The following is a 57,671-nucleotide window of genomic DNA, read 5'->3' as shown; positions in this document are numbered from 1 at the left end:
AGGAAATAATATACCTTTTGTGCCAAACAAACGCGCTGGGGGTTATGTTTTAGGTGGTGCGATCGCGCCTATTTTCTTTAACACAGCAGAAGATGCCGGTGCTTTGCCTATTCAGTGCGATGTCACCAAATTAGAAACTGGCATGGTAATTACCATCCATCCCTACAAAGGCGAAATCACCAACGAAACAGGCGAAGTCATTTCCACCTTTGACCTCAAACCTGATACTATCCTCGATGAAGTCCGCGCAGGTGGACGCATCCCCCTACTTATTGGACGTACCCTCACCGATAAAACTCGTCTTGCACTTGGTTTAGAACCCAGCAAAGTTTTCACCCGTCCCCAGCAAGCCTTTGATACAGGCAAAGGCTACACCCTAGCACAAAAAATGGTAGGTAAAGCTTGCGGATTACCTGGTGTGCGTCCCGGCACATCTTGCGAACCCATCATCACTACCGTTGGTTCCCAAGATACCACAGGCCCGATGACTCGCGACGAATTGACAGAACTCGCCTGTCTTGGTTTCAGTGCAGACTTAGTGATTCAGAGTTTCTGCCACACAGTAGCTTATCCCAAACCAGTAGACATCAAAACCCATCACGAACTCCCTGATTTCTTTGCATCTCGTGGCGGCGTCGCCCTCCGTCCCGGTGATGGTATCATCCACTCTTGGTTAAACCGGATGCTGCTACCCGACACCGTGGGAACTGGCGGTGACTCTCACACCCGCTTCCCCTTGGGTATTTCCTTCCCCGCCGGTTCTGGGTTGGTAGCGTTTGCAGCCGCCTTGGGTGTCATGCCTTTAGATATGCCAGAGTCAGTTTTGGTAAGATTTAAAGGTGAATTGCAACCAGGTATCACCCTGCGCGATGTCGTAAATGCCATTCCCTACGTAGCAATTCAAAAAGGTTTGCTGACAGCAGAGAAGCAGAACAAGAAAAATGTTTTCTCCGGGCGAATTCTAGAAATCGAAGGTTTGCCAGATTTAAAAGTTGAACAAGCCTTTGAACTCACCGATGCAAGTGCCGAACGTTCTTGTGCCGGATGCACAATTAAGCTGAGTGTAGAGACAATTTCTGAATATCTGCGTTCTAATATAGCATTGCTGAAAAATATGATAGCACGGGGCTATCACGATGCCCGTACCATGCTGCGCCGTGTGGCCAAGATGGAAGAATGGTTAGCAAATCCTGTGTTATTAGAAGGCGATGCCGATGCAGAGTATGCCGAAATAATTGAAATTGATTTGAACGAAATCAAAGAACCAATTGTTGCTGCTCCCAATGACCCCGATAATGTTAAGTTATTATCGGAAGTTGCTAACGATCCAGTGCAAGAAGTATTCCTCGGTTCTTGTATGACAAATATTGGTCATTATCGGGCAACAGCGAAAGTTTTGGAAGGCGCAGGTGAAGTGAAAACTCGTCTGTGGATAGCACCACCAACCCGTATGGATGAACACCAATTAAAAGAAGAAGGTGTATACAGCATTTTTGGGGCTGCGGGTGCGCGTACAGAAATGCCAGGATGCAGTTTGTGCATGGGTAATCAGGCGCGAGTTGCTGATGGCACAACAGTGTTTTCTACGTCTACCCGCAACTTCAATAATCGCATGGGTAAAGATGCGCGAGTGTATCTTGGTTCAGCAGAATTAGCCGCAGTTTGTGCGTTGCTGGGACGACTTCCGACAGTGCAGGAATATTTGGATATTGTAGCGAGTAGAATTGAGCCTTTTGCAGATGATTTGTATCGGTATTTGAACTTTGATCAAATTGCTGGTTTTGAGGATGAAGGGCGCGTGATTTCTAAAGAGGAGCAGGCTTTGTTAGTATAGTTTAATTAGGTGGGTATTATGCCCACCTAATATTTAGCGTTTCCAAGAGGAATATTAATGACTAGTCCATCTTTTATAAATGAAAAAAACCTTTATGAACAAGATTTTTACTTGTGGACACAAACAATTGCTCATCAGTTAAAAGAAAATAATTTTAATGAAATAGATATAGTTAATCTAATTGAAGAAATTGAAAGCATGGGGAGAAGTGAAAAACGCGAGTTAAAAAATCGATTAATTGTACTATTGATGCACTTGCTGAAATGGCAATATCAACCAGAAAAATGTAGTGAAAGTTGGCGCAGTAACATTTCTGAACAACGTATTTGTATTGAAACATTATTAGAAGATAGTCCCAGTTTTGAACCTCTACTTGCAGAAGTATTTGAAAATTGTTATCAAAAAGCTCGTGTAAAAGCATCTGATGAAACAGGTATTAAATTACATTTATTTCCTAAAGAATCTCCTTTTACATTAGAAGAAACCTTAAAAAACATTTATTAAGTTGAAGCAATAAATTTTTACACCGTTGATATGGGTGCTAGTGAAATTTCTCGTGCTTCTGTTTTGCGTATTTTGCGACAATTTGGTTTGACTGATGAGGAAGTAGAAAGTTTGTGAAGGTAAATAATTTTGAATTTCACTAACTTCAAAAAAAACCTAAAACTAAACTTATTTTAATTTATTTTTTCTAGCCATATTTGTAATGCCTTGTCAACTAGAGATGATGTCCTTATTTAGAATAAGTAAAGGTAGTGAAGTTGCGATCGCACCCTTGCACTTCACACACAGACCTAACCCCCCAACCCCCTTCCCTGCAAGGGAAAGGGGAGAAATCCGGCTCCCCTCTCCGCTTCGGAGAGGGGTTGGGGGAGAGGTCAATCATAAAAAATAAACACCTTATACTTCATAAATGAATAATTCAACACCCGAAGAACCCTCTTCAGTTAAAAAAGAAGGAACTCGCAATATTGTAATCGGATACAAAGCAGACTTAGTTAAAGTGCAACGTGCCAAAGAACTTCGTCAGCAAATGACACCAGAAGAAAAAATTCTTTGGCAACATCTTCGTGCTAATCGCCTGAATGGTTTGCACTTTCGCCGTCAGCAGATTATCAATGGCTTTATTGCAGACTTTTACTGTCACGCAACTGCATTAGTGATAGAAGTAGATGGCAAAATTCATGAACAACAAGCCGAATATGATGCAGAACGAGACAAAGTTTTGTCAGCTAGGGGACTGCGTTTGTTGCGAATTAAAAATGAAGAAGTGAGACACGAAATTGATAAAGTTTTGAAACGTATTGTCAAAGCTTGTTGTGAAGAGACCTAACCCCCCAACCCCCTTCCCTTGTAGGGAAGGGGGAGAAATCTGGCTCCCCTCTCCGCCTCGGAGAGGGGTCGGGGGAGAGGTCAATCCATGCGATCGCGATAAACTGTTAAAATCTAATTACCTGACACCAAAATTTTAACAGGTGAACACCAATGGATTTTTACATATAGGAGTTATTAAAATGCTTGAAGTTCACAAAAACTATGTTCTCGACGAAAATCAACGACCTATTGCCGTACAAATTCCTATCGCTGAATTTGAAAAAATTGAAGAGATTCTTGAGGATTACGGTTTAGCAAAACTCATGGAGGAAGTAGAGGAAGAAAAACCATTATCGAAAGATGAAGCACTAAAATATTATCAATCACTAAAAGAAGAAAATGTGGCAAGTTGAATATACTAAAAGATTCTTGAAAGAACTTGCTGCTTTACCAGTTGAGGTTCAAAGTCGCTTAGAACCTATCATCTTTCAAGAACTTGAATCAGAGAATCCATTTGAATTAGGATATCTTGAAAAACTGAAAGGCTATAGTGATAAATATAAAATTCGAGTTGGTGATTATCGGATTGGCATTACTCTTGATCAAGAAACAAAAACATTAATCTGCCAACGAGTTGCTCATCGCAAAGACATCTACAGAATTTTTCCTTGAAGCAGATACTGTAGTATTAAAATTATAGGCGATCGCAAAAGTTATTTAACTGCTGAAACTCTTCACAAAATTGAACAAATCAAAACCAACCGTAAAAAATTTGCCGTTGAACTTCCTCTGAAAGTGGCTAGTTTTTGATCGTGAATAATTGCCCAAATCACCTGTTGCTTCAACTATTGTCTCACTAATACACATTTATGGACTTCTACACAGCAGTTTTGCGAAAGAGTGCGGGTTATTGGGTTGCTTTATGCTTAGAAAATAGACTGGTAGGACAAGGAATAAATCAAGAAGCAGCAATAAAGCAACTTAATAAAGCGATCGCATCTTTTTTGGAAGTCTATAAAATCGAATCTAATATTTACCATACTTCACTCACTATAGAAGAATTACATGAGTTTTTGGCAGTGGAAGACACTGAATTAGTATGATAAATCTTCGAGTTCAAGAAAGTTTACATAAAAGTGCATAAGGTAGACGATCGTAGACTTCGGATATTAATGGCTGTACGATGTCTACGACGGGCTACGCCTACGCCATCTCACTAATTTTTTATACCAACCATAATTCATGTCTTCGTCCCCAGATGCGCCTATAGTAGTCTGGGACTTGCTGCAATTGATTAGACAAGATCATATTTCTCTAGCTTGCCCAACACTAGTAGAGAAGAACTGAGGGGTTAGGTCTATGACTCAACTTAGAAGCGTAGACTAGATAGCCCTGACAATTGGACTGAAGCAGGAAATGTAACTGTATTGTAACGGTGGCTTTAGCTGCCGTTTTTTATTGACGTTGCAAAAGTTTACATTTAGAATGGAATCGTCAAAACTCGATAAGTATTTATTCTTATTTATCCTGATAATTTGACATTTAATGAGTATATGTTCTTATCTATGTCAAAAATTTAATATTCATAGAGTTAAAGAATGTTTACAAAAGTATTGATTCCTTAATATAATGAAATTAAAAGCGATAAGCCAAATTGATTGTCAGAAGTGATGAATGCTATTGAATTTCCCTGGCTAACAGCCATAATACTCTTACCCTTGGTGGCTGCCTTAGCCATCCCCCTAATCCCAGACAAAGAAGGTAGAACTGTTCGGTGGTATGGTCTGGGAGTTGCTTTTGCCGACTTTGCACTGATGATTTATGCCTTTTGGTATAACTACGACTTCCAGAGTTCAACACTCCAACTTGTAGAAAACTATCCTTGGATACCGCAGTTGGGTTTGCATTGGGCTGTGGGGGTTGACGGTTTATCGATGCCCTTACTGCTTCTGACAGGCTTAATAAATACCCTCGCAATATTCGCGGCTTGGAAAGTTACCAACAAGCCGCGATTATTTTATGGTTTGATGTTAGCGATGTACAGCGCCCAACTTGGCGTATTTGTTGCCCAAGATTTGCTACTGTTCTTCCTGATGTGGGAAATCGAGTTAGTGCCGGTTTACCTGCTGATTTCCATTTGGGGAGGACAAAACCGCCGTTATGCCGCTACCAAATTCATTCTTTACACCGCTGCTGCATCAATATTTATCTTGATTGCTGGTTTTGCAATGGCATTCTCTGGAGATACCGTCACCTTCGACATGGCAACTCTAGGAATGAAAGAATATCCCAAAACTTTAGAATTGTTGGTTTATGCAGGTTTCTTAATTGCCTTCGGTGTAAAGTTACCGATTTTCCCTTTACACACTTGGCTACCTGATGCCCACGGTGAAGCATCAGCACCCGGTTCAATGATTTTGGCTGGTGTGTTGTTAAAAATGGGTGGTTATGCTCTCATCCGCTTCAATGTGGAAATGTTGCCCAATGCCCACGTGACTTTTGCCCCAGTGTTAGCAGTTTTGGGTGTGGTTAATATTGTCTACGGTGCTTGCTGTGCCTTTGCTCAAACCAATCTCAAACGCCGTTTGGCTTACTCTTCAATTGCCCACATGGGGTTTGTGCTGATTGGGATTGCCTCTTACACAGAACTAGGTATCAGTGGTGCAGTGTTACAGATGGTTTCCCACGGCTTGATTGCTGCTAGCTTGTTCTTCCTGTCTGGCGTGACCTACGATCGCACTCACACCTTAATGATGGATAAAATGGGCGGTATGGCCAAGGTAATGCCCAAAACCTTTGCTCTGTTTACCATTGGTTCAATGGCTTCTCTCGCCTTACCCGGAATGAGTGGTTTTGTGGGTGAGTTGATGGTATTTCTGGGTATCGCCACCAGTGATGTTTACAGTTCCAGCTTCAAAGTTGTAGTCGTGCTGCTGTCAGCAGTTGGCGTGATTTTGACACCGATTTATTTACTGTCGATGCTGCGTCAAGTGTTCTACGGTGAGCAAAGCCAAGAGTTGCACTTGGATGCTGTAATATCTGATGTTAAACCCCGCGAAATATTTATTACCGCTTGTTTGCTGCTGCCAATCATCGGAATCGGGTTTTATCCCAAGTTGGCAACGCAGACGTATGATGTGAAAGCAGTAGAATTAGCCGCTCATGCTCGTCAAGTTTTACCAGTTGTTGCTCATCAACAACCATCAAGTCTGTACTCGCGTATTTTCTCTGCACCAACATTGGCTACTTCTCAAGTTGAAAGTTCGATTAACATTTCTGAGTAAATTAACTTCCCATTAAGGGGTCTGCAAGTAAATTCTAAATATTAGGAGAATAAAGGGGTGGTTATGAAACCACCCCTAAAATTTTGGCATTATTTGAGTTGAAATAGATTTTTAGGTAAGGGCAATTCATGTAGACGCATTCGCAAAGTATCTGTCTGCGACACGCTGCGTGTCGCAGACAGATGCTACGCAAATACTAACGCACATCACTATCCCATGAATGCAACAATTGTTGTCAAGCCTGGACAATAAAGGTATCGCTACCGAATCACTGCTTTTGCTTTTTCGGCATCACAGGAGCCAAAAAATACTTGATGGCCGTTTATGCGGCGTAATCGGATAAAGTCGAGCTTAGGCTTGCTTATCTGAATTATCAAATTCTGCGACTCTATAAAAGTAATAGACATATCCAGAAATTAATTATGCGTTACCTGCAACCCTTGTAGAGACGTTGTAATGCAATGTCTCTACATTCTTTTTCACCAGATGTAAAATACAAGAAGAAACGACAGAAATATCTCTGTAGCTTTAATGTTAGTTTTATTCATATACTAGCAAACGCAAGCCTGAATCTTAGAAAAAATTTAATTTTTAAGAAGTATCATATTTCCTCACAAGTTCCTCACATTCTTTTTTATCAGATGTCTAATATAAGGACAAATGACATAAATATCTCTGTAGTTTTAAGATTTATTTTATTGATATTCCAGCAAAATATAGCCTTAGTACTGACAAAATTTAAGTTTTAATAAGTAGTATATTTCCTCACAAGTTCCTCAGATTCTTTTTGTAACTTCAAGATAGAGACACTCAACTATTGCATTAATTAGCTTGAGGGTTTACAGCCTTCTTGCGTTGGGGTCTTTCGGCAAAAGCTAGACTACCTCTTTTTTTAGCAAAGGTATTGAGGCTTAATTCTACTTTTGCATCTACAGGAGAGTATCTCATGGATTTTGCAGAGAAATTGCCATTTTTTAATCTCAAGACTTTAGGCTATTACAGGTGAATCCTACGAAGGTGGTGCTATACCTACACTAAGTTAATTTCTGCCACAGTTAAAAACGATTTAGTTTCTAAATAAAGTAAACCTTCTAGCAATTTATCCTGCACTAGTTAAATAGTTGGGGTAGATGCATTTTGACTGCATTTTCCATGAAAAAACAACTTTAACAACATAGGTACAATCAATATGAACTTTAAACAATTTGGTCTATTACTGTCTCTAACTACAATTCTTGGAATGAATGTAATTACGACCAAGGTTTTGGCTGGAGATTTGCCTAGTATTACTTTTGGAGATGCACTCGGTTCTGGTGGATGTAGTGTTGCCGATCAGCTTCCTGGAGAGGATGGTAGAAGCTTATCGATCGTCTTGGATAACTTTAGTGCATTCAATGGTCAGCGTCAAAAGTGTATTTTACGTGTTCAAACTTTTATTCCAAGTGGTTTCATCGTCCAAGATGTACAAGTACTGTACCAAGGAACTACTGATATTGATAGAGGGAGTAGAGGTACCAGCTTAAGCAGAACTTATAGCTTTAGTGGTGGTGCTCTTGGTCAAGCCGTAGCTCCCCCTAAAACTACCAAGTTTACATCTAGTAAGGCATTTGCGGAGCAAGATAACATTACTGTTCTAGCTGCTACAGGTTTATGTAGTGGTGGTGGGCAAGGACTATTAGGTATTAATATGGTTGGACAATCCGCACGAGGAAGTTCTATTTTCGTTGATACAGCCGATCTCAATGCTGGGGATGTAAGGCTTTATTTTGACCTAAAGCGTTGCTAGTCCTTGCTTTTAGCGATTCTGTGGATAGATGGTGATACACCAAACCAAATTCCAAATTTGGTGGTCTTCAATGAGTGATGGGTCTAAATCCCCCACTCATTGAATCTACCGAATGTATTCTTCTTTAAGATTACAAATTTATTTTGATAGAGAATAAGATGATGTTGAGATTAAGTGATGCACGTAATTTTTTCATATTAATATGCTTGTTTTTTTTCTATTGTTATGATGGCAATTCATCTAGCACTGCTGCTGCAATAGACAACCAGCCAAAATTTTTGGTTAATAAGAGATGTAATATAAGTTTCGATCCGCAAATAAATCAGTTTACACTTGGCTCTCCTATAACTGTAAATGCACAATCGCCAAGGGCTAGATGTATCGTTAGAATTAATACCTCTAATACTCAAAAGCAATTTAGGCTCGTGCCTTTAGCTTTAAAAGGTGTAGTAAAGAAAGCACCAGCACAAGTAGCTATTACATCATTTTTACTTGGCGATAAACCAACTCCACATCAAATGATCTATGGAAGTGCTATGAATTTTGATTTGACTAATCAAATACCTCCAACTAACTATACAACTACAGGAAAAAGTGTTTTAGGCGTTAATTTAGTATTAATGACAAACGGAGGAGAATTAGAGTTGACAGAAATGAAGTTTGCACTTCAACAACAATAAAATGTGGTTTTAGCGCTACTTCAGAAAAAAGGTGAAGAACAGTAATATCTTGGGGTGGTACGATCGCTTGTGACTCTGAATGAAAACAGAAATTTCCCATTCAAGTTTATAGTCAAACAAGCTAGGATTTAGGCGGGGAATTTTACTTTTCAATCTGATTAAATCACGTCTCTTCAACCATCTATGAAGCCCTTGGTGGCTGCTATGACAATGCTGACAGCAGGATGATCAACTGCTTTTTCCAGAGCTTCTGATCCTGCTTCTTTCAGGGCATTGATAATTCGAGCTTTCAATTTTGGCTTCTGTTCTATTTCCTCTACTGCTTTGACGCCAACCATCGCAGTACTAGAATATTCCTGTGAGAGTTGATCTAAAAGTTCTTTAATATCTTTTGCAGCTTGTGCCAAGTTTTGCGAATTGTTGATTTGAGTACCGATTTTATCATGCATAACTTTATCGCCACCAACGTTATCCCCAGAGCCATATTGATTTACTGTTGACATTGAATTATTTTCCTTTTGACGAATTTGATTTTGTTGTTCTTGAACTTGATTTAGGTTGATATATATATTAGATGGTCTTTGCGGAGATTGAAGAGGATTTGGTTCAACCCTTAACGACCCTATAAACAACTTATCTTTCCCCCTATCTATCACATCATCAATTAAGCTCAAAACATTCGCTTTTTCAAAGCTAATATCACATTCAACATCATATTTTTGTTTAACAAGGCGATTTCTTAAATTTTCAAGCTTATAAAAATGTGGATCTTGGCTATCTTTGCAGGTATGGCAATTACAAGGGATTAATTTGTTGTACTTCAGTCGCTGGTACGAGTCATGAATTTTATCGAGTTCATGTGTAACGATGGTCATCAAATCTCTTTTGTGACGACCTGCGACTCGAATCTTAATCTCCCGCTTACCGTAATATTCAATCACCTCTGCCTTCGTCTGGTCTTTGCTGAGAACAACGCCGCTTTTCCACACACATTGTTGTTCATTCATCAACTCATGCATGGCAACTATGAACTGGGTGATGATGCCCTTGGGCATGAATTCATAGGTGTAACGCAAAATCAGATTATTGGTTTCATCCCAGTCATAGGAGAGTTGATTAGCAGATAGCAGTTGTGGGGCAATATACTTTCCTTGGCTTCTAGGAATTTCGTAGCACAGATGGAAGTTGATCATCAGGCGTAAAAGTTCATCATGCATTGTGGCGTATTTGTCTTCACACCAAATGTTTGCCAAGTCAAACCGGTTGAAACTGCCCAGGTTATGAATTATTTTTTCATTATCTAGCACCTTGTAGACTGCATCAGTTCCCCACTTGGGTTTGAGGATGACGGTTTTGTTCAAAAGTGCGTCTTCCTGAAAGTGCAAGCATACTCCCAAATCATGCAGATAGCTGCTCAACTGCAACTTGTCATTTCTTTGGGTGAACCCATTTTGTTGGCAGATGTTCAGGTATTCGTCCAAGCCGATGTAATTGCGTGAGTCACTCTCTAAAGCTTCTCGGACTCTAACCCAGGTTTTTGGGAGCGGACTGCCAATATGGGGCAGGTTTTTAACGTAATGCTTGATTTGTTGTAAAACTTGTTCCAAACCTCTATTTGTAGCAAGGTTTGTTGGTAGAGTTTCTTTCAAGTTGGTAAACTGCCCCCTTAACTGGAGTTCATTAATCTCCCGATGGCGGTTTTGCTTCTCATTTTTGATGATTAGCAGTGGACTATTATCACTCAACAGTTCCACAACATTCAGCCAGTAATAAAAATCTGTGTCTTCCTTGCGGGTATCTGCCACCAAACACCAAAGCATAGAGGGAACGCTTGGTGAGGAAAAACTGGTGAGTAGCATGGTAAATCTCTTGCCCCCCAAAGTCCCAGATGTTGACTCGAAATTCTCGCCCATTTTCCATTGGGAAACCCCACTGGATAACCTCAATTCCCTTCGTAGTATCTTCCTCTCGGAGTTGATAATTTTGGTCTTCAATTTTCTTTGCCAGCGTTGTCTTTCCTACTCCTCCTTCGCCGACAATTAGTAACTTTGCTTCACACAGATAATCTTCCCCCGCCTCTGCTAACTGTCTAAAGTAATTTTTTATTTTTTCAACATCAACGCTCTCAAATGGGTCATTTCCTAGAAGTTCTGGCGGTAAGTTTTCTATATTATTCTTAAACAGTATCAACTTTTTCAAGTTTTCTAATTGCAATATTCTAGAAGATATTTCTTGTATATTATTGTCACTTGAATACTCTATATGTTTTCTTCCTTTTATATGATAGGAATCATAATTTTCCAATCTTAATTCTTCCAAAGACTTTAATTTAAAAATAGAGTTAGGTATTTTCTCAAAATTATTATTACTTAAATCTAGGCACTTTAATTTTTGAAGTTGAGCGAAGGATTCTGGCAAATAGGATAATTTATTACCACTTAAATCTAATGAAATTAATCCTTTTATTCCAATAATCCACTCTGGTAATGTAGTTAATTCATAACCAGTTATACTAAGAATTTTTAGATTTTTTAGCTGGATGAGGCATTCTGGAATAATAGTTAATTTATTAAATCCAAAATATAGGTTTGTCAATATTTTTAAATGAGTAATCTGCTCTGGAATTGATGTTAATTCATTCCCGGTTAAATTCAGAGAAGTCAGTTTTTGTAAGCGGGTGATAGCTTCTGGCATCGTCCTTAATTGGTTGCCGCTTAAATTTAGGGAAGTGAGTTGTTGCAGGCGGCTAATGGCTTTTGGCAGCGTTCTTAATCGGTTGTAGCTTAAATCTAGGGAAGTGAGTTGTTGCAGTCTAGCAATCGGTTCTGGCAGCGTCGTTAATTGGTTGTAGCTTAAATCCAGGGAAGTGAGTTGTTGCAGTCCAGCGATCGCTTCTGGCAGCGTTGTTATTTGGTTGAAGCTTAACTTCAAAACCTCCAACCATTCTAGTTCAAACACCTCAGCAGGAATTTCTGTTAAATTTTCCTTGTCATAATTACCCAGATTACCTCTTAAATCTAATTCTTTAAGCTGTTTCTCTTTCGCTTCTCGTATTTTTTCAAGGAAACGTTGAGGCGTGTTTGCCATACTAAGGTTCACCTGTTAACGAAAGTTATATGTAATGCCCCTGATTCGCTGGACAATCTCGCAACCACTAATATTTTGCACTAATCCCAACAACCGCCACAGGTTTTAGTCCATTTGAGTGGCTTTGGCTATTGGTTCGTAGAACTTCGAGTTTCAGGCGATCGCGGCTACTAATTAAGAATGCCGCAAGATATCAAAGCAATCTAGTATCCTGTGTAACACTACATCAGCGCTAAGAATTTTTACTGAATCTAAAAAGAATTTATCATTACCAATGGCTTAGATTGGCTTGTAAACGAGTCTTCGATACTCGCGGACGAGTCTTTGATACTCATGAATGAGTCTTTGACACTCGTGGACGAGTCTTTGATACTCGTGGACGAGTCTTTGATACTCGTGAATGAGTCTTTGATACTCGTGGACGAGTCTTTGATACTCGTGAATGAGTCTTTGACACTCGTGGACGAGTCTTTGATACTCGTGGATGAGTCTTTGATACTCGCGGACGAGTCTTTGATACTCGCGGACGAGTCTTTGATACTCTTTTACTTCTTTAGCTGTTTTTTACGCGACTTCTCCAGCCCGAAAAATCTGTTCAGCAGTTAAATTCAACTCTGGGAATGCTGGCGAGTGAATGCGATCGCTTCCCCGAAATTGCCTAACCTGATACTCACCTTCAATTAGTTGATAAATCGAGATAGTTGGTTGTTTAGGATTGCCAATAAAGCGTCTACCACCTAAACCTAAATAGTCTACAATCCAGTATTCAGGTATTCCGACCTCTTCATATTTACCTGCTTTGGTAAAATAGTCGTCTCGCCAGTTGGTACTTACCACCTCAATTACTAAAGGAATTGAAGCCGCTTGGCTTACAGTAGATTCTTTTTTCCACAGAGGTTTATTTACTAAATTATACTTATTCAATAGCAGTACATCTGGTGAGTAAGCTGCTTCGCTCTGAGTCGGTTTAATGAATGCTGTTTTGGGGATGAAATAAGGTAATTTTAAACGTTTGTATTCTGTAACTATTTCCCCAACTAAAAATCCAAGAATCTGTTCATGTTCGCCTGTGGGAGGAGCCATTTCAACAATTACCCCATCATGTAGTTCATAACGCCTGTCTGAAGATTCGGGATACCAGGCGATAAATTCATCAAAGGTTACTTGTTTGGCTAAGGCTTGAGTCATATTTTGCCCTCTTGCTTGATGTCAAATTTGACCCCTCTCCAAACCTCTCCCCAACACGGAGAGAGGCTTAATCAGGGAATTGAGGTTAAACTTTCGCCGCCGCAGCATTTGGTAAACTCACTTTCAATCGCTTAAACATTGCTTCTCGTGCTTGTACAGCGAGACTATCGTCAAAAGGTTCTAAGGTAATTTCCTGTTGATACTTTAGCCGCAGTGCTGTTTGAATTAACCAATCGGCGACAAAGGGATTTTTTGGTAACAAAGGGCCGTGGGAATAAGTAGCGATCGCATTCTGATAAAATGCTCCTTCTGTCCCATCTTCACCATTATTCCCCAAGCCGTATACCACGCGCCCTAAAGCTTCCACTTTTCCCAACTTGGTGCGTCCGCCGTGATTTTCAAAGCCTACCAAATATGGTGTGCTACCCGTCATCTCTTTTAAATCTCGCGCTAGACGTGAGGCTGTCACTTCAATTACCAAGTTTCCAATACAGCGCTTAGTGTTTTCACCAGGATGCACTGAAACTAAATCGAGTATTCCCAAACCTTCAATCCGTTGTCCTAATCCTGGTTCATAATAATGTCCCAGTAATTGAGGTGAACCACAAGTAAATACTCCCGGTGTGCCATTTTCGATTTTCTCGCGCATTGCATCAGCTTTCGCACCTTGTAAATCACGCATGACAATTTCCTGCTGACGATCTTGTGCGCCACCACCAACGATTACATCTACAGTTTTAATATCTGCGGCTGTGGAATTTTGATCTAGGGGTAACACTTTAACATCGTATCCCCGCCATTGAGCGCGACGTTCTATAGTAATTACATTACCGCGATCGCCATAAGTACTCATCAGCGTCGGATAAAGCCAACCAATTGTTAATTCCAAATTTTGAGAACTCATAAATTTAGGGACTGGGGACTGGAGACTGGGGACTGGGGGAGAATAACAAATGACAAATGACAAATGACCAATGACAAATGACAAATTTAAAGAATTTTACGACCAGTCAGAACTTCTCGCACTTCTAGCATGGCTGAGTAGGTAGGTAGAATATGCAGAGTTTCATTCTCTGGTGTATGCTCTAATGCAGTAGCGATCGCTTTTCGTAAATCTTCTTCGACTATTAAATTTAAGTTGCTCTCAAGGGACTTTTGGCTGTAACGTAGACGTAGTGCCATATCGTAGACGCGATCGCCACTCACTACTAAAGTCCCGCCGCGTTCGACTAATTTCTCGGTGTCTACGTCCCAAATCCAGGATACATCAGTGCCATCGGGCGTGCGATCGTTCAATACCAGCAGTGTGGTTTTATCTGTGCTTTGAGTAACTACGCGAATGGTTTCATTCGTTCCTACAGGATTTTTTGATAACAATATTCGCACTCGTTTACCATTGATTACTAAATCTTCAGCCCGACCAAAGGCAGCTTGAAAGGTATTAATAGTATCTCTGATTGTTACTTCATCAACTCCCAACTCAATAGCCGCAGTTGCAGCCGCCAAAGTATTATATTTGTTGTACAAACCAACCAGAATTTGCGACCATTCACTACTTTCGAGAGTCGGTTTACTTTTACTAAAACCACACTTAGGACAAGTAAAATCTCCTAAATGAGACAAATAAACACCCTTGTAATCTAGGGAATGTCCACATTTGGGACAATAAATAGAATCAACAGCGTGAGGAATTGCTTCTAGATAATGTTCTGGTTCATTCAAGCCAAAGAATAACACCCGTTGGGGTAACTGCTGACCGAGGTTAGATAAAGTTGGGTCATCAGCATTAGGAATTACTATCGTTTCTGGTGGTAGTGTAGAAATAACTTTTGTCCAACGCTTACTGATTGTATCTACTTCGCCGTACCTATCGAGTTGGTCACGGAACAAGTTTAAACAGAGAATAATTCGCGGCTGGAGTGGTGCTAATACTCTTGGTACAATATTTTCATCAACTTCCAAAATGGCGTAATCAGTATTTAGCGTACCTAGTAAGTTGGTGCTTTCCAACAGCGCCGTCATCAAGCCATTTTCCAGATTTGCACCTGTAGAATTATGAGTGACACGAAAACCCTTGCGTTCTAATATCGTGCATAAAAGCAGCGCTGTAGTTGTTTTGCCGTTAGTACCAGCAATTAAAACCACCCCATTTTTAACTTGCTGACTCAATAATTGTAAGAGTCGGGGTTCAATGCGACGAGCAATTGCGCCTGGTAATACACTACCAGCACCCAGACGGAGCGTAGGCGCAGCCCGTCGAAGACATCGCACTATAAACGTCACACTCTTTGCCACTGACACCGCGAAACCCAATCGCAGCCTATCTATGAATTGTATTTTGTTTCCCACATCTGTACCCTAGTCTTCTGGCGGTTGCTAATTAAAAGTGCGAATTTAATCTTGTGAGTTTAGCGAATCCTGGCTGAAAAAGCCAGTATTCGCAATTTGAGATTTTGGATTGTTGCGCTACTTTACCTCTGTTTTGACTTCTGCGTAGCGATACCAGCCACTTGCGAGAGATAATCTCAGTAGGCGTTATCTTAAAAAATAGTGCGTGGGCGTAATTACATATCCAGCCCAGTTGGCCGAACTCAGCACAAATTCACGACAAGTAGTAGCTTGCAAGGTTCCTTTTGATGAATAGCACAAAGTTTCTTTTTTTACATAAACAAATTACTGGCTGGCGAAAGTGGTTGTCCAAATGCCTGTTGTTGCTTGTAAGTCTTTTCATTATAAGTATGCAACCTGCATCTGCTGGTCTTAATAATGATTTATATGATGGCAACATCTTTGTCGTTTATGCTGGCAATGGTTCCTTGGTTCCTCCCAGACAGACACTCGCACAGACTTTAGCGGAACATAAACCCGTATTTTTGGCTTTTTATCTGGATGATAGTAGCGATTCCAAAAGATATGCCATTTCCATTTCACGGGTACAGGAATTCTATGGTCGGGTAGCAGAGATTATGCCGATTAGTGTAGACACTATCCCGCCTAAAGAGACTTACGATCCAACAGAACCAGGATATTACTATGCTGGGAGTGTTCCTCAAGTCGTGGTGTTAAATAAATCAGGTGAAGTAGTTTTGAATAAAAAGGGTCAAGTACCTTTTGAAGAGATAGACGATCAATTTCGTAAAATCTTTGATTTATTACCACGCACTGAAACAGCACAGCTAAAGCGGCGAGCCTTTAATGAGTTCAGCAGTGAGTTAGCTAAATAACTTATGGGGTAGGCCAAATTGGTCTGCCCTAATTTTTAGTTATATCTGTTACTACATTGCCGCCGATGTCAAAGCATAATGATTAGAAAGTTAATCTATAGTCTATAAGTCCGTAACAACTGACTAATGACTAATGACTAATGACCAATGACTAAATAGAGTGTATTCTGATGTCAAAGGTTTACACCACCCAGGAACTAATTCAAATTTTGGCAGCCGAACGCCAAGCTTGCCTCAAAGGAAAACGCTTAAAGTTAGAAATAAAAATCTCTGGCAATCCTGTAATTGACCAGTTTATCAGCACTGATGGGTTGCAACAGTTTACTGCCTATCAAGATTTTAAAACTGCAATTCACGAGTATCAGAAAGAAAATCGAGTTTCTGGTATTATTTGGCGAGAAGTGACAGTTAAAGGAAAAAACTTGCACTATCCCGAAATAGATACTGAGTTAATTGCCCTCAATGGTGACTTAGAGATATTAAAAGCTGCTAAAAATTCCATCCTAGAATTTTGGTATGAAGTCACTATCGGAATGGACTTATACTTGAGTTTTAATAATAGTAAACAACACCAACAAATTGTCACATCTGATGTAGAGAGAATTGTTCAAAGAACAGAGTGGGCAAGTTTGTGCAAGTGGGAAAATTCTAGTTTTTTGGAAATGATTTTGCAGTTAGGATGGGGTAAACCAGAAGAAGCTTATTATAAACGAGGAAGACCGCGATCGGGTAGTGAATATATTCACGCAGTCAATCCCGGAAATCGCCCTATTGGTTGACTTCAGAAGGCAGAAGGCACAAGAAACCCACATTTAAAACTCTGAAAAATATCTGGAGACAAGCTCAATTGGAGGAAGACTGATGCGTTATACAGTTGTGATTGAAAAGGGAGCAACTAGCTATGGTGCTTATGTCCCTGATTTACCAGGTTGTGTAGCTGTGGGTGAAACTTTAGAAGAAGTCAAGCAGATGATTGCAGAAGCTATTGAATTTCATATAGAAGGAATACTAGAAGATGGTTTACCTATTCCTAAACCTACAAGCATCGCTCATGAGGTTGAAGTTGCAAACTACAGCAAAATATAATTATAGAAAACTACTAAATTAGTACCAAATAATCCTTCTAGTATTTTGTCAAATTATACCAATTGGAAAAAAGAATGCGACAAATAGACCATTTGTAGAGACGCGATTCATCGCGTCTTTACTTTACCCAAGGATGTGTTGCAATCATTAATTGAATTGGTATTAGTTTTGAAAGTTTATAGTAAGGACTTTAGTGCTTAGAAAACAAGGACTAAAGTCCTTACTACGAACTTGTTAAGAAACGATGCTTATCGGCTTTGAACTATGGACTCTTGACTAGAGTTTTCAAGTTCTGGAAGTTCTACTCTGGCGGGTTTCCAACCACCTGCCCAAGCAAGACATAAATGACGGAAGCGATCGCCCCGCACCTCAAAATTCGGGTACTGGTCAAAACTCGCACAAGCCGGAGATAGCAACACCACAGGCGCTTGATACTGCTTGGCTAATTCTGCCGACTTGGGAACTGCCCTTTCCATAGTTTCCACAATATGGTAATTATGATACCCTATCTCTTGCAGACGTTTGGCAAATGCAGGTGCAGCAGAGCCAATCAATAACACAACAGCAGCTTTGGTTTGAATTTGTGCTAACCAGCCAGTATCATCCCCTGCTTTGGCTTCTCCACCAGCAATTAAAATCGCTGGGCTGTTAACGGATGCTAAACCAACTTCAGCCGCATCGTAGTTAGTAGCTTTGCTGTCGTTAATGAAATCAATCCCTTCCCAAGTGCAGATATGCTCCAAACGATGGGCAACACCAGGAAATTCTCGAATTGCAAGTGCGATCGCATCACGATTAATTCCCGCTAATCTTGCTGTTGCTACTGCCATCAACAGATTTTGCTGGTTATGTTCTCCCACCATTCGCAAAGCAGATACTTTCACAATCGGTTCTGGTGTCGAGGTTGCAGTCAATTTTTCCACAACCCAGCCGTCTTCGATATAAAAGCCTTTTTCGCTAATCAGGAAATCTTTTCCTTTGACACTTGTCCAATAAGCATCAGGCCAAGCACTTAAACCTAACTGGCTCAAGTAGGCATCATCGCCATTGAACACTTGCAACTCCGACTGACGCAATAACTTAGCTTTGATGTTGTAATAGTTCTCTAAAGTTTTATGGCGACTGAGGTGATCTGGTGTGAAAGTCGTCCAAACACCGATCCGGGGAGCAAGAGAACTCGAAGACTCTATTTGATAGCTGCTAACTTCCGCAATCACCCAATCAATACAATTTTGGATTTTAGATTTTGGATTTTGGATTGCAGTTTCTTCGCCTCTGCTCCTCTGCCCCTCTGCCCCCCTGCCCCCCTGAGATAGGGCAACTTCACAAGCGGCGTAGCCAATATTCCCGCAGGCTGGTGCATTTAATTCTGCTGCTTGGAAAATGGCAGCAATTAAAGCTGTGGTAGTAGTTTTGCCGTTAGTGCCGGTAATTCCTACCCAAGGTAGCGATTGTAAATTTCGCCAAGCGAGTTCCATTTCGCCAATGGTTTCAATACCTAACTGGCGTGCCTCAACTAACACGGGAATATCCCAAGGCACGCCAGGACTAACAACTATTAATTGGGGTAAATTAGCACCATTTAATTCTAGAGATTGGCCGAGTTTTACGGTTATTTGCTCGGCAGCGAGTTCTTGTTGTTGTTTTAGGAGGGTTTCGGAGGTGTTGCCATCACTCAGCTCTACCTCCCAACCTTCCCGTTTCAACAATCTCGCCGCAGCAACACCGGACTTTCCCAATCCAATAACAGTAGCTCTAGGCATAGATTGCAGCAGAGTGTCCCTGGTTAAGCACTCCCTATACTAGCGTTTATTGGCAAAAATTACACCAGTTTTTGTTAACCTACGCTACAGATTTTTAACGATCGCACCGAAGTCAGCTAAAACACGGGCATGATTGCGAACTAATCCCAGCAGATGTAACCGATTACGCTTAATTTCTGGATCGGAGTCCATAACTAAAACGCTATCTGGGCCATCAAAGAAGTTACTAACTGCCGGAGCAATTTTTGTGAGTGCTGCTACTAACAGTTGATAATTTCGGGTTTGCTGTGCTGCTTGAGTTTGTGGTACTGATTCGATTAGTGCATTATACAAAGCACTCTCAGAGGATTTTTGGAATAATTCTTGACGAACTACGGTTGTTGGTTCTAGCTGTTTTGTATCCAAATCACCTTGGGCGGCTAATCGCGTGGAACGGTTAACGGTTTCGTAGATGTTATCTAAAGTACTGTCGTTGCGGATTTGTTGTAAGTATAAGGCGCGATCGCGTACATCCAATAAATCTTTTAAAGTCCGTTCTGTGTATTCTGGGTCATTTTCTCCCAATACTGCATTTACTAAGTCGTAATCAATCTGCTTTTCTTCTTGTAGTAAAGTGCGGATGCGTTGCAAGAAAAACTCTTGTAATGCTGTGGTTAATGATGTCCGATCTTTGTGATATTTTGCTGCAAATTCTGTTGCTATTTGCGCCAATAAATCATCTAAATTTATTGGCAAATTATCAAACCAAACAATTTTAACTACAGCATTAGCTGCACGGCGCAAAGCAAAGGGATCGGATGAACCAGACGGAATTAAACCTAAACCAAAGATACTCACTAAAGTATCTAATCTATCTGCCAAACCAACAATTTTACCCGTGAGTGTTTCAGGTAAAATATCACCGGCTCCCTTTGGCAAATAATGTTGATAAATTGCCTTTGCTACTTCGGCATCTTCACCACTGGCTAAGGCATATTTTTCTCCCATAATGCCTTGCAATTCGGGGAATTCATACACCATTTGTGTCACCAAATCTGCTTTACATAATAAAGCAGCACGTTGGATTCTTTGGCTTTGGTCTTCCGCTAATTCTAATTGACTGCTAATTTGCTCGGCGATTTTAACTATTCTATCTATCTTGGCACGCACCGAACCCAATTCTTCTTGGAAAGTGACTTTTTCTAACTGGGGTAAAAAGTTTTCTAAAGGCTTAGTTAAATCAGCTTCGTAGAAAAATCTGCCATCAGCTAATCTGGCACGAATTACCCTTTCATTGCCGACGGCAACAATATCTGATTTATTGGGATCGCCGTTAGAAATAGTGATGAAGTTAGGCAATAATTCTTGCTCAAAACTCCCTGGTTTGAATACAGGAAAATAACGTTGATGAGTAACCATGACTTCAGTAATTACCTCAGTTGGTAATTCTAAAAATTCTGGTTCAAATTTACCAACAACTGCGGAGGGATATTCTACAAGGTTGGTTACTTCCGCTAACAAATCGGGGTAAATTACTGTATACCCGCTTAAATTCTCTGCAACTGCATTTACTTGCTCTTTAATCAGATTTGCCCGTTCTTCTGGGTCAACGGTGACATAAGCAGACTTGAGGGCGGTAACATAATCAGTAGCTTGGGCGATTGTCACAGGTTCAGGATGTAAGACACGATGACCTTGAGAAATGCGATCGCTCTGAACCGTTTTAGAACCATTGATTAATTCTAGAGGCAGCACTGTCTCATCTAACAAAGCTACCAGCCAACGAATTGGTCGGGAAAACCTCGCATCCCCATTCCCCCAACGCATCAACCGCTTACCCTCTAAACCCCAAATCCACTGGGGAACAAGTTCTGTCAAAATTTCCGCCACAGGACGACCAGGAATTCTTTTTTGCACAAAGACAAATTCCCCTTTTTCAGTGGGGCGAACTGACAGCGCATCCAGTTCTACACCTTGCTTTTTGGCAAAACCTGCGGCTGCTGCTGTCGGCTGACCATCTTTAAAGGCGGCTTGGGCGGGGGGCCCTTTAATTTCTTCTTCTCGATCTGGTTGCTGCGATGGTAGACCTTTAATCACTACCGCCAGCCGCCGGGGAGTACCGTACACCTGGACACTTTCGGACTTGAGGCCGTTTGCTTCCAGGCTTTGGGGAATGCGTTCCTGCCATTGCACTAAAGCATCACTGAGAAAACTTGCAGGTAGTTCTTCTGTACCAACTTCTAATAGAAACCCAGGCATATAACACTGTTTTCAACTTTGCGTAGCTCAACTTTATCAGTTATTCTCAGGCGATCGCTCGTGATTTTTAGCTGAATCGGTCATCGAAGAGAATAAAGGGAAAACCCCATAGTTAACAATTCTAAATTCAAAATTAAAGACATTTTGTCTGCGGCACGCTATGCAAATAGACGAGGATTTAAACTCCTACTGTTAGAAGCTCCCCCAGAGTAACTGGGCTACGTGAAAACGCAGGGATTTCAAACCCTTTAATTTACGATAAATCAGGAATGGAAGTTAAGCCAGAGTGGATTGCATACAAAGAAGCATAGATGCAGAGGGGTTTGTCGTCAGACATCACTACAGACTTAACATTTTATGCAAAACTTTATAAAACAAGTGCTTCTCTTCATAAATTCATTACATTACATACCGTATTTTGTGCGGTATTTACGGATATATATTTCTATCGTAAGCTTAGTCTTGATTGATGCATTGATATATGCATCATGACAATCAATTTTGGAGTTATGACCATGAAAAATATTTTCGCCAAAATCACCGCGATCGCAGCAACCAGTGTTGCGATCGCTACTAGTGCTAACAACCCAGCCCAAGCTATTGAATTAAACTTTAACTGGCAAGGTGATGCTGGTTACTCAGCAACAGGTTCATTCAGCTACGACGAAACTACAGCACCAACAATCATTTCAGAACTTGGTAGTGGAGCCACCAACTTTTTACAATCCTTGAATGTCTCCTTCTTAGATCCATCTAAAAATCTTCTGGGAACCTATAACACCGTTAGTGGGGGAGTATCAGAATCTAGCTTCTTTGCTTTTAACTTTAATACTTCCACTCAGACATTATTTGGCCCCTTTGATGTCGCCGGAGGGACGGGTGTGATTGGAGAATATTTCTTTCAGGGAACAGTTGGCGACTCTTTGTTCTTACGTCAGGATGTCGATCAACAGGGAACGTCAAGAACACTAGATCAAAATTCTGGTTCTATTCAAGTATCCAAAGTCCCTGAGCCTGCTTCTCTCTTGGGTTTGCTAGCATTTGCTGGTTTGGGTGTAGCTTCAACTTTCAAGAAAAAGCAAGCCTCTTACTAGAAATTAGGGCTTTCTAGTCAGAGCTTGCCAAATTTACTGAATCTCTATTCTAGCCCTACTAGTTCAGTTAACTAGTGGGGTTATCATATAACCTCATTAAAATATGAGTGAAAACTAGGTCTCTACAAGGATTCTGGATAACGCATATTTAATTTCACCAAATGTCTATTAGTTTGTCATCAACACTTTTACAAAGCTCAGGGCTGAGTGAAATTAATTTTTACTTTTACCCCAGCATTTATGACTCAGCACCCAACACTGTTTTGCTCAGTGCCTTTGAACTACTCAAAAAGTTGGATTTTGCTTAATCAATACAATACTTATAACTTGGTTAAAAATACTTCATGTGCCAGTTGAAAAGGCGGAATGAGGGTTATATGCATAACAGTGAATATAATGTTACAATTCTCGAAGTATAAATTGAGGCATTAGTTCGGAGATAAATAGACCAACTATTGTCCTAATCACTAGAGAATAAAGTCTATATTTATCAATAGCCTAACCTGTGTATACAAAGTCATATTTTAATTTTTAAGTGTTTTATGCAGTAAAAAAATTATCTTGTGAAAACTACGAAGAAAATTTCTAACCAATGTTTAACACATTTTTTTTAATCAAACAATTTAACCAGTCCAAATACAGCATTTGTAAATAAATGAGGTAACAAAATGCAGGGATACAAATCAGATATAAATAGTTTCTATCTCTGCCTACTGCTTCCAAATCGGTAGCTTTGTACTTCATGCAAAAAAAATTCTGTAAATAATAAAAATAGCAGCCCCACTGGCTATTCATAAGTAATCTGATCGTCTCATGCTATCTTCACAAAATTCACAAATAATTCATGCATATTCTGATTTATTCCTACAACTATCATCCAGAGCCAATTGGAATTGCTCCGTTAATGACTGAATTGGCAGAAGGACTAGTAAAGCGAGGTCATCAAGTGCGAGTGATTACGGGAATGCCCAACTATCCTCAGCGCGAAATTTACGATGGGTATCAGAATAAATGGTATCTTACGGAACAAAAAAATGGCGTCACAATTGCGCGAAGTTACGTCCGAATTAAGTCTAAACCTAACCTCGTGGATCGGCTGTTACTGGAATTAAGCTTTGTTTTCACGAGCTTACCCCAAGCCTTTAAAGGTGGGCGACCAGATGTGATTATTTTAACAGTTCCGCCGCTGCTAGGTACGTTGCCAGCAACAACATTGGGCTGGTTATACAACTGCCCAGTAGTTCTAAATGTGCAAGATATTTTACCAGAAGCTGCTGTGCGTATCGGGCTATTAAAAAACAAGTGGATGATCCGAACTCTTGCAGCTTTAGAGAAATTTGCATATCGGACTGCACACACTATTAGTGTGATCACTGATGGGTTTCGTGAGAATTTAGTAAATAAGGGAGTACCTGTTAATAAAATCGTTTGTATTCCCAATTGGGTAAATGTAAATTTCATTCGCCCGTTACCGAAACAGAGCAACTCTTGGATATCTAACCATCAACTAGATGGGAAATTCGTAGTACTTTATTCAGGCAACATTGCTCTAACGCAAGGTTTAGAGACAGTAATCGAAGCAGCCGTTTGTTTACGTCATATCAAAGATATTGTCTTTGTCATTGTTGGCGAATCAAGAGCATTGCAAAGATTGCAGGAATATTGTTTATCAAATGGAGCAGATAATGTTTTGCTACTACCGTTACAGCCGCGAGAAAAACTACCTGAAATGCTAGCAGCTTCTGATGTCGGGCTAATTGTGCAAAAGCACAATGTGATTTCGTTCAATATGCCTTCAAAAATACCACTTTTATTGGCGAGTGGTCGCCCAATTGTGGGTTCAGTTCCCGCCACTGGTACTGCTGCTAAAGCCATCGAACTCAGCGGTGGTGGGATAGTTGTTGAACCAGAATCGCCCCAGGCAATGGCCGCTGCGGTGCATGATTTATATGCTAATCCGGCTCTAGGGACGAAACTAGGTAACACAGGAAGGCAATTTGCCGAAGAAAATTATTCCTTAGAGCAAGCGCTCGATCGCTATGAGTGGCTTTTTTCTCATATTGTTACCAACCGAAAATCAACTGTGGGGATTTTACCGAAATTCGATTCTAAGAAATCAGTTGTGGATGGTTGAAAGGGATTTAGGATTTATCACTCGTCGGCTATACAGACAAAGCTGCGATTGGGATAAATTAAATCACCCATTCGGGTGAGTTAAAGATCAACCGATCGGGTGAACTAACTGTAGGAAGTTGAGACTGCTCAAAAATAGGAATCTAGAGAACACTGGCTGATTGCACGTCGTTCTTGGTGAGGATAACTTGATGAAACTCGCAACTTTGATTAAGACAGCTGAATTAATCAGCGTCGGCTTACTCCTGCAAAGAAGTAAAGCTACGCGTAGCGTGTCGTAAACAAAGCATCGCTCCAGACTTTTTTCTTCCTTAAGATCAGTATTCACTAGTACTCAAGGGCGATAAACTCATCTGTAACTTAAACTTATACCAATCTTGTCTGCTATGTGGTTATAATGCAAGCAAGCGCTTGCAGACACTCATAGAAAACTTAGCGTCAAGTACGGCACAAACTTATGCACCCTTGATCTAGTCAGCAACTAAGGTATTTGCAACGGCAAGTTTAACACAGCGACAACGCGAGAAATTGCTCGTGTTGCTGCGGTCAATGAGGTAACTTTATTTCGTCATTTCCAGAACTAAGAAACAACTACTAACTTGCTCTAATTACCGAAGCATCGCTTTACAGACAGAAGCTTGAACTGCAACAACATGAACCGTGCTTTCTCTCTGAGCTAAGGCACTGGGTTTTTACTGACTAACAAAAAACTATAAATTACACTTTAAGAAATTGAACGGAGTTAAGTAATGTACAAATCAACCATAATGTGCTGAATAAAATTGCTTCATTTTAGGTGCTAGACATCGTGAGCGATCGCCCAAATACCCAAACATATTTGTCACCAACATAGAGAAAAAAAGGCTAAAAAACTATTCATTCAAATAATGCTTTTTTAGCGAAGAGTAGATTGCCCAAGTCTAAATCCACAAGACGAGAAAACGAAGATGTCCCATTCCGAGTTCCCTGACTCTCCCTTACCCATTGAAATAGAACAGCCTGCTGTTACTGATTCTAATCAAGAGTCGCAACAATTGCCACAGCGATCGCCTAAGCCACCTCAAAAACGGCGTTGGCCCCTGATTTTGGGAATTATCCTATTAATTGCAGGTGTTGGTTTTGGTTGGCGCTGGTGGCAAACTAGTAACGCTAAAAATGCACCAGGTGGTGCGGAAGCAAATGCTAGTCAACCTAGAGCAGTTCCGGTTAAGCTAACAACAGTGAAAACTGAAACCGTTCAAGAAAGTTCGGAGTTTATTGGCTCCTTAGAGGCTCCACGTTCAGTACTCATCAAGCCACAGGTTGAAGGGCGAATTACCGAGATTTTCATCCAAGAGGGCAACCGCGTTCAACAAGGACAAGTCATTGTTAGTCTGCAAAGTGATAATGTCCAAGCTCAATTGTTACAGGCTAGAGGCTCACTCCAACAAGCCCAAGCACGTCTTGCTGAACTCAAAGCAGGTACGCGACAAGAAGAAGTTGCCCAAGCTAGAGCGCAGTTAACCCAAGCCCAAGCTCGCTTTAGAGATGCGCAATCGGGATCGCAACCAGAAGAAATTGCTCAGGCTGAGGCTCAAATTCAGTCAGCTAAATCTGATGTGGAACTAGCACAGTCACGCGCCAAACGATATGCACAATTGAGAAAAGAGGGCGCAGTTTCCCAAGATACCTTAGAAGGATATGTCAAAGAACAGCAAAGTGCTGAAGCTGCCCTGGTCGTAGCCCAGAAACGCTTAGATCAACTCCGCCAAAGCAGAAGATCGAGTGTTAATGAGCTAGCTGGTGCTTTGGAACAACAGAAACAAAACTTAAGACAACTAGAAAATGGTTCGCGTCCAGAAGAAATTGCCCAAGCCCGATCGCAAGTAACTCAAGCAGCTGCCCAAGTTCAAGCCGCCCAAGTCCAATTGCAATACACAAAAGTTCTGGCACCTTTCACTGGCATTGTTGGTGATATTCCCGCCAAAGTGGGAGATTATGTGGAAAAAGCAGATCAACTGACTACACTCACCAGAAACGACTCTTTAGAACTGAATATTTCCGTTCCCGTAACTGAAGCCAGAAAGTTGCGCTTGGGCTTACCTGTGCAAATGCTGGATGTCCAAGACAAACCCATCGCAACAGGTAAAATCAGTTTTATCTCCCCAAATGCTAGTTCCGATTCGCAGACAGTTTTGGTAAAAGCCAACTTTGGTAATTCGAGAAATCGACTGCTTAATCTTCAGTCAGTGCAAACCAAAGTGATCTGGAACGAACGTCCAGGAATTTTAATTCCAGTTACAGCAATATCTCGCTTGGGTGGAGAGACTTTTGTATTTGTGGCCCAAGCGCAAGCGCCGCAGGAAAATTCTAAACCTGGAGCGCCAGCTTTAGTTGCTAAACAAAAACCGGTGAAATTAGGAGTTATTGAGGGGAATAATTATCAAGTTATCGAAGGACTAAAAGCGGGGGACAAAATTGTTGTTTCCGGCATTCTTAACTTAACCAATGGCGCTCCCATTACTCCTGAAACAGAAGAAGTTGGTAGCCAGAAGCCTTAGCTGAAGAGCGAAGATGAGGGCACGGGGGCAGAGGAGCAGAGGAGCAGGGGGGAAATAACCAATGCCCAATGCCCCATGCCTCATGCCCAACGCCAAATACCAAATACCCAATGCCCAATTTTTAAACCATGTTTGTTGACTTCTTTATTAAGCGGCCAATTTTTGCGTCGGTATGTGCGATCGTCATCCTTTTAATCGGATTAATCAGTATTCCCACACTACCGATCGCTAGATTCCCAGAAATTAGTCCCACCCAAATTAGTGTAACTTCCAACTACAGCGGAGCTAGTGCAGAAGTCGTAGAAAGCGGTGTGACAAATATCTTAGAAAGGCAAATCAACGGGGTTGAGGGACTAAGATATCTGACTTCTAGCAGCAGCAACGATGGTACAAGTACCATTACAGCCACCTTTGATTCATCACGGGATAAAGATATTGCGGCTGTGGATGTGCAAAACCGTGTTTCTGTTGCCCAACCACAACTACCAGAGAGTGTGCAACGCACGGGAGTTCGGGTATCTAAAGAATCTAGCAACATTCTCTTAGCAATTGGTTTATTCGCTGAAAATAAAGAGTACGACAACATATTTTTAAGCAACTATGCCGACCTTTACTTAGCAGATGCCTTAAAAAGAGTCAAAGGCGTGAGCAACGCTCAAGTTTTTGGCGAACGTCGCTACGCAATGCGTTTGTGGTTAGATCCGAGTCGGCTTGCCAGTCGGGGACTAACGACTAAGGATGTAGCAAATGCCCTATCCGAACAAAACTTGCAAGTTGGTGCAGGGAGAATTGGACAAGAACCGGCTCCTGAAGGACAAAGATATCAACTGGATGTGCGGGCTGTCAGCCGATTAACAGAACCATCAGAATTTGAAGAAATTGTCCTGAAAACTCAAGATGATGGTACGTTAGTTAAGCTCAAAGACGTAGGTAGAGCAGAACTAGGCGCAGAAAACTACAGTTCATTTCTGCGATTTCGGGGCAATGATGCTGTCGGTTTAGGGATTTATCAGGTTCCTGGCAGTAATGCCTTGGAAGTAGCCAAGGGAGTCAAAGCTGAACTGGTGCGATTAGCACCGAGTTTTCCGCCAGGGATGAAATATCAAGTAGCTTTTGACACAACATCATTTGTCGAAGAGTCCTTGGCAGAAGTAGTCAAGACTCTGATTGAAGCGGTGGTGTTGGTTGTAATTGTAATTTTTGTGTTTTTACAAGACTGGCGAACTACTTTAATTCCTGCACTGACCATTCCGCTTTCCTTAATTGGAACCTTTGCCTTCGTTAAAGTTTTTAACTTTTCCATCAATAGTTTGACTTTGTTTGGTCTAACTTTAGCATCGGGGATGGTGGTAGACGATGCGATCGTGGTGGTGGAGCAAATTAGCCGTTTTATTCAGGATAAAGGAATTAGTCCTCGCCGAGCTGCTAGTGAATCAATGGCAGAACTGTTTGGCGCAGTTATTGCTACATCACTAGTATTGATGGCAGTGTTTGTGCCAGTGGCGTTTTTTCCGGGAACCACAGGCGCACTTTATCGGCAATTTGCGCTGACGATCGCTTTCTCCATTGCGATTTCAACTTTTTTGGCTTTGACCCTAACGCCTTCCTTATGCGCGCTGCTGCTGCGTCAAGGACAACGACCTTCAGGCTGGCTGGGTTGGATTTTTGGACAGATTAATCGGTTTCTTGACTGGGTGCAGAATGGTTATAAGCGATCGCTGACCTTTCTAACACACATCAAAGCAATTGTAATTGGGTTGTTTATAGTTTCTTTGGGAATGACTGCTTGGCTCTACACCACAGTACCAACAGCTTTTCTACCCGATGAAGACGAAGGCTACTTCATCACAATTATCCAAGGGCCGCAAGGGGTTTCGCTGCAATATACTAGCGATGTGATTGCACAGGTAGAAAAAGAAATTCTGCAAATTCCAGAAGTGCTGGGGACTTTTGCGATCGGTGGATTTGGTTTTAGTGGTAGCACAGCTAACAGCGGCATCATATTTACAACTTTAAAATCTTGGGACGAGCGCTCAAAACCCAATCAATCAGTACAGGCGATTATTGGCAGCTTGCAAGGGAAGTTATTGGCAATTCCAGAGGCCAGGGTGTTTCCTGTGAATCCGCCACCAATTCAGGGTTTAGGCAACTTTGGCGGCTTCGTCTTTCAACTACAAGACCGCAGAGGTAACAGTGGTTTAGAAAATCTAGTCCAGTCGATGGGTCAGTTGCTGGGTAAAGCTAATCAAACACCAGGATTACAAGCTGTATTTAGTACCTTTGCCGCAGATACACCACAATTGCTTGTGGAAGTAGACCGCAATAAAGCCAAAGCATTGCAAGTTTCCATAGATGATGTCTTCAGTACATTACAAACTGCTTTGGGATCGCAATATGTAAATGATTTCAATCTTCAGCAGCGCAATTATCGGGTGTATATCCAAGCAGATCAACAGTTTCGTTCCAACCCAAAAGATATTGGGAAACTATACGTTCGTTCTCAAAAGAATCAAATGATTCCTTTGAGTAACTTAGTCACAGTTACTCCGACTGTGGGAGCGCAAACGATAAATCACTACAATCTATTCCGGTCAATTGAAATTAATGGTGCCGCCGCCCCTGGCTCTAGTTCTGGAGACGCAATTAAAGCAATGGAAAAAGTTGCTAAAGAAGTTTTACCAGCAGGTTATGGTTATGAATGGTCAGGAACTGCATTAGAAGAAATCGATTCTGGTGCTTTAGCACCCCTGATCTTTGGATTAGGAATCATCTTTGTATTTTTGGTACTCGCCGCTCAATATGAGAACTACGTTGACCCTTTTATCATTTTGTTATCTGTTCCCTTAGCTATCTTTGGAGCGCTGATAGCTCAATCAATGCGGGGTTTTGCGAATGATGTTTACTGTCAAATTGGTCTAGTAATGTTGATCGGTTTAGCTAGTAAGAACGCGATTTTGATTGTGGAATTTGCTAACCAATTGCGAGACCAAGGGCTTTCGATGACCAAAGCAGTAATTGAGGCTTCACAAGAACGGTTACGCCCAATTTTGATGACTGCTTTTTCTACACTATTGGGAATTTTCCCCTTAGCTACTGCCACGGGTGCCGGTGCAGGAAGTCGTCAATCTTTGGGAACAGCAGTTTTTGGTGGAATGTTAATCGCTACTTTCTTGAGTTTGTTTGTCGTCCCGATTTTGTATATCGTGATTAAGACGACAACAGAGCGATTTATCAAACCAAATCGGCATCAAGAAGTACTAGTAGAAGCAGCGTCATTAAATGGTAGCACTGCTATATATTCACCAAAAGCTGAGGATTGATTATCTTTCATTATCGATTGGCTCAAATGACAAAAAATGAATTATCCCATCGCCAGGGTGTCAGGTTTTACTCTCCTGCGATCGGATTTTTTGTAACTGCAAGTACCTGATAATGAATTAAACAGCAAGAGAAAAAAGTTTAATTTGTAGATCGATTGCAAAAATTCTACAACGCCCTCAAAACCATGTGGGCATAATGACAAACCAGAATGTACAGTACAAATGTACGCTGAAATCAAGACAATGGTAACAATAGCAGTCAATCCCTATCTCGATGGCAATTTTGCTCCAGTCCATGAAGAAATCACCACCGACAAATTGCCAGTCATCGGTGAATTACCGCTTGACCTATCAGGGATGTTTGTGCGGAATGGCCCTAACCCTCAATGGACACCTATCGGTCAATATCATTGGTTTGATGGGGATGGGATGTTGCATGGTGTACAAATTAGCAACGGCATAGCCACTTATCGTAACCGCTACCTCCAGACAGCCGGATGGAAAAAAGAACGAGAAGCGGGTAAAGCTATCTGGACTGGGTTGTTAGAACCACCACAAATGGATAACCCCCACGGTCGCTACAAAAACACTGCCAATACTGCTTTAGTGTGGCACGCTGGTCAGATGTTGGCGCTGAACGAGGGGGGTAAACCTCACGCCATTAAACTGCCTGAATTAGAAACCATTGGCGAGTACACCTACAATGGCAAGCTGGTTTCTGCCTTCACAGCCCATCCCAAGGTAGACCCCGTTACTGGGGAAATGATCTTCTTTGGCTATTCTCTGTTTGCACCACCGTATCTGCAATATAGTGTAGTCTCAGCCCAAGGCGAACTGTTGCGAACAGTGCCAATTGAACTGCCAATAGGGGTGATGATGCACGATTTTGCCATCACCGAAAACTACACAATTTTCATGGATTTGCCGCTGACTTTTAACCTTGAAAGAGCGCAACGGGGAGAACCTGTAATGATGTTTGAGCGCGATCGCTCTAGTCGCTTTGGTATTGTACCACGTCACGGTGATAACAGTAATATCCGCTGGTTTGAAAGTCCTGCTTGCTACGTCTTTCATACCCTCAACGCTTACGAAGAGGGAGACGAAGTAGTGCTGATTGCCTGTCGCATGAGTTCTACAAGTGTTTTGAGTTCTGATGATTCGCAACCCGACCCAAACGCAAATATACCCCGTTTGCATCGCTGGCGATTTAACCTCAACACGGGGAAAGTACGTGAAGAAATGCTGGATGATGTAGCTTCCGAATTTCCCCGCGTCAACGAAAACCGATTGGGGCGACAAAACCGATATGGCTACACTAACAAAGCGGCAAACAGTTCCGTACCTTTATTTGACGGTATCATCAAATACGACTTCAGCAGTGGAAAATCCCAAACCCATGAATTTGGACAGGGGCGCTATAACGGTGAAACTGTGTTTGCGCCGCGTCCTGGTGCAACGGCTGAAGATGATGGTTGGCTCATGACTTTTGTCCACGATGAGGGTTCAGATACTTCCGAATTAGTAGTAGTGAATGCCCAAGATGTAACATCTGAACCTATAGCGCGAGTGATAATTCCTCAGCGAGTGCCTTATGGGTTTCATGGTGCTTGGTTTGCTGGGGAATAAGCTCAATGGGCAGTTAGAAACCGTGTTTACACAGACAAAACTCACTTAGGTGGGTTTCAAATTCTTTGAGTCAGCGTATGCGGACTTGGCTTGTGTAACCGCGATTTCTAATCTCCAGGTATATCCTCAATACGGTTGGGTTAAGGGTTATTGGTGTAGATAATTGGTCTTTCAAGACGCGATAAATCGCGTCTCTACATCAGGGTTTTGTGCTTATCTCCACTGCACGCAAATTATTTTTCCCTATATCCGCCAGCGTAGTCAATCACACAGATTGTTCTATATGATTTGTGAGTTCCATAAGCAACACCAGAGACTTTAAAAGCGCCGTTAAAAATGTTTTTTCGATGGCCGCGATCGCGCACACCATCATCAATAATTAACTGCATAACGATATCTTGAGCGCTGTTTGGCCCATAGCTGATATTTTCACCTGCGGTTGTTTGCCATGTACCATAACGGTTGATGCGAGTAAATGGGTTGCTACCATCACTACCATCATGACCTATAGCACCTTTTGGGCCTTGGTCTTTTACGTGGTCTTTTGCTCCTAAAGACATACCTTTAGATGCACTCAACGCTCCTATAGGACGTGCTGATTTGAGAAATGCGATCGCCTCATCAACTGCTTTAACTCCTTCTTGAGTTCGCAGATAAGTATTATTAGAAATTTTGACTCGGTTCCCCTCAAAGCGTTTTCTATAGTTTTCCAGAATTGGGAGGTATGCTTTAGGATTTGTTCTTACCTTATTGGTTTCAACAATTACCTGTTGTTCTAACGATGAAAGGTAACTTGCTTTTGCTAATAAAGTTGGACTAGTTTGTTCAACTACTGCTGGGTTAGAGTTGGCTACAGACGGGTTAGATTGAAACAGTTGATCTGAGCAACCGAATATTAAGGCAATTGGCAAAAATACCCAAAATTTCATGCGACGCATCCATTACCTCACAATTTTTCTATGGATTAATTTAGTGAATTAGAAGAAATAAGAATTTTAAACGCACAGATAAGTCTGTAAACGCTTCTGCCGTTAGAAACGATATCAGGACTTAAGTAAGTTCGCTAAAGAAAGCGCAGATTAACGCGCCAATAATATTGATATTGATAAAGTTGCGATTGCCTTTGTTCCTAAAGTGTTACAAATCTATCACTTAACACCTGTTGTAACATTGAAAACACTAAAACGTAAATAACAACAAAAATCTTTTTTATACTTTCAGAAACCAGCGTTGCCGATACATCAGAAAACCAACAGCCCACCACAACAACACGGTGACTAAGGCAAATAACAGGGAACCATTCAGCACTCCCGCCCAAGATGCGAAAAAATTCTGGTAAATCCAATTGTAGGTACTGGGAGCGTCTTTACCAGTGCCAATAGTAGTTTTGACTAAAATTTTAATTAATAAAACCGATGCAACGAAAAGAGCGATCGCATTTAAGCCCATAATTTCAAAAGGTTTACTCCAGCGACGCATCAGCCGTACTTCGATAAGTTCATAACAAGCTGCTAGTAATAGTAACGCCCAACCTGTTGTAAATACTACATAAGAACTTGTCCACAGCTTTTTGTTAATTGGGAATGTCCACCCCCATGCCCAACCGATAATTAAGCAACCGACTCCAAATAATCCTAAACCGATACTTGTACGTGACTGTACAGGTTGACTGCGTATCCATTGGCCAGTGAAGTAGCCAGCGAGGACGCTTACTATCGCGGGAATAGTACTGAAAAGCCCTTCTGGATCTCCCATAAAGTTGAAACCATCACCCTTGTATAAATGTGCTTTGGAAATAATCAGGCGGTCAACATAAGCGCCGAAATTACCTTCTCGCGTCAAAACTCCCGCACCATATTCTGGCACTGGTACATACATCATCGTTAGCCAGTAGCCAATGAGTAGCACTGCTGCTAGTATCCATTGGCCTTTGCGCGGAAGGTTGAGAACAGCTAGAGAAGCCAGCAGATAAGTAAGGCTGATGCGCTGTAACACTCCCATAATCCGGATACTATTCAAATCAAAAGTCCAAATACCCTGATTCCAAAAGCCATTTAGTAGCAAACCGAAGGCAAAGAGAATAGCAGCCCGGCGTAATATCCGCCAGTAAACAGCTGAGGTTGGTTTATTGCCTTCGGTGTATTTTGACAGCGAGAAAGTCATCGCTACACCGACAATGAAGAGAAAGAAGGGAAATACCAAGTCCGTTGGTGTGCAGCCATGCCAATCGGCGTGGGCTAAGGGAGGATATACATCATCTGCGACACCCGCCATATTAACGAGAATCATTCCAGCGATGGTAATGCCGCGAAAAACATCCAGTGAAGTTAGGCGCATAAGCGGAATTTTATGTTACATGAGTATCTAAAGTACTCCGCTTGATGCAGGTAAGCAAGCAAAATTTATAGGTCTACTTACCAAATATAGTTTTTCATCAAGGTTCCTGCCCATACTATCTTGTAGGAAACTAGAAGTATGCGATCGCACCCAGACCATAGTTTTAGCTATCCAAAAAGGATTGGTAGTACCAGAACTGTTAATAAAGCTAGATATACTCAAATTTCAATCAATCTCTCCATCGTTATTTAAGTGAAAATGCAGTTGTATTGTCACTAGGCTTAGTATAAATTGCTATAAACAAAAGCTGTGATGAAAAAACAGCTAACTTTACTCAAGGCGTGCTTGCTTATATAAAAACTAAAAATATCGCGGTTTTGTCTCATTAGATAAAAGGTTTAATTACCGATTTAATTTGGACGTGAAAGCGAATGCAGAGTCATTCACTTTCTATTTTGTTATGCACGATAAATATTACTAACCCAAAGCTAATAAATTATATTTAAGGAATAATAATTATGATAAAACAGCCAGAAAATTATCATCCTAAAACCAGAAGCAAGTCTACTATAAAATTAATAGATGCAAGCACAAATATTGTTTTTATAGATCCAAAAGTTATAGATTACCAAAGCTTAATGGCTGGTATCACACTCGGCAGTGAAGTTGTTATTCTTGATGCCAATAGAGACGGTTTAGCACAAATTACCGAGTTTCTAGCAAAACGTGAATCCAATTCAGTTCAATCAATTCACATTGTTTCCCACGGAAGTGTGGGGAGTTTGCAACTAGGGTCAATCAACTTCAACCTTAGCAATCTGGATAGCTACAAAAATCAGTTACAAAAGTGGGCAAGTGCTTTAACTGATAAAGCTGACATCCTACTTTATGGCTGTGATATAGCCAGCGGTGAAGGCACAAAATTTGTACAGCAGATTAGCCAAATTACTGGAGCAGATGTTGCCGCTTCCACTGACAAAACCGGAAGTGCAGCTTTAGGTGGCGACTGGGATTTAGAAGTGAAGACAGGGAAAATTGAGGCTTCCCTGGCATTTAAACCTGAAGTAATACAGGCTTATCAATCGATTTTGCCAGCTAGTTTTACTGGCACATACTCTCAAAACTTTAACTCATTAGCTATTTCTGGAACACCAACTTGGGTTAATGATTCAACTATTTCGGGCTGGTATTCTACGAGAACAATTTACAGCCCTGGTACTGGCAGTAATAACACAGGTGGATTGTACAGTTTTGGTAGTCCTAATAACCCAGATCGGGCACTTGGTTCTCTAGCTTCTGGTACTACAGGAACTATTTATTATGGGTTGCGCCTCCAAAACAACACAGGTTCAGCAATTACTAAGTTACAAGTAAATTACACGGGTGAACAATGGCGTAATGGTGGTAATACATCACAGCAACAGTTGAAATTCAGTTATCAAACTGGGTCAACTATCACAAGTTTAACAACAGGAACGTGGACCCCTGTCACCTCGCTAGATTTCACCGGGCCAATTGCAACTGCAACCGTGGGGGCCCTGAATGGCAATTTGAATGCCAATCGAGTTGTTATAACGCCTGTAATATTTAATCTAGCGACCCCAATTGCTAACGGTGAAGAGATTATATTGCGTTGGGAAGATATAGATGATGGAAGCAACGATCATGGTTTAGCCATTGACGATGTATCTATCAAAGTAGATAACACCACCTATATAGTAACTAACACCAATGACAGTGGTACTGGCTCGTTAAGGCAAGCTCTTATCAATGCCAATAACGATCCAGGGATTGAGACAATTATCTTTGATCAGACTGGGATATTTGGTGATGCTACCCCCGACACTATTACCCTCACTTCTGGGGAATTGAATATCACTGAAGGAGTCATCATTCAAGGAACTGGGGCGAATAAACTCACCATCAGTGGTAACAATACTTCCCGTATTTTTAATGCTAGTGCCTCCCTATCAATTGATGGATTGAAAATAACTGGGGGAAATGCAGGCAGTAGTAATAATGGTGGCGGCATCTACAGCACTAGTAGTGTCACAGTCAGCAATAGTAATCTTTCTGGCAACATAGCGACCCTTGGAGGAGGCATCTACAGCACTAGTATTGTCACGTTCAGCAATAGTACTATTTCTGGCAACACAGCAAACACTAGCGGCGGCGGCATCTACAGCACTAGTAGTGTCACAGCTAGTAATAGCACTATTTCTGGCAACACAGCGAACACTAATGGCGGCGGCATCTACAGCAGCACTACCACCACACTTAGTAATAGCACTGTTTCCAGTAACACCGCAAAAGTCAACGGCGGCGGTATCTATTCTGGCGGTGGCACCGTAAGTAATACCACTATATTTGGCAACACCGCTGATAGCGATAACAATAACACAGGTAATGGTGGCGGCATTTATAGATATGCTGGTACTTGGAGCATTAGCAATAGCATCATTGCTGGCAATATTGATTTAGGTAATCAAGGAGCCGATATCTCTGGTGCCAACTTCAATGGTAATGCTTACAACCTGATTGGCAAAATTACTGGTAAAATATCGGGGACTTTGGGTACGGGTACAGATATTATTAACCCCAATCCCGGACTCAAACCGTTAGGAGATTACGGTGGTTCGACACAAACTCACGCTCTATACATTAACAGTCCTGCCAGGAATGCTGGCGATCCCGCTTACAATGGTAGCTTAACTACCGACCAACGCGGCACAGATTTTAACCGTATTGAAAGCGGCACAATTGACATTGGAGCATTTGAATATGTACTTCCAAAAGTCAACTTTGGTGCTGCTACGTACAATACAACAGAAGATAGTACCGCCACTACAGTAACTATTTCTGTTACCTTAAATGCCTCTCCTGAAACGGCTGTCACAATTCCTATTGTTGTTAAAAACAGTAGCACGGCTAGTAGTGGCAACGATTACACTTTTTCCCCCACTACCATCTTCTTTAGTGCTGGCGCAACAGGTGCAAATTTAACACAGCTAATTACTTTTACTATTAACCCAGACGATTTACCTGAGAATGCAGAAACAGTTGTACTCAACTTCGGCACGCTAACAGGGGCTGATTTAGGGACAATAACTGAAACTACTCTAAATATTGCTGCTAATGATGCGATTCAATATGCAATTTCCACTCCCACTTCAACTTTAACTGAAGGTAATAGTGGTACTCAAGCTGTTATCTTCACGGTTACTCGCAGTGGTGGTATTGGCGTGGCTAGTACTGTAAATTATGCTTTTGGTGGTGCGGCAACTTTTGGCAGTGACTATAACAATATTCAAATTACGGGTGGAGGAACTGCTACATCTGGAACTTTAAGCTTCGCTGTTGGGGAAACCACAAAGACAATTACAGCGGATGTTTTGGGTGACAACACGTTTGAACCCAATGAAGACATTACTATTATCCTGAGTAACCCCAGCCTCATAACTGGAGCGCCAAATTCCACAATTACTAACAGTTCGGCTACAGTAAACATCATCAACGATGATAGCCAACCAACTATCAGTATCTCAGATGTCTCAGTTTCTGAAGGCAACACAGGTACAACAACTAACGCTAACTTTACTATCAGTCTTTCTAATCCCAGTTCTCAGCAGGTTACTGTAAATTTCAACACGAGTGATGGCACTGCTCAAGTTGGTGACTCTGATTACAACTCAGCTTCTGGAACTATTACTTTCAATCCTGGGGAAACTAGTAAAACTTTTAGCATTGGTGTTCTAGGCGATAACAAATTTGAAACTGACGAGACATTTTCTGTCAATCTTTTGGGTGCAACAAATGCCGCGATCGCAGATAGTTTAGCAGTTGCTGCCATCATCAACGATGATAACCAACCAACTATCAGCATCTCGGATGTCTCTGTTACCGAAGGCAATACAGGCACAACAACTAATGCCAACTTTACTATCAGTCTTTCTAATCCCAGTTATCAGCAAGTTACTGTAAATTACAACACAAGTGATGGTACTGCCCAAATTGCTGACTCTGATTACAACTCTGCTTCTGGGACGATTACTTTCAATCCTGGGGAAACGAGCAAAGTTATTAGCATTGGTGTCATCGGTGATAACAAAGCTGAAACCAACGAGACATTTTCTGTCAATCTTTTAGGTGCGACAAATGCCGCGATCGCAGATGATTTAGGAGTTGCTAGCATCATTGATGATGACAACCAACCAACTATCAGTATCTCAGATGTCTCAGTTACTGAAGGCAATACAGGTACTACAACTAATGCTAACTTTACTATTACCCTCTCCAATCCCAGTTCTCAACAGATTACTGTAAATTACAACACAAGTGATGGTACTGCTCAAGTTGCTGACTCTGATTACAACTCTGCTTTAGGGACAATTACTTTCAATCCTGGGGAAACGAGTAAAGTTATTAGTATTGGCGTCATCGGCGATAACCAAACTGAAACTGACGAGACATTTACTGTCAATCTTTCTGCTGCAACAAATGCCGCGATCGCAGATAGTTTAGGAGTTGCTACCATCATCAACGATGATAACCAACCAACTATTACTATCTCGGATGTCTCTGTTACTGAAGACAATACAGGTACAACAACTAACGCTAACTTTACTATCAGTCTTTCTAATCCTAGTTCTCAGCAGGTTACTGTAAATTACAACACGAGTGATGGCACCGCTGATGCTACTGACTCTGATTACAATTCTGCTTCCGGGACGATTACTTTCAATCCTGGCGAAACCAGTAAAACTCTTAGCATTGGTGTTTTAGGCGATAAAAAATTTGAAACTGACGAGACATTTTCCGTCAATCTTTTGGGTGCAACAAATGCTGTGATCGCAGATAATTTAGCAGTTGCTACCATCATCAACGATGATAACCAACCAACTATCAGCATCTCGGATGTCTCTGTTACTGAAGACAACACAGGTACAACAACTAATGCTAACTTTACTATCAGTCTTTCTAATCCTAGTTCTCAGCAGGTTACTGTAAATTACAATACGAGTGATGGCACTGCCCAAATTGCTGACTCTGATTACAACTCTGATTCAGGAACAATTATTTTCGCTCCTGGTGAAACTAGCAAAACTCTTAGTATTGGTGTCATAGGCGATAACCAAAGTGAAGCCAACGAGACATTTTCTGTCAATCTTTCAGGTGAGACAAATGCAACGATCGCAGATAATTTAGGAGTTGCTACCATCATTGATGATGACAACCCAACAACTGTCAGTATCTCGGATGTCTCAATTGCTGAAGGTAACATAGGCACAACAACTAATGCTAACTTTCTCGTCAGTCTCTCCGCACCGAGTTTACAGCAGGTTACTGTAAATTACAACACGAGTGATGGCACTGCGAAAACTTCTGACTCTGATTACAATCCTGCTTCCGGGACAATCGTTTTCAATCCTGGCGAAACCACCAAAACTCTTGCTATTGGTGTCATAGGTGATAGCAAAGCTGAAACCAACGAGACATTTTCTGTTAATCTCTTCGGCGCTACAAACACCACAATTACTGATAGCTTGGGAGTGGCTACTATCATAAATGATGACGAAAGCATCAGCATTGGAAATGTATCAGTCAAAGAAGGCACAACAGGGATGATAACTAATGCTGATTTTGTCGTCACTCTTTCCAATCAATTCTCTCAACGGGTGATTGTAAATTACAGTACAAGTGATGGTACTGCCAAAGAATCGGACTCGGATTACAATTTTGGGCTGGGGACAATTATTTTCGAGCCTGGTGAAACCAGCAAAATTATTAGTATTGGCGTCAGAGGTGATAATAAAGTCGAAGCCAATGAAACATTTTTTGTCAATATCTATGGTGCAGCAAATACTACGTTTGCTAATAACCAAGGAGTTGGCACAATCAAGAATGATGACTAATCGTTATTGAGCAAAACATTAGCGATCGCTGCAATTATCCCAGCCCAGAGTGGCCGTTGGTAAAATACTTGTATTATAAGTTACGGCTTGTTGATTCTTGCGCCCAGCTTTTTGCAAAAAAAGTATTAATTAAAACTAAATTTATACTTAGCTGGAGTTCGACTAGCATTTTAAAATCCAGGATTAAGCCATTCTCAAAAAAAATTATCCTAAAATCAAATATTCAGTAAAATTACGTATGCGGATTTAAGTCTTCTCAATGAATAGTAGAATTAGCCCATACAGGAGAAGACTGTGACGCTCTTAAATGAAGCTCAAGTAGAGCAACTAAAGGAAATAACCACACGCTTGCGACAAGTAAGACAAGAAAAATCTATCCGCATAGAAGAAATAGCCTCTCAGACAATGCTTCGAGTAGGTATTTTGCAAGCGTTAGAAGAAGATCGATTTGAAGAATTGCCAGAGCCGATTTTTCTACAAGGATTCATCCGTCGTTATGGAGACGCTTTAGGGCTGGATGGAAATGCTTTATCGTACAGCCTTATAACCAATGTTGTCTGTCAAGATTCTAAAAATGCTCGTCACAATTCAGACAACAAACAAAATACATACATACCTCTTGTTCTGACCTATATTTTATTATTGGTCGGTGCATCTGCTGGTCTTCTTCATATACTTAATCCACAGCTGACAGCTGAATCCTTGACTCCAGAAGATAATAATCAACAGTCAATAGTCAGTAATCAGACTAACAAATGACCAAAAAAGCAGAAAGAGTGGAGAGACGCGATGAATCGCGTCTCTACTGAGTAGAGAAGAAGAATTAAGAACCAATGACAAATGACCAATGACAAGTGACAAATGACAATTTTCAAGATATTTGCGGTTTACGCAGATGCCAAGTAGTGGATTGCTCATAAGCATAAGCTACCTGAAACAGTAGGTCTTCTCGCAGAACATTGCTAATTAGCTGTAGTCCTATCGGTAGACCCTGTTCGTCAAAACCACATGGCAAACTTAAACTAGGTAAACCAGCAAGATTTACAGGAATAGTCATCAAGTCAGTTAAATACATACTCAAGGGGTCAGTAGTCTTTTCCCCTGCTTTGAATGCTGTAGTGGGAGAGGTAGGACAAACTAACACATCAACCGCGCCAAAAGCCTTTTCAAAGTCTTGTTTAATCAAAGTACGGACTTTTTGAGCTTTCAGGTAATAAGCGTCATAATAGCCAGCCGAAAGGGCGTAAGTGCCAATCATAATCCGGCGTTTGACTTCTGTACCAAAACCAGCGGCACGGGTACGAGTGTACATTGATAGCAGATTATCGGCATCAGGAGCGCGATACCCATATTTCACGCCATCATAACGAGCCAGGTTTGCTGATGCTTCGGATGGGGCGATGATGTAGTAGGTGGGTAAGCCATAGCGAAAGCGGGGACAGGAAATTATATGAATTTCGGCTCCCAAGCTTTGTAGTTGATCTACTGCTTTGGTAACAGCTTGTTCCACTACAGGGTCTAAACCTTCACCAAAAGTTTCTTTAATGATACCAATTCTCAGTTGACCTCTGGGTTTGAAGTTTGGTTTTAAGCTAGCAGCATAGTTGGGAATGGCAACTTTTAGGCTAGTAGAGTCTTTGGGATCGTAACCTGCGATCGCACTTAATAATATTGCGGCATCTTCCACTGTGTTTGCAAATGGCCCAATTTGATCCAAAGACGAAGCGTAAGCCACCAAACCATAACGAGAAACCAAACCATAAGTGGGTTTCATCCCCACCACACCGCAAAAAGATGCAGGTTGGCGAATCGAACCGCCAGTATCAGAACCGAGGGCAACTACACATTCTTGGGCAGACACCGCCGCCGCCGAACCCCCAGAAGAACCACCTGGAACTCGTGACAAATCCCAAGGATTAGCCGTGACTTGATAGGCAGAGTTTTCTGTGGAACTACCCATTGCAAACTCATCCAAGTTGGTTTTGCCTACCATTACCGCCCCAGCATCTGCCAGTTTTTGCGTCGCCGTTGATTCATAAGGCGGCACGAAATTTTCCAAAATTCGGGAGGCGCAGGTGGTAGGAACTCCCTTGGTACACATATTGTCCTTGATACCCACAGGAATGCCCGCTAGCAGCCCAATTTCTTCTCCTGCTGCAATTTTGGCATCCACGGCACCCGCCTGCTCTAATGCGCGATCTGCCGTCACACATAAAAAGCTGTGTAATTTCGGCTCTAACGCTTGAATGCGCTCTAAAGCTTCTTGGGTAATTTCAACGGCAGAACGTTCTTTTTTAACCAGCTGTTGGTGCAACTCGCGGATGGATGCCATGATTGCTCTCTTTGTGACTCAAGTCACTGATTCTAGTACATATTGGTCGATATTGGGTATTGGTTATTGGGTATTGGGCATTGCTTATTCTCCTCTGCTTGCCATTCTCCATTCATCTGACTAAGCGGATTAATATGTATTGAAATGTGTTTAATACGTTTTTAAAAACAGCAAATACATGGCTATCAACCATCTATTGAATAGTTTGCCAAAGTTTTCATCTATATTGACTACTTTTGTGTAAGAGTATAGCAGTGTTTTCTAGTGATATAATTTTGTATTACAACCTTATTAATACTACAAATTTTATAATTTTATCAATTACACAAAATTTTTCGAGGTAAGGTAGGATGATAAAAATAGCCACACGTAAATATTTAGGGAAACAAAATGTTTATGACATTGGGGTGGAGAGTGACCATAATTTTACCATAAAAAATGGCTTAATAGCTGCTAATTGTTTCAATAAATCCCATTCAACAGCCTATGGTTATGTAACATATCAAACAGCATATTTAAAAGCTAATTACCCATTAGAATATATGGCGGCGCTGTTAACAGCTAACAGTGGTGATACCGATAAGGTACAGCGATACATTACTAACTGTACAAATATGGGGATTTCCATAGATCCGCCAGATATAAATCGTTCTGGTGTTGATTTTACGCCAACGGCAGGCAAGATTCTGTTTGGATTTTCGGCGGTGCGTAACGTGGGACAAAATGCGATCGCTTGTATTTTGGAGGCGAGAAATGAGACAGGAGAGTTTAAAACACTCGCTGATTTTTGCGATCGCGTGGATTTGCGTGCTGTTAACCGCCGAACTCTGGAGTCGTTGATTTACTGTGGAGCTTTTGACAAAATTGAATCCAACCGCCAACAGTTAATTAACGACTCAGAATTAGTGTATGATTGGGCACAATCTCGTGCGAAAGATAGAGCTAGTGGTCAAGGGAATCTATTTGATTTATTGGGCGACGGCTTTTCTTCGGCTCAGAATAAAAGAGCAAGTAATGCCTTTGAAACTGCTCCCAAATCTAAACCTATAATGGATTTTACTGCCCAGGAAAAGTTGCAAAAGGAGAAAGAATTACTAGGCTTTTATGTATCAGATCATCCTCTGAAATCCTTACGACAAATAGCACCACTTTTGACACCAATTAACCTTTCGCAACTAGCAGATCAAAGAGAAGAAACAAGGCTTTGTGCAGTTGTGATGTTAAATAACGTGAAAAAAGTGGTGACAAAAAAAGGCGATCAGATGGCAATCTTGCAAATAGAAGACCTAACTACACAATCAGAAGCTGTAGTTTTTCCGAAAACTTATGAACGCATTAGTTCCATACTCCAAGTCGATACTAGATTGATTATTTGGGGAAAAGTAGATCGGCGTGATGAGCAAACTCAATTTATTCTTGAAGATGCAGAGCCAGTGGAAACTGTACAAATGGTAATGGTGGAGTTAAATCCCCAGCAAGCAGGTAATATGGAAGACCTACATCGCTTGAAAACAATTTTGCAAGAGCATTCAGTAGACAAAGAAAAGGCAAAAATGCCAGTGATTGGAATCATCCAAACTGAAACTTCTCGTAAACTTGTTCGCTTAGGTTGGCAATTTTGTGTACAAGATTCTAGAATAACTGTTCAAGCTTTGCAAAACGCCAGTTTTCCTGCTCATATAAAATCGCTGACTGGTAGCTGAGGCCAGGAGTCAAAAATCCACCAATACTAAAAAGCAACTTAAAAATTCGTTTTATTGAACTGTCAACAGTAAATTGCCTTAAGTATGCAGGGTTTAAATCGTTTTTTTAGTTACTTATGCTGATGATAATTTCCTTGAGGGAGTGGTATCTTTTTATGCTAAGACCCTTAAGGCTGCGACCGGGGGAAGGAGTTAGAACTTGATGATCGTAAATGAGCTACATAGATTTGTTTCATACTGTAAAAAAATTCAACCCCAAACTCACGAGGACATTCAAAAATTTTTTGAAGGAGTAATATTATTTCCTTATGATAAGGAACTTCTATTGCAAGCTTATTTATTTCTGAATATTAAAGAATTGTTTCCCTCGTGCGCTGAATTGCTGTTGTTTGAAAAGTCTCCAATTTCAGATTATACAGATTTAGGGAAGTGTGATTTTGTCTTCCTAACCTTTAAAGGTAGTCTGTTCTTAATTGAAACTAAGTTTATTGATACAGAAGCAACTGGAGCAACAGAACGAAAAAGAAGAAATAAGCATAGAAACAAGGTATTTGAGCAAGTTATTACTTTAAAAGGTAGATTTAGCGAATATTGGAATATGAGGCTAGATCAATTAGAGTGTGGGGTTTTCACAACAGATGCAGAAGTTGCTTGGCGAGGAAATGGTGTGAATGTCACATCTAAATCAATATCTATAGATAAGCTCGAACAATGGCGAAGAAATTATCACAGTAGTGAAAAATTTTTATCTCATCAAGATGGATCAAAGTTTGAGGAGAAGGTTAATTTAAAAGGTTGAACTAAGACTCAAATATAGTTATTACAGTGAATGGTGTATGGGGCATAAAAGTAATTAACAATGCCACATACACCAACCCAGAGAAATTATCTGGGTTTTTCTTACCATCAATCTTTACTGCCAAACATAGATAAGGACAAACAAAATAATCCAGATAACATCGACGAAGTGCCAAAACAATGAAGTTGCATTGACGCCGAAGTGACCTGTATCGTAGTTGCCAGGTAAGAAAGAACGGATCAAAATTATTAACTGCAACAGGATACCAGTGAAAACGTGCAAACCGTGGAAGCCTGTAAGCAGATAGAAGGTTCCACCAAATACCCCGGAGGTGAAACCAAAGGCGAGGCCGTTCCATTCAATCGCCTGTCCAACTAAAAAGTAAGTTCCCATTGCCATTGTTGCCAACAAAAACAGGCGGAATTTCACTAAGTCGTGGCGTTGAAGGGCGCGTTCTGCTAAGTAAATTACAAAGCTACTAGCAACAAGAATTACTGTGTTGATTGTCGGTTCTTTTACTTCTAGTCCAGAAACACCTGCTGGTAGCCAGTTAGGGGTTGTTGTTTTGTAGATGGCATATCCGATGAAAAAACTTAAGAAAATGACGCTTTCTGACAGTAGGAAGACAATGAAGCCAAACATTTTGTTGCCTTCTTCGTCGTGGCTGTGTTCTGCGCTTGGATGGTGCAATTCTTCGGAGTTGATATAGCTGTCCATTTTGTTTTTTGAGGGGGGGAATTTGAAACGCAAAGGTACGGAAAGGGAAGCGCAGAGGTACGCGGAGGGTTTTTGCGTCTTCCCCGATGGTTGGCGTTTATTCTGGGAGGTTGGCTGTTAAGGGTTCTGATTTTCCGTAGCCGTAGGGTTCGGAGATGATGATGGGAGTTTCTTCAAAGTTTTCTACTGGGGGGGGTGAAGAAACTAACCACTCTAGTCCAATTGCCCGCCAAGGGTTAGCGGGTGCTTTCTCGCCTTGCATCCAAGAAATCACCATGTTGAATATGAAGGGCAAGGTGGACATTCCTAACAGGAATCCGCCGAGGCTGGCGATGATGTTCCAGAATTGATACTCTGGGGCGTAGGAAGCAACTCGGCGTAACATTCCTTGCAATCCCAAGGGGTGCATGGGCAAAAAGTTGAGGTTTGTGCCGATGAAGGCTAACCAAAAGTGGATTTTACCCCAGCTTTCGGAGTACATCCTTCCGGTCATTTTGGGGAACCAGTGATAGATGGCGGCAAATAAGCCCATCGTCACGGTGCCGTAGAGGACGTAGTGGAAGTGTCCGACTACAAAGTAGGTATTGTTAACGTGGACATCAACGGGCACGGAGGAAAGCATGATGCCTGTGATGCCAGCGAAGACAAACATGACTAATGCGCCCAAGGCGAAAAGCATGGCGGTATTTAGCCGCAGTTTACCGCCCCAAATCGTTGCCACCCAAGCAAATACTTTAATTCCTGTGGGGACAGATACACACATCGTTGTCAGCATGAAAATCAACCGCATCCAGCCAGGTGTACCGCTGACGTACATGTGGTGTACCCAAACAATGCCGCTAACTACGGCAATCAAGATGGATGAAATGGCAACTACTTTGTAACCAAATAGGGGTTTACGTGAATAAACTGGGAAGAGTTCTGAGAAAATGCCGAAGACAGGCAAAATAATCACGTAAACGGCTGGGTGGGAGTAGAACCAGAAGTAATGCTGGAACATTACTGGGTTTCCACCCTTAGCGGGGTCAAAAAAGGCAGTGCCAGCTGTGAGGTCGAGTAGCAGCATTACCGCACCTGCTGTCAGTGCTGGAAGTCCAAATAGTTGGATGATTTGGGCGCTAAATACTGCCCAGACAAACAACGGCATTTTGAAGAAGCCCATACCTGGGGCCCGCATCTTGACGATGGTGGTGACAAAGTTCACTGCCCCCATAATCGAGGATACGCCGGATATTGCCACCGCTAACAGCCAGAGAACTTGACCATTAATTAAGTTACCTGTGGGATTCTGGAGACTGACTGGCGGGTAAGACCACCAACCGGCTTGGGCTGGGCCACCAGGGACAAAGAAGCTACCCATCATCAAAATCCCAACTACTGGTACCATCCAAAAGGCGACGGCGTTGAGGCGGGGAAATGCCATATCTCGCGCCCCAATCATCAGGGGCACTAAATAGTTGGCAAAACCAACGAGTGAGGGAAATGTCCACAAAAACAGCATCACAGTGCCGTGCATGGTGAACATACCGTTGTAGACGGTGCGATCGACTAAATCTGATTCGGGTGTCATCAGTTCTCCCCGCATCACCATCGCAAAGATACCGCCGACGAGAAAGAAAAAGAATGAGGTAACGAGATACTGGATACCAATAACTTTATGGTCAGTACTAAAGCTGAAGTATTCTTTCCAGCTACTCGGAGATTCGTGGTTAGGCTTCTCATTCGGGAGAAGGATACCTTCAATAGGAACATTAGTCATGGTTACTTTCTTTTCAACCAGGTGAATTGACTAGAGGAGGTGCAGCAGGTGGAACTGTAACCCAACCTGTTTGGACTGATTGATTGGATGTTTGGGCATACTCAGAAGCTGCCTGATTTTTTGCTAGGGATGGCTTTTGGGTTGCAGCTTGTGCCAGCCACTGCTGATAATCTTCAGGAGATTCGACGATGACATTCGCTTGCATCGTCGCAAAGTATGTGCCGCTATATTGAGAATCGGTCAATCGGTATTTGCCGGGGCGGATGGGAGTAAATTCAAAGTCGATCGCATGGTTAGGAATAATATCCTGCTTGAGGCGGAATGCAGGAATATAGAAGCCGTGGAGAACGTCTTGTGATTTCAGCGCTAAACGTATCCGGCGATCGCTTGGTAAATGCAATTCAGTACTGGTAATATCTCTTTCTGGGTAATGAAAAACCCACGCCCACTGTTTAGCTAATACGTCGATTTTCTCAACGGGTTCTGCTAAGGCTTTAGCTGGTGCGGCATAAGCTGATTCCATTACCAGCGGATTATGCAGGTGAACTATTTCCGATGGGCCTTGAATTCCCATTTGTTCGTAAACTTGGTAGCTGTAGCTTGCAATCCAAAACACCAAGAGAATTGGGATTGCTGTCCAGACAACTTCCAAGGTGATATTACCTTCAATCGGGGGGCCGTCAGTGAAGTCATCTTTGACTGCCCGATGGAAGATCACAGAATACATCAGAGTACTTGTTACTCCCAAGAAGATGAAGGCACCAAGGGTTACTAAGAAGCTAATCAAATCATCAATGAGTACGGATTCGGCTGCTGCTTGGGGAGGAAGCCAGGAGTAAGCCTGCTTCCCGATCCAGAGACTCGTAATAGTCACTGCGATCGCGCCTGTAAGCAGCGTCAAAATATTTAAAATCTTCTGGAGTTTCATGGTCATTGGACAATACAGTTCAGTTAAGTATTTCTTTCTCCTCTTCCTTTGCGTTCTTTGCGTCCTTTGCGGTTCGTTAAAAAATTGAATTTGACAAAGAATTAAGCCTTAACTAAACCGTATTGGGGCAAAGAATTAAGTACAAAGGACTTATTTGAGAGTTGTGTTCAGGTCTTGGTGCGATCGCAGCAAATTATCTGCTGTATTGTGTACGCCAAATTCGGCGGCTAGTTGCGCTCCTAGTGTGCCGTGGATGTACAGAATGAACATGATTGCTATGCCTGCGAACAAATAGATCCATTGCACTTCTCTATCTGTCTGTTTATATTCTTGTTTGCCCCAAACGAAGCGCTGCCACGCTCTCCAGATGGTCATGCCAACAATCAGCGCTAATAAGAACACACCACCCACACCATGCCAAAGCATAGTTTCCATTGCCTGCAATCCCCAGGCACTCTTCATATCAGCTGGTGGTGCTGCCAGTAGCATTTCGTAAAAGCCTGCTCCCACCGTGAAAAATGTGATGATGCTGGCAGCTAACATGTTGTACCAGCCAACAGCAAATAAGTTGTCACGTTCAACAGTAATTGCCAAAAATTTGAAGACCCACTTTTCAAAGGGGAACAGAACACCAACAATATCAAAGGTCATCGCAATGATGAACAAACCTATTGTCAGATGGACTAAGTTGGGATGAATGGGAATTGTGTAAGGTAATCCGTTTGGGCCTAGAGAGTCGGTTAATTGGTTAATCAATTCTGAGTTCATCGCAACACACCATCCTTTACTGCTTCCACAACTGGTACGGTATGCAATCCATATACCCAAACAAGTTCATCTCCGAGATATACTTGTAAGCCAACTATTAAGGTTAAAACTAGCCCCGCTCCCAAATAATAAATCGGTAATTTTTGCGGATTTCGGGCACGAATTACATAACGCCAAGCTGTAATCGCTGTGATAATTCCCGAAAGCGACCAACCAATTAGCGTATGTAAATTCAGCACCGATTTAGCTAGGCTGTAAGGCTGTGCTAATCCTGCTTCAAACTGACCAAAAATAATCGCGACGAAGATGGCGATCGTGGCAACTAACATATTCCACCAACTCACCTCAAAAAGACCGGATTTACCAGTAAAATAGCCAATTACATCGCAGAAGAAGGAAAACAACACCATCGCAATTACGAAGTGGACAACGATGGGATGAATCGTATCTGGATAGGGCAAATTGTGGTCGTTCAAGGATGTCAAATACTCAATCATCGTCTTCTCCTGGACATATCTACCGCACTTTGGTCAATAAATTTTGGATTTTGGATTGGCGATCGCGCAGTCTTAGCAAGTGTCTTTTAGATTTATTCCGTCCCAGACGAGATATAAACTAGAAGACCCTAATCAAAAATCTAAAATCGCTAGTCAAACTTCAATAATTGATGGACACTCACTAACATCACCACAAGTATCCATCCATAATTGATCGAATTCTGTTCAATATCTGCGCGGTTCAATACGCTTAATCATGTCTTAGCTTTTTGTAGCCAAATTTGGTTAAATTGCCTACATGGAATAATTTTTGTTTTGATTCATTTCCTTATGCCAATAGTCTGCAACAGCAATTCTTGATGTAGCTAAATCAAATCGCTGTCGTTTGTTGATTTGCTTAACCTATCCTTTAGCTTAAGTAAATTTTTATGAATTGTCAAAACAATAAATATTAAACTTTTAAAAGTTAGTCTACAAACAAAAAACTATTTTCACAATGTATTTATTTTTGCATTTTTTTAAATATAAAAAACTCGAAATATAATATTTGTCTGTAAGGTATTTCACAATAAGAAAATATTAGTTTGTGATGGAAATAACAAAAATATTTGAACTACTCATAAAACCCCTTAAAAAAAGAAAAGTCAGAAATCAAGGTTAAGTCAGAACTCAGAAATACAGTTTATTGCAATAGGTTCGCTTTTTTCCTCTGATATTATTTTCATAATTCTTTCATTTTTATCTGATTTCTGCTAAAGTGAGACAAAAGTGAGAAGATTATGAAATTGCTATAATGAGATTTAATATCAATAACTTTCAGATGCAACTACCGCAGCACGGACAAAAATTGGTTGTAGCGTCTGTGCTGCTATTGGAACTGTGTTTGAGTGGGTGTAGCCCGTCAACCTCCAATTCTCAATCACAGTTAACTCCAAACCCAGGCACAACTAGCACCAGCAACCTAGATAAAAAAGGTAAAAAAGTGGTTCTTACCACCTTTACAGTTATTGCAGATATGGCGCAAAACGTGGCGGGAGACAAAGCGATTGTTGAATCTCTCACCAAACCAGGGGCGGAAATTCATGGTTACGAACCAACTCCTAGCGATTTGGTGAGGGCGCAAAAAGCAGACCTAATTTTGAATAATGGTCTGAATTTAGAGCGTTGGGCACAGAAATTGTATAACAGCGTTCCTAATGTACCTCACGTTACCCTAAGTGAGGGAATTAAGCCTGTTGAAATTACGGAGGATGCCTACAAAGGGAAACCTAATCCCCATGCTTGGATGTCACCACAAAATGCCTTGATTTACGTAGATAATATTCGCAAGGCATTAGTTAATTTAGACTCAGCCAATGCAGAGACTTATAACACCAATGCCAAAGCATACAGCCAAAAGATTAAGGAAGTTGATGAGAAACTGCGAAAAGCCGTGTCGGTAGTTCCAGCAGACAAGCGCTACATGGTAAGCTGTGAAGGCGCTTTCTCATACGTCACCCGCGATTATGGCTTGAAAGAAGCTTATCTCTGGGCAGTCAACTCTGAACAACAAGCTACTCCCAAACAGCTAGAAAAAGTCATTGATATAGTTAAAAAAAATAAAATACCTGTAGTTTTCTGTGAAAGTACAGTCAACGATGGAGCGCAACGTCAGGTAGCTAGAGAATCGGGAGCAAGGTTTGGTGGAGTGTTTTACGTTGATTCCCTGTCTCCAGCCAATGGGCCAGCACCAACTTATCTCAAGTTGCTAGAACTTAATATTAATACTCTAACTCAGGGATTAGAGGAAAAGTGAGCAAGTATGCCAGAATAAATCTAATTATTGAAAATTGGCTTGTAGTAAGGACTTTAGTCCTATTTTATTCTCTGAAAAACGTTAAGTATTTGCAAATGGGGATAGAGCCGCTTACTACAAAATACTGATTAATTTTAGAGGTGCTTTTTAGTGAAATCTATTAGTATTGATGTCGAAAATTTGACAGTAGCTTACCACGGCAAAGTTGCTTTACATGGCGCTTCTTTGCAAATTCAAGCAGGTTCAATCAGTGGTTTAGTGGGGATGAATGGTAGTGGTAAATCAACCCTATTTAAGGCAATCATGGGTTTTTTGAAGCCCGTCACAGGAAGGGTTTTGATTAATGGTTTACCCATAAAAGCTGTACAGAAAAAAAGCTTGGTTGCTTATGTACCACAGTCGGAAGAAGTAGACTGGAATTTTCCAGTAAGTGTCCATGATGTGGTAATGATGGGGCGCTACGGATACATGAATATACTACGAATTCCGTCGGTGAAAGATCAAAGAGTGGTGAGGGAGAGTCTGGAAAGAGTGCAAATGTGGTCAATGCGCGATCGCCAAATTGGAGAACTCTCTGGAGGACAGAAAAAACGTGCCTTTCTCGCCCGTGCTTTAGCACAACAGGGAACAGTTTTGCTATTAGATGAACCTTTCACGGGGGTAGATATCAAAACAGAAAAAACGATGATTGACTTATTGCTGGAATTGCGAGAAGAAGGTCATACAATTTTGATTTCTACCCATGATTTAGCTTCTATCACCACTTTTTGCGACCAAGTAGTACTCATTAACCGTACTATTCTAGCTTATGGTGATACATCCGAAGTTTTCACAGAAGAAAATCTCTCACGGACTTTTGGCGGTTCTCTCGGAGATTTATCCCTCAGCAAAAGTCAGATAATCCGGGGAAATCAAAATGAATCTGATTAATTACTAATTAATATTGTTAAAAATATGAATACTCTTGCATTCTTAGACTGGTTAACCGCACCTCTACAGCATGAATTCATGGTAAAGGCAATTTGTGTAAGTGCTTTAGTTGGGGTGGTCTGTTCTGTTTTATCTTGTTTTATGACCCTCAAAGGTTGGGCATTAATGGGAGATGCTGTTTCCCATGCAGTAATGCCTGGGGTAGTAATTGCTTATGTTTTAAATATCCCTTTTGCTGTGGGCGCTTTCGTCTTTGGCGTGGGTTCAGTTATTGCGATCGGTTATATCAAAGCGAAGACGAGAATTAAAGAAGATACTGTCATCGGACTTGTATTTACAGGATTTTTTGCTCTGGGTTTGGTACTAGTTTCCAAAACTCCAAGCAGCGTTGACTTGACGCACATCTTGTTTGGGAATGTCTTGGGTATTTCTAATGAAGACATTATTCAAACGGTGATTATAAGCGTAATTACTTTAGTAACAATAGCTGTTTTACGCAAAGACCTACTATTATTTTGTTTTGACCCCACTCATGCACGTTCCATTGGCTTGAACACAGGAGCGCTGCACTATATTTTACTATCATTACTGTCGTTAACTGCTGTCGCTGGACTGCAAACAGTGGGAATTATTCTGGTTGTAGCTATGTTAGTTACTCCGGGAGCAACAGCTTATTTATTAACAGACCGTTTTGACCACATGATACTAATTTCAATGGCATCGGGCGTATTTTCTAGTGTTATGGGGACTTACATCAGCTATCATATCGATGGTGCAACGGGGGGTTGCATAGTTGTGTTGCAAACCTTGTTGTTTGTCGTAGCAATGATTTTTGCACCTAAACATGGGTTACTGGTAAGAGCAAAGAAGCAAGAAAATACTGACTGATTCAGTATGAAATACACTTTGCTATTTACGTAACCCCCATTCCACAGGTGTGAGGGCGAAACAAGTGTCGTTTAAAATTGTGGTAATTGGTACTTCTTTAGGCGGATTATCAGCACTGAAAATCATCCTGGGTAATTTACCCGCAGACTTCCCTGTACCGATCGCGATCGTGCAACACCGTCACAAAGAGTCTAACAACACACTCCAGGATTTATTACAAGAATCCACCTTGTTGAAAATTCGCGAAGTGGAAGACAAGGACGAAATACTACCAGGACATATCTACATAGCCCCAGCAGATTATCATTTACTGGTTGAACCAGGTCACTTTGCCCTTTCGACTGATGAGCCTGTCTCTTATGCTAGACCATCTATTGATGTGCTGTTTGAGTCGGCAGCCGATGTCTACACAGAGGAAGTTATTGGTGTAATATTGACAGGAGCAAACCAAGATGGTATGCAAGGCCTTAAGAAAATAAAGGCGCGGGGAGGAATTACTATTGTACAAGAACCTGCCACAGCGGAGTGCGACATTATGCCAGAGGCCGCAATTTCTGCTGTTACAGTAGACTGGATTTTGACACTCTCAAACATTGCTTCCCAGATGGTCAAGCTTTGTCAATCATCACAGAAATAAACCGATGCAGATGGAACCCAAAGTCAACATCCTCCTAGTAGATGATAAGCTGGAAAATTTGCTGGCACTAGAGGCAATCCTAGAAAAACTAGGGGAGAATCTCGTGAGAGCTACTTCTGGGGAAGAAGCTTTAAGGTGTCTGCTGCATCAAGACTTTGCAGTGATTTTGCTGGATGTGCAAATGCCTGGGATGGATGGCTTTGAAACTGCTACCTTAATTCGCAATCGGGGGCGATCGCGTCACACTCCAATTATCTTTCTTACCGCCTTTAGCACCAGCGACCAAATGCTGTTTAAAGGCTATGCCTTGGGTGCTGTTGATTATCTGCTCAAACCACTAGACCCTAATATTTTGACTTCTAAAGTCACAGTATTCGTAGAACTATTTAAGAAAACAGAAGCCGTCAAGCAACAAACAGCGCAACTGGTAGCTGTGAATACTGAACTCAGGCAAAGTGAAGAACGATTCCGATCGCTAAGTACCTGCTCACCCGTTGGCATTTTTGAAACTGATACTGAAGGTAACTGTAAATATACTAATCCCCGCTATCAGGCAATTTGTGGCTTGAAAGCGGCAGAGAGTTTAGAAAAAAAATGGCTAGAATCCGTTCATCCAGAAGATAAAGAACGAGCGATCGCTAGTTGGTCTGCTTACATCTGTGAAGGTCGGGAATACTCAGAAGAATTTCGCTTTCAAGCTGCTCATGGTAACATTCGCTGGGTTCAAGTCCGCTCATCACCCATGCTTTCCAGTCAAGGGGAATTGTTGGGTTATGTCGGGACTCTTGAAGATATTACTGAACGCAAGCAAGCAGAAGAGGTTCGCGCTCAAGTGATTCGAGAACAAACGGCAAGACAGGAAGCAGAAGCCGCAAATCGAATGAAAGATGAGTTTCTGGCTGTTCTCTCCCACGAACTCCGCACGCCTCTAACTTCGATGCTAGGCTGGTCGAAAATCCTCCGCGCCAAGAAACTTGACGAAAAAGCCACTTCCCGTGCTTTGGAGGCCATCGAACGCAACGCCATATCTCAGATGCAACTAATTGAGGATATCTTGGACGTATCTCGGATTATCCGTGGTCAGTTGCGGTTAAACGTATCTGCGGTAAATCTGCTCACAGTGATGGAGGCGGCATTAGAGGCAGTTCGTCCCCTAGCAGAGACAAAAGATATTAAATTAAATACTTTCCTGGATACTTCGATCGGGTCAGTATATGGCGATCCAGCCCGTTTACAGCAAATTGTCTGGAACCTACTAACTAATGCCATTAAGTTTACCCCTAAAGGTGGTAGGGTAGAAGTTAGGCTATCTAGATATTTTGGATTTTCGATTTCAGATTTTGTATTGGGAGCTGATGGTGAAAATTTAGACTCTTCAAACAAGAATGAAAGCAATAATCTAAAATCCGTCTTGGAAAGTTCTGATGGTCTAGAGCCGACCTTTATACTTTCCAAAAAATCTCAAAATTCAAAATCTCAGTACGCCCAAATTCAAGTTATCGATACAGGCATTGGTATTAGTTCCGAGTTTTTACCTAAAGTATTTGAGCGTTTTCGGCAAGCAGACAGCACTACAACGCGATCGCACAATGGATTAGGACTAGGACTAGCGATCGTCCGTCATCTAGTGGAACTGCACAAGGGTACAATCTTTGCTCAAAGTTTAGGTAGTGGACAAGGAGCAACCTTTACTGTGAGACTACCACTGCTACAAGACAATAGGGGTGGCAGGACGAGTAGAGAAGCGACAGGAGAAACTTCTTCCTCGGTGCCATCGACGCCCCTTGCTGGATTAAAAGTTCTAGTTGTAGATGATGAAGCAGATACCCGTAACTTTCTCAGTTTTATGTTTGAGGAGTATGGGGCTTTTGCCACTGCCGTAGCTTCCGTTGATGAAGCGCTAGCAGTACTTGAACAAGCAAAACCAGATATCCTGATTAGCGACATCGGTATGTCAGGGCAAGATGGTTATACACTGATTCGGAAACTCCGCTCTTTAGAACCAGAAAAAGGCGGACGCATCCCCGCGATCGCCTTAACAGCGTACACGCGAGAAGAAGACCGTTTAGAAGCACTTTCAGCAGGGTTTCAGCAGCATTTATCTAAGCCAATTGACCCCAATAAATTGATTGCTGCGGTTGCCAATATATTAGAACTGTCTATTGAAGTTCCAGTGAGTTGATTTGGAAGTGGGGACTGGGGAAGGGAATAGGGTATAGGTTACAGGTGACAGATTATTCCCTATAACCTCTCACCTGTAACCTCTCCCCTAACCCCAATGCCTAATCAAGACGAAGTTAAGGCATATTTTTTGAGTTCGTCCAGAGAAACCACTTCCAAAGCTCTAGCATGGGTTGCTGAAAGTATGACGGGTGGAGCAACGCCAGCTTCTAGAGCTTCTTGCCAGCGAGAAGCACACAAACACCAGCGATCGCCAGGCTTCAATCCAGGAAAATTAAAATCAGGAACAGCTGTGCTGAGGTCGTTCCCCTGCGATTTGGTGAACTCCAGGAATTCTGATGTCACTTGGGCACATACGACATGCGACCCGAAATCCTGACCACCTGTACGACAAAAACCGTCGCGGTGAAACCCAGTCATGGGAGAAGTACAGCAAACCTCTAGGTTTCCATCGATTACATTTTTAGCGTCTGTCATCGTTAATTCGTTGTACTTGATTTTTCCACTTGATATAAGCTTATATTTATTGTCAATTCCCTGGTTAAATAAAAATCGCGATCGCTAATTAATATCCCAAAAGCAGGAAATTCTAAAATTACTTATCTCAAAATCGTTAAAAATAAATTTCTCAGCAGAATATTTAAGAGCGATCGCTCTCAGTTTAAATAAAAAATAAAACCCCTGGCTAACTACCAGGGGTAATGCAAGTCAGTACTTTTCGCATGGAATGTATCCTACTCAAATACCATAGCAACCCTCTAATTTACAGATATGCCATTTTGCCAAACAAAAAAAGCCCTCAGTAGTAAGCTGAGGGTTAATTTTTTTAGAATAGCGGTAATATACAAAGCTATTATTCCCAGATAAGTAAGCAAATAATACTTGTAGCCTCCGACATCAGAATTTATTGTTCCCTTTTCTAAGAAAGGCTGCGCGAATAGAGGGTTACTCCCGTTGAGCAATCGTAGACATAAATCAGATACCGATTCTAAAGAGGCATATAACCAGATATGTGATGTCATACAAAAGATAACTTCGGCGTATTCCTGCCTCGTTGTTTGCTTTTAAATAAGTAAACCTAATGACTTACATCAGGTTTACTGAAGTAATAAAACTTGATTAAAAATTGTAAAGCATTGTAAAGTACATTCACAGGCGAAAACAAAACCGCCTGATTCATAAATAACTAACCGCACTTATAAAACAATGACAACAACCTTACAACGTCGCGAAAGCGCCAACGTATGGGATCGATTCTGCGAATGGATCACCAGCACCAACAACCGGATCT

44 protein-coding genes (1 of these 44 running past the window's edge) are annotated in these 57,671 nt (G+C 41.5%); 28 read left to right on the top strand and 16 right to left on the bottom strand.

Translation table 11 applies throughout. The features are described from left to right. From acnB to V7K61_RS18450, 9 genes are all read left to right on the top strand, one after another. On the top strand, positions 1-1,834 hold the 3' portion of the coding sequence (acnB, locus tag V7K61_RS18490) for a bifunctional aconitate hydratase 2/2-methylisocitrate dehydratase (RefSeq protein WP_335055450.1). The gene continues 797 nt to the left of window position 1, outside the view; 1,834 of the gene's 2,631 nt are visible here — the last part of the coding sequence; its start codon lies beyond the left edge, outside the window; it ends in the stop codon at positions 1,832-1,834. Between the two features lie 57 nt (positions 1,835-1,891). After that, positions 1,892-2,338 (top strand): DUF29 domain-containing protein, encoded by a 447-nt coding sequence (locus tag V7K61_RS18485; protein WP_335055390.1) that lies wholly within the window; start codon positions 1,892-1,894, stop codon positions 2,336-2,338. A gap of 409 nt (positions 2,339-2,747) precedes the next feature. Then, on the top strand, positions 2,748-3,167 hold the full coding sequence (locus V7K61_RS18480; protein ID WP_335055388.1) for an endonuclease domain-containing protein: 420 nt from the start codon (positions 2,748-2,750) through the stop codon (positions 3,165-3,167). Between the two features lie 142 nt (positions 3,168-3,309). Then, complete coding sequence (locus V7K61_RS18475) at positions 3,310-3,561, top strand: hypothetical protein (protein ID WP_335055386.1); 252 nt, start codon at positions 3,310-3,312, stop codon at positions 3,559-3,561. Then, positions 3,548-3,820, top strand: a complete 273-nt coding sequence (locus V7K61_RS18470) for a type II toxin-antitoxin system RelE family toxin (protein ID WP_335055384.1) — start codon at positions 3,548-3,550, stop codon at positions 3,818-3,820. Before V7K61_RS18475 ends, V7K61_RS18470 begins: the two co-directional genes overlap by 14 nt. A 197-nt stretch (positions 3,821-4,017) precedes the next feature. Next, a complete protein-coding gene (locus V7K61_RS18465; protein WP_335055382.1) occupies positions 4,018-4,251 on the top strand; it encodes a type II toxin-antitoxin system HicB family antitoxin in 234 nt (77 codons plus the stop codon). A 567-nt stretch (positions 4,252-4,818) separates the two neighbouring features. Beyond that, positions 4,819-6,432, top strand: a complete 1,614-nt coding sequence (locus V7K61_RS18460) for an NAD(P)H-quinone oxidoreductase subunit 4 (protein ID WP_335055380.1) — start codon at positions 4,819-4,821, stop codon at positions 6,430-6,432. A gap of 1,189 nt (positions 6,433-7,621) precedes the next feature. Then, positions 7,622-8,218, top strand: a complete 597-nt coding sequence (locus V7K61_RS18455) for a DUF4360 domain-containing protein (RefSeq protein WP_335055378.1) — start codon at positions 7,622-7,624, stop codon at positions 8,216-8,218. A gap of 158 nt (positions 8,219-8,376) precedes the next feature. Next, positions 8,377-8,898 (top strand): hypothetical protein, encoded by a 522-nt coding sequence (locus V7K61_RS18450; RefSeq protein ID WP_335055376.1) that lies wholly within the window; start codon positions 8,377-8,379, stop codon positions 8,896-8,898. A 173-nt stretch (positions 8,899-9,071) separates the two neighbouring features. On the opposite strand, the gene V7K61_RS18445 is transcribed toward V7K61_RS18450, so the two are convergent. From V7K61_RS18445 to V7K61_RS18425, 5 genes are all read right to left on the bottom strand, one after another. After that, positions 9,072-10,718 carry a COR domain-containing protein gene (locus V7K61_RS18445; protein WP_335055448.1) on the bottom strand — a complete coding sequence of 549 codons (1,647 nt, stop codon included), beginning with the start codon at positions 10,716-10,718 and terminating at the stop codon, positions 9,072-9,074. Continuing rightward, entirely contained in the window at positions 10,636-11,985 is a 1,350-nt protein-coding gene (locus tag V7K61_RS18440; protein ID WP_335055374.1) for a leucine-rich repeat domain-containing protein, read from the bottom strand. The genes V7K61_RS18445 and V7K61_RS18440 overlap by 83 nt, the downstream gene beginning before the upstream one ends. A 564-nt stretch (positions 11,986-12,549) precedes the next feature. Next, on the bottom strand, positions 12,550-13,173 hold the full coding sequence (locus V7K61_RS18435; RefSeq protein WP_335055372.1) for a Uma2 family endonuclease: 624 nt from the start codon (positions 13,171-13,173) through the stop codon (positions 12,550-12,552). A gap of 85 nt (positions 13,174-13,258) precedes the next feature. Beyond that, a complete protein-coding gene (locus V7K61_RS18430) occupies positions 13,259-14,077 on the bottom strand; it encodes a type 1 glutamine amidotransferase (protein ID WP_335055370.1) in 819 nt (272 codons plus the stop codon). An 86-nt stretch (positions 14,078-14,163) separates the two neighbouring features. Next, positions 14,164-15,522, bottom strand: coding sequence for a Mur ligase family protein (locus tag V7K61_RS18425; RefSeq protein ID WP_335055368.1), 1,359 nt, complete (start codon positions 15,520-15,522; stop codon positions 14,164-14,166). Between the two features lie 287 nt (positions 15,523-15,809). On the opposite strand from V7K61_RS18425, the gene V7K61_RS18420 reads away from it, so the two are divergent. From V7K61_RS18420 to V7K61_RS18410, 3 genes are all read left to right on the top strand, one after another. Further along, positions 15,810-16,397, top strand: coding sequence for a thylakoid membrane photosystem I accumulation factor (locus V7K61_RS18420; RefSeq protein WP_335055366.1), 588 nt, complete (start codon positions 15,810-15,812; stop codon positions 16,395-16,397). Positions 16,398-16,567: 170 nt separating this feature from the next. After that, positions 16,568-17,176, top strand: coding sequence for a hypothetical protein (locus V7K61_RS18415; RefSeq protein ID WP_335055364.1), 609 nt, complete (start codon positions 16,568-16,570; stop codon positions 17,174-17,176). 82 nt (positions 17,177-17,258) lie between these two features. Further along, on the top strand, positions 17,259-17,483 hold the full coding sequence (locus V7K61_RS18410) for a type II toxin-antitoxin system HicB family antitoxin (protein ID WP_335055362.1): 225 nt from the start codon (positions 17,259-17,261) through the stop codon (positions 17,481-17,483). Positions 17,484-17,731: 248 nt separating this feature from the next. Here V7K61_RS18410 and murD read toward each other — a convergent pair whose 3' ends face one another. Together murD and glyS are read right to left on the bottom strand one after the other, a co-directional pair. Beyond that, complete coding sequence (gene murD, locus V7K61_RS18405) at positions 17,732-19,246, bottom strand: UDP-N-acetylmuramoyl-L-alanine--D-glutamate ligase (RefSeq protein ID WP_335055360.1); 1,515 nt, start codon at positions 19,244-19,246, stop codon at positions 17,732-17,734. An 84-nt stretch (positions 19,247-19,330) separates the two neighbouring features. Beyond that, positions 19,331-21,484 carry a glycine--tRNA ligase subunit beta gene (glyS, locus tag V7K61_RS18400; RefSeq protein WP_335055358.1) on the bottom strand — a complete coding sequence of 718 codons (2,154 nt, stop codon included), beginning with the start codon at positions 21,482-21,484 and terminating at the stop codon, positions 19,331-19,333. Between the two features lie 515 nt (positions 21,485-21,999). Between glyS and V7K61_RS18395 the strand changes: the two genes are divergently transcribed. From V7K61_RS18395 to V7K61_RS18370, 6 genes are all read left to right on the top strand, one after another. Continuing rightward, entirely contained in the window at positions 22,000-22,578 is a 579-nt protein-coding gene (locus tag V7K61_RS18395; RefSeq protein ID WP_335055356.1) for a PEP-CTERM sorting domain-containing protein, read from the top strand. 844 nt (positions 22,579-23,422) lie between these two features. Then, the gene (locus V7K61_RS18390; RefSeq protein ID WP_335055354.1) at positions 23,423-24,712 is read left to right on the top strand and encodes a glycosyltransferase family 4 protein; all 1,290 of its coding nucleotides are present in this window, start codon (positions 23,423-23,425) and stop codon (positions 24,710-24,712) included. Between the two features lie 487 nt (positions 24,713-25,199). Further along, positions 25,200-25,295, top strand: coding sequence for a TetR family transcriptional regulator (locus tag V7K61_RS18385; RefSeq protein WP_335055446.1), 96 nt, complete (start codon positions 25,200-25,202; stop codon positions 25,293-25,295). Positions 25,296-25,658: 363 nt separating this feature from the next. Next, positions 25,659-27,251, top strand: coding sequence for an efflux RND transporter periplasmic adaptor subunit (locus tag V7K61_RS18380; protein WP_335055353.1), 1,593 nt, complete (start codon positions 25,659-25,661; stop codon positions 27,249-27,251). A 128-nt stretch (positions 27,252-27,379) separates the two neighbouring features. Further along, positions 27,380-30,571 (top strand): efflux RND transporter permease subunit, encoded by a 3,192-nt coding sequence (locus V7K61_RS18375; protein ID WP_335055351.1) that lies wholly within the window; start codon positions 27,380-27,382, stop codon positions 30,569-30,571. 243 nt (positions 30,572-30,814) lie between these two features. After that, complete coding sequence (locus tag V7K61_RS18370; RefSeq protein WP_335055349.1) at positions 30,815-32,197, top strand: carotenoid oxygenase family protein; 1,383 nt, start codon at positions 30,815-30,817, stop codon at positions 32,195-32,197. Positions 32,198-32,430: 233 nt separating this feature from the next. Here V7K61_RS18370 and V7K61_RS18365 read toward each other — a convergent pair whose 3' ends face one another. Together V7K61_RS18365 and V7K61_RS18360 are read right to left on the bottom strand one after the other, a co-directional pair. After that, positions 32,431-33,135, bottom strand: a complete 705-nt coding sequence (locus tag V7K61_RS18365; RefSeq protein ID WP_335055347.1) for a CAP domain-containing protein — start codon at positions 33,133-33,135, stop codon at positions 32,431-32,433. A gap of 271 nt (positions 33,136-33,406) precedes the next feature. After that, on the bottom strand, positions 33,407-34,534 hold the full coding sequence (locus V7K61_RS18360; protein WP_335055345.1) for an acyltransferase family protein: 1,128 nt from the start codon (positions 34,532-34,534) through the stop codon (positions 33,407-33,409). A gap of 518 nt (positions 34,535-35,052) precedes the next feature. On the opposite strand from V7K61_RS18360, the gene V7K61_RS18355 reads away from it, so the two are divergent. Together V7K61_RS18355 and V7K61_RS18350 are read left to right on the top strand one after the other, a co-directional pair. After that, on the top strand, positions 35,053-40,446 hold the full coding sequence (locus tag V7K61_RS18355; protein WP_335055343.1) for a Calx-beta domain-containing protein: 5,394 nt from the start codon (positions 35,053-35,055) through the stop codon (positions 40,444-40,446). 294 nt (positions 40,447-40,740) lie between these two features. Next, complete coding sequence (locus V7K61_RS18350) at positions 40,741-41,205, top strand: helix-turn-helix domain-containing protein (protein ID WP_335055341.1); 465 nt, start codon at positions 40,741-40,743, stop codon at positions 41,203-41,205. 112 nt (positions 41,206-41,317) lie between these two features. Here V7K61_RS18350 and gatA read toward each other — a convergent pair whose 3' ends face one another. After that, entirely contained in the window at positions 41,318-42,778 is a 1,461-nt protein-coding gene (gatA, locus tag V7K61_RS18345; RefSeq protein WP_335055338.1) for an Asp-tRNA(Asn)/Glu-tRNA(Gln) amidotransferase subunit GatA, read from the bottom strand. Here gatA and V7K61_RS18340 point away from each other — a divergent pair. From V7K61_RS18340 to V7K61_RS18330, 3 genes are all read left to right on the top strand, one after another. Then, positions 42,777-42,902: a hypothetical protein gene (locus V7K61_RS18340; protein ID WP_257236689.1), complete on the top strand. Its 126-nt coding sequence runs from the start codon at positions 42,777-42,779 to the stop codon at positions 42,900-42,902. The two genes, gatA and V7K61_RS18340, sit on opposite strands and share 2 nt — an antisense overlap. A gap of 226 nt (positions 42,903-43,128) precedes the next feature. Further along, positions 43,129-44,481, top strand: coding sequence for a helix-hairpin-helix domain-containing protein (locus V7K61_RS18335; RefSeq protein ID WP_335055336.1), 1,353 nt, complete (start codon positions 43,129-43,131; stop codon positions 44,479-44,481). A gap of 202 nt (positions 44,482-44,683) precedes the next feature. Beyond that, positions 44,684-45,280 (top strand): hypothetical protein, encoded by a 597-nt coding sequence (locus V7K61_RS18330; protein ID WP_322736015.1) that lies wholly within the window; start codon positions 44,684-44,686, stop codon positions 45,278-45,280. A gap of 114 nt (positions 45,281-45,394) precedes the next feature. Here V7K61_RS18330 and V7K61_RS18325 read toward each other — a convergent pair whose 3' ends face one another. The 5 genes from V7K61_RS18325 to V7K61_RS18305 form a co-directional block, all read right to left on the bottom strand. Then, positions 45,395-45,997 carry a cytochrome c oxidase subunit 3 gene (locus V7K61_RS18325; protein ID WP_335055334.1) on the bottom strand — a complete coding sequence of 201 codons (603 nt, stop codon included), beginning with the start codon at positions 45,995-45,997 and terminating at the stop codon, positions 45,395-45,397. Positions 45,998-46,094: 97 nt separating this feature from the next. Beyond that, positions 46,095-47,756 (bottom strand): cytochrome c oxidase subunit I, encoded by a 1,662-nt coding sequence (gene ctaD, locus V7K61_RS18320; protein WP_335055332.1) that lies wholly within the window; start codon positions 47,754-47,756, stop codon positions 46,095-46,097. 13 nt (positions 47,757-47,769) lie between these two features. Further along, on the bottom strand, positions 47,770-48,684 hold the full coding sequence (locus V7K61_RS18315; protein ID WP_335055444.1) for a cytochrome c oxidase subunit II: 915 nt from the start codon (positions 48,682-48,684) through the stop codon (positions 47,770-47,772). 150 nt (positions 48,685-48,834) lie between these two features. Then, positions 48,835-49,452, bottom strand: a complete 618-nt coding sequence (locus tag V7K61_RS18310) for a DUF2231 domain-containing protein (protein ID WP_292737989.1) — start codon at positions 49,450-49,452, stop codon at positions 48,835-48,837. Next, complete coding sequence (locus V7K61_RS18305; RefSeq protein ID WP_335055330.1) at positions 49,449-49,949, bottom strand: DUF2231 domain-containing protein; 501 nt, start codon at positions 49,947-49,949, stop codon at positions 49,449-49,451. Before V7K61_RS18305 ends, V7K61_RS18310 begins: the two co-directional genes overlap by 4 nt. 793 nt (positions 49,950-50,742) lie before the next feature. On the opposite strand from V7K61_RS18305, the gene V7K61_RS18300 reads away from it, so the two are divergent. The 5 genes from V7K61_RS18300 (at position 50,743) to V7K61_RS18280 (ending at position 56,381) form a co-directional block, all read left to right on the top strand. After that, positions 50,743-51,744 carry a metal ABC transporter substrate-binding protein gene (locus V7K61_RS18300; protein ID WP_335055328.1) on the top strand — a complete coding sequence of 334 codons (1,002 nt, stop codon included), beginning with the start codon at positions 50,743-50,745 and terminating at the stop codon, positions 51,742-51,744. Positions 51,745-51,894: 150 nt separating this feature from the next. Next, the gene (locus V7K61_RS18295) at positions 51,895-52,674 is read left to right on the top strand and encodes a metal ABC transporter ATP-binding protein (RefSeq protein WP_335055326.1); all 780 of its coding nucleotides are present in this window, start codon (positions 51,895-51,897) and stop codon (positions 52,672-52,674) included. A gap of 24 nt (positions 52,675-52,698) precedes the next feature. Next, positions 52,699-53,562 carry a metal ABC transporter permease gene (locus tag V7K61_RS18290; protein WP_335055324.1) on the top strand — a complete coding sequence of 288 codons (864 nt, stop codon included), beginning with the start codon at positions 52,699-52,701 and terminating at the stop codon, positions 53,560-53,562. A 64-nt stretch (positions 53,563-53,626) separates the two neighbouring features. Continuing rightward, on the top strand, positions 53,627-54,199 hold the full coding sequence (locus V7K61_RS18285; protein WP_335055322.1) for a chemotaxis protein CheB: 573 nt from the start codon (positions 53,627-53,629) through the stop codon (positions 54,197-54,199). 4 nt (positions 54,200-54,203) lie between these two features. Beyond that, positions 54,204-56,381 (top strand): hybrid sensor histidine kinase/response regulator, encoded by a 2,178-nt coding sequence (locus V7K61_RS18280; RefSeq protein WP_335055320.1) that lies wholly within the window; start codon positions 54,204-54,206, stop codon positions 56,379-56,381. Positions 56,382-56,485: 104 nt separating this feature from the next. On the opposite strand, the gene V7K61_RS18275 is transcribed toward V7K61_RS18280, so the two are convergent. Further along, positions 56,486-56,857 carry a DUF2237 family protein gene (locus V7K61_RS18275; RefSeq protein ID WP_335055318.1) on the bottom strand — a complete coding sequence of 124 codons (372 nt, stop codon included), beginning with the start codon at positions 56,855-56,857 and terminating at the stop codon, positions 56,486-56,488. Positions 56,858-57,671: the final 814 nt, after the last annotated feature.

The sequence above is a fragment of the Nostoc sp. genome (assembly GCF_036918015.1).
GTDB lineage: Bacteria > Cyanobacteriota > Cyanobacteriia > Cyanobacteriales > Nostocaceae > Nostoc.
Note: the sequence above shows the minus strand (reverse complement) of the source record. Positions and strands in the feature narration are given on the sequence as shown.

Coding starts and splice junctions, on each gene's coding strand:
- V7K61_RS18415 (WP_335055364.1), top strand. CDS start 16,568: ATGTCAAAGGTTTACACCACCCAGGAACTAATTCAAATTTTGGCAGCC.
- murD (WP_335055360.1), bottom strand. CDS start 19,246: ATGCCTAGAGCTACTGTTATTGGATTGGGAAAGTCCGGTGTTGCTGCG.
- V7K61_RS18390 (WP_335055354.1), top strand. CDS start 23,423: ATGCATATTCTGATTTATTCCTACAACTATCATCCAGAGCCAATTGGA.
- V7K61_RS18355 (WP_335055343.1), top strand. CDS start 35,053: ATGATAAAACAGCCAGAAAATTATCATCCTAAAACCAGAAGCAAGTCT.
- V7K61_RS18470 (WP_335055384.1), top strand. CDS start 3,548: ATGTGGCAAGTTGAATATACTAAAAGATTCTTGAAAGAACTTGCTGCT.
- V7K61_RS18460 (WP_335055380.1), top strand. CDS start 4,819: ATGAATGCTATTGAATTTCCCTGGCTAACAGCCATAATACTCTTACCC.
- V7K61_RS18280 (WP_335055320.1), top strand. CDS start 54,204: ATGCAGATGGAACCCAAAGTCAACATCCTCCTAGTAGATGATAAGCTG.
- V7K61_RS18410 (WP_335055362.1), top strand. CDS start 17,259: ATGCGTTATACAGTTGTGATTGAAAAGGGAGCAACTAGCTATGGTGCT.
- V7K61_RS18440 (WP_335055374.1), bottom strand. CDS start 11,985: ATGGCAAACACGCCTCAACGTTTCCTTGAAAAAATACGAGAAGCGAAA.
- V7K61_RS18370 (WP_335055349.1), top strand. CDS start 30,815: ATGGTAACAATAGCAGTCAATCCCTATCTCGATGGCAATTTTGCTCCA.
- V7K61_RS18340 (WP_257236689.1), top strand. CDS start 42,777: ATGATTGCTCTCTTTGTGACTCAAGTCACTGATTCTAGTACATATTGG.
- V7K61_RS18325 (WP_335055334.1), bottom strand. CDS start 45,997: ATGGACAGCTATATCAACTCCGAAGAATTGCACCATCCAAGCGCAGAA.
- V7K61_RS18300 (WP_335055328.1), top strand. CDS start 50,743: ATGAGATTTAATATCAATAACTTTCAGATGCAACTACCGCAGCACGGA.
- glyS (WP_335055358.1), bottom strand. CDS start 21,484: ATGCCTGGGTTTCTATTAGAAGTTGGTACAGAAGAACTACCTGCAAGT.
- V7K61_RS18330 (WP_322736015.1), top strand. CDS start 44,684: ATGATCGTAAATGAGCTACATAGATTTGTTTCATACTGTAAAAAAATT.
- V7K61_RS18420 (WP_335055366.1), top strand. CDS start 15,810: ATGAATAGCACAAAGTTTCTTTTTTTACATAAACAAATTACTGGCTGG.
- V7K61_RS18305 (WP_335055330.1), bottom strand. CDS start 49,949: ATGATTGAGTATTTGACATCCTTGAACGACCACAATTTGCCCTATCCA.
- V7K61_RS18485 (WP_335055390.1), top strand. CDS start 1,892: ATGACTAGTCCATCTTTTATAAATGAAAAAAACCTTTATGAACAAGAT.
- V7K61_RS18435 (WP_335055372.1), bottom strand. CDS start 13,173: ATGACTCAAGCCTTAGCCAAACAAGTAACCTTTGATGAATTTATCGCC.
- V7K61_RS18360 (WP_335055345.1), bottom strand. CDS start 34,534: ATGCGCCTAACTTCACTGGATGTTTTTCGCGGCATTACCATCGCTGGA.
- V7K61_RS18465 (WP_335055382.1), top strand. CDS start 4,018: ATGGACTTCTACACAGCAGTTTTGCGAAAGAGTGCGGGTTATTGGGTT.
- V7K61_RS18380 (WP_335055353.1), top strand. CDS start 25,659: ATGTCCCATTCCGAGTTCCCTGACTCTCCCTTACCCATTGAAATAGAA.
- V7K61_RS18445 (WP_335055448.1), bottom strand. CDS start 10,718: ATGCTTTGGTGTTTGGTGGCAGATACCCGCAAGGAAGACACAGATTTT.
- ctaD (WP_335055332.1), bottom strand. CDS start 47,756: ATGACTAATGTTCCTATTGAAGGTATCCTTCTCCCGAATGAGAAGCCT.
- gatA (WP_335055338.1), bottom strand. CDS start 42,778: ATGGCATCCATCCGCGAGTTGCACCAACAGCTGGTTAAAAAAGAACGT.
- V7K61_RS18375 (WP_335055351.1), top strand. CDS start 27,380: ATGTTTGTTGACTTCTTTATTAAGCGGCCAATTTTTGCGTCGGTATGT.
- V7K61_RS18315 (WP_335055444.1), bottom strand. CDS start 48,684: ATGAAACTCCAGAAGATTTTAAATATTTTGACGCTGCTTACAGGCGCG.
- V7K61_RS18480 (WP_335055388.1), top strand. CDS start 2,748: ATGAATAATTCAACACCCGAAGAACCCTCTTCAGTTAAAAAAGAAGGA.
- V7K61_RS18450 (WP_335055376.1), top strand. CDS start 8,377: ATGATGTTGAGATTAAGTGATGCACGTAATTTTTTCATATTAATATGC.
- V7K61_RS18455 (WP_335055378.1), top strand. CDS start 7,622: ATGAACTTTAAACAATTTGGTCTATTACTGTCTCTAACTACAATTCTT.
- V7K61_RS18290 (WP_335055324.1), top strand. CDS start 52,699: ATGAATACTCTTGCATTCTTAGACTGGTTAACCGCACCTCTACAGCAT.
- V7K61_RS18395 (WP_335055356.1), top strand. CDS start 22,000: ATGAAAAATATTTTCGCCAAAATCACCGCGATCGCAGCAACCAGTGTT.
- V7K61_RS18335 (WP_335055336.1), top strand. CDS start 43,129: ATGATAAAAATAGCCACACGTAAATATTTAGGGAAACAAAATGTTTAT.
- V7K61_RS18275 (WP_335055318.1), bottom strand. CDS start 56,857: ATGACAGACGCTAAAAATGTAATCGATGGAAACCTAGAGGTTTGCTGT.
- V7K61_RS18365 (WP_335055347.1), bottom strand. CDS start 33,135: ATGCGTCGCATGAAATTTTGGGTATTTTTGCCAATTGCCTTAATATTC.
- V7K61_RS18310 (WP_292737989.1), bottom strand. CDS start 49,452: ATGAACTCAGAATTGATTAACCAATTAACCGACTCTCTAGGCCCAAAC.
- V7K61_RS18430 (WP_335055370.1), bottom strand. CDS start 14,077: ATGAGTTCTCAAAATTTGGAATTAACAATTGGTTGGCTTTATCCGACG.